Below are 57,671 nucleotides of genomic sequence, written 5' to 3'. Positions count from 1 at the left end.
ATCACCTGGGAGCGCAGCGCCACCACCCGCGCCGCGTCCCCGAGCGAGAGCGCGCCCGCGACGCACGCCGCCGCGATCTCCCCCTGGGAGTGGCCCACGACCGCGGCGGGCTCCACGCCGTACGAGCGCCACAGCTCCGCCAGCGAGACCATCACCGCGAAGAGCACCGGCTGGACGACGTCCACCCGCTCCAGCGACGGAGCCCCGGGGGCCTCGCGGAGCACGGCCTCCAGGCTCCAGTCCACGTACTCGGCGAGCGCCCGCTCGCACTCGGCCACCCGGCGGGCGAACACCGGCGCGGAGTCCAGCAGTTCCACGGCCATGCCGGCCCACTGGTGGCCCTGTCCGGGGAACACGAAGACGACCCGCTCGCCCGCGGGGTTCACGCCCGTGCCGCGGACCACGTTCGGCGCGCTCTCACCTCGCGCGATCGCGCGCAGTCCCGCCGCCAGCTCCCGGCCGTCCCGGCCGAGGACGACGGCGCGATGTCCGAACGCGGTCCGGCTGACGAGCAGCGAATGCGCCACGTCCACGGGGTCCGGCGCGCCGCTCGCCTCCACCGTCCGCAGCAGGCGTTCGGCCTGCCCGGGGAGCGCGTCCGGGGTCCGCGCCGACAGCACCCACGGCAGGACCCGGTTCTCCCGCGGTCGCCGGGAGGGGGCGGGGGCGGGGGCGGAGGACACGGTATCCGTGGGGGGCGCCTCCTCCAGGACCACGTGGCAGTTCGTCCCGCCCATCCCGAACGAGCTCACCCCCGCCACCAGCGGCAGTTCCGGACGCGGCCACGGGGTCAGCTCCCGGTGCACGGACAGGTTGAGCTCGGCCAGCGGGATCTTCGGGTTGGGGGTCGCGAAGTTGCGGCTGGGCGGCAGCTCCCTGTGGTGCAGGCTGAGCAGCACCTTGAGGAGCCCGACGATGCCCGCGGCGCCCTCCAGGTGCCCGACGTTCGTCTTCACCGAGCCGACCAGGAGGGGCATGTCCGTCGGCCTGGCCGAGCCGAGGGCCGCGCCGAGCGCCGCCGCCTCGATCGGATCGCCGACCGGCGTGCCCGTGCCGTGCAGTTCCACGTACTGGACCGCGTCGGGCGACAGCCCGGCCCGCTCGTACGCCTGCCGCAGCACCCGCTCCTGGGCCTCGGCGCTGGGCACGGTCAGCCCCGGCGTGGCGCCGTCGTTGTTGACGGCGCTGCCACGGATCACGCCGTACACCCGGTCGCCGTCGTCCAGCGCCCGCCGCAGGGGCTTGAGCAGGACGGCGGCACCGCCCTCGCCCCGGACGAACCCGTTGGCCCTGGCGTCGAAGACGTAGCACTCCCCGTCGGGGGACAGCCCGCCGAACCGTTCCTCGACCATCGCGCTCTCCGCGAGCAGGTTCAGGTTCACCCCGGCGACGATCGCCGCCGACGACTCACCCGACCGGATGCTCTCGGCGGCCAGATGGACCGCCACCAGCGACGACGACTGCGCCGCGTCCACGGTCACGCTGGGACCGCGCAGCCCCAGGTGGTAGGAGACGCGGTTGGCGATGACGGCGCGGCTGGTTCCCGTCATCGTCTCGGGAGTGATCGCGGCCCTGCCGTGCCGGTAGACCAGGGCGGTGTAGTCGTCGCGGAGCGACCCGACGAACACGCCCGTCCGGCTGCCGTGCAGGACCTCCGGCACGGTCCGGGCGTCCTCCAGCGCCTCCCACACCAGTTCCAGCACGATCCGCTGCTGGGGGTCCATGGTGACCGCCTCGCGGGGCGAGACGCCGAAGAACCCCGCGTCGAAATGGCCGACGTCGTCCAGGAACCCGCCGCGGCGAGGTCCGGTGTCCGCCTCGGCCGCCTCGCCCCACCGGTCGGCCGGTGCCGGCCCGACGACGCCGGAGCCGGTCCGCAGGACCCGCCAGAGCGCGCCCGGACTCTCCGCCCTCGGGAGACGGCAGGCGACGCCGACCACGGCGATCAGGTCCGTCCGCGCCTGCCCACTCGTTATTCCGCTCTCCAGCCCATTCATCAATGAATCCCCTAAGAATCCAGCGGAATCGTGCTTTCGGCATAGATGAAAGTGGCGCAGATTACACACCTTTCAGGAGCCTATGCACGGCTGGTAATGATGCGGTAACCCCTGATCGCCGGCACCCTCCCGTGAAATCGCCGAACGATCGTGGAAGGGGTCATCGCGGCCGATGAGCGGGCGGTGAAGGGCTCGTGGGCCGCAAATGACCGGCAAATTATTGCCATCAGATATTTTCTTGCTCGAGCCTGGCGTACTTCTCGGACTCATTGACGTACATCAACCGACCCGATCCGATCCAAAGGAGAAGTGGGAAATGGATCTGCAGCTCTCCGGGAAAAAAGCGGTGGTCACGGCGGCGGGCGGTGGGATCGGCGGTCAGGTCGTCCGCACCCTGATCGCCGAGGGCGCCACCGTGCTGGGCGCCGACATCGAGATCAGCCCCGCGTTGAAGGAGAGCGGCGCCCTCACGGTGCAGGCCGACCTCACCGCTCCCGAAGGGGTGGAGCGCCTCAGGCAGGCCGCCGAGTCCGAGCTGGGCCAGGTCGACATCCTCGTCAACCTGGTCGGCGGACTGACCGGCCTGCCGGTCGCGAGCCTGGGCGACATCGACGACGCCGCCTGGCAGCGGGCGTTCGAGCTGAACCTCTTCTCGACGGTACGCGTCACCCGCACCCTGCTGGACCTCCTGCGCGAGTCCGTGGTGAACCTGTCCTCCAGCGTCGCCCGCTGGCCCTCCACCGGCCCGCACTGGTACGGCACCTCCAAGGCGGCGGTGACCGTGCTGGGCAAGGGGCTCGCCGAGGAACTGGCGCCCAGGGGCATCCGGGTGAACACGGTCTCGGCCGGCCTGATCCGCACGCCGCTGTGGGACGAGTACGCCCCCCGTCTTGCCAAGTCCTACGGCTTCGAGACCGACGACTTCATCGCCAACCTCCCCGCGCTGGCGCAGGTGGCCCTGGGCCGCTGGGGCAAGGCCGAGGACGTCGCCAACCTGATCGTCTTCCTCTCGTCGCCCGCGGCGGGCTTCATCACGGGCGGCGACTACGTCATCGACGGCGGTGCGGAGAAGATCCGCTGATCTTCACCACCGAGAGCACGCAAGAGACGGAGGGTAGGTCGTGGTCGAGCCCGCAGGCGGTCGCCGGCACGTCATCTCCTGGGAGGACCCCGGCATCCTCGCCCGGGAAGGGCTGACGATGAGCGGGCTCGACTGCCTGCGCGCGCTCATCGACGGCAGGTTGCCGCCGCCACCGGCGTGCTCGCTGATGGACTTCCGTCTCACCGAGGTGGCGGAAGGCCACGCGGTCGGGGTCATGGAACCCGCCGAGTACCAGTACAACCCGTTCGGCGGCGTGCACGGGGGTGTGCTCACCACGTTGATGGACACGGTGATGGGCTGCGCGGTGCACACGATGCTGCCGGCCGGCGTCCTGTACTCGACGCTGGAGATCAAGAGCAGTTTCGTCCGTCACGTGTCCGCCGGTTCGGGGACGTTGCGGTGCGACGGTTCGGTCGTCTATTTCGGCGGCCGTACCGCCACCGCCGAGTGCAGGGTCACGGACGCGTCCGGCGACCTGTGCGCGCACGGCACGACCACCTGCCTGATCCTGCGACCGCCGAGGGCCGGCAGACAAGCGTGAGCGACCAGGGAAGTGGATCACACTATGGAGGGTCGGGCAGTGAAGACAGCGGCACTGTTTCCTGGACAGGGGGCCTTCGACGGCAAGGCACTGCTCGCCGCCGCGGAGCGTCATCCGGACATCGGTGACGTCTTCGCGGAGATCGATGCGGTCACGGCGGCGGAGGCCGGTCGCAAGCTGTCGGCGATCGTCCTCAGCGACGAGCCCGCGACCATGAGCGAGCTGCTGGCGGACGACCCGTGGGTCTCGCAGTTGGCGATCTACGGGGTGGACGTGGCCGTGCACCGCGTGCTCGAGCGCGCGGGCTGGCGTCCCGACGTCCTGGCCGGGCACAGCCTCGGGGAGATAGCGGCGCTCGTGTGCGCCGGCGCGTACACCGTCGCGGACGGCGCCCGGGTGATCTGGGAGCGGGTCCGGGCGGTGGAGGGGCTGGAACTGCGCGGCGGGTACATGGCCGCGCTCTCCACCGGCGCCGAACGGGCCGGCCTGATCGCCGCCCTCGTCGCCGACGGCTCGCTCGCGGTGGCGGCGGAGAACCACCCCACGCAGACGGTGCTGTCCGGGTCGGCGGCCGCGATGGACATCGTGCGGGAGGTCGCGGGCGCGGTGAAGGTGCCGTCCGCCAGGCTCGCGGCCGGTGTCCCCTTCCACTGCCCGCTCCTGGAGCCCGCGGTCGCCCGGTTCGCCGCCGCCGTCCGGGCGATCCCGATCCGCGCCCCGCACACCCCGGTCTACTCGCCGATCTACGGCCGCTACTACGAGCCGGGCGAGGACATGGGCGCCGCGCTGGCGGGTCACTTCGTGGAACGGGTGCGCTTCGCCGACGCGGTGCGCGCCCTCCACGCCGACGGGGTACGGGTGTTCGTCGAGTGCGGCGCCCTGGAGACCGTCAGCAAACTGGTCAGGCGCAACCTCGACGGGGCCGATTTCGCGGCCGTGCCGGGCCTGACCGACGCGGGCCGCCCGATCGAGGACGCCGTGTCCCGGCTGCGCGACCTGGGCGCGATCGAGGCGGCGCCCGCCGTCCCGGAGGGACTGCTGCCCGGTGTGGACGCCGAGGCGTTCGCCCTGTTCTGGGCCGATCGAGGCGGCGCCATCGTCGAACGCATCCGCCGGGAGTTCGCCGAGTACGGCACGCCCGCCCCGGCCACCGCGCCGGCCGCTGTCCCGGCCGCCTCGGTCACGGCGCCGGCCGCCGTCCCGGCCTCGGTCACCGCGCCGGTCACCGCGCCGGTCACCGCCTCGGTCACCGCGCCGGCGGGCGACCTCGGCGACGACCTGCGCCGCCTGTACGCCGACGCCCTCGAGTACCCGGTGGAGGTGTTCACCGACGACGTGCTCCTGGAGGCCGAGCTCGGTATCGACTCCGTCAAACAGGTGGAACTGCTCACCCGGGTGTCCGAACGCTACGGCCTGCCCGCCAGGTCCGGGAGTTTCCGGCTGGACGAGGTCGCCACGATGGACAAGGTCATCGGGTACGTGCGGGCCACGCTCGGCGAGCACGGCGCGGCCGGGCGCTGATCCATGGACATGCTGAACGGCAAGGTCGCGCTGGTCACCGGGGGCGCCAGAAATGTCGGCAAGGCCATCGCGACCCGGCTCGCGGAGTGCGGCGCCCACGTCATCGTGAACTACTTCCACGCGCACGACGAGGCGAGAAGAACCCAGGCCGAACTCCTCGCGGCCGGTTGTTCCGTGGAACTGATCAGGGCGTCGGTGGCCCGGCCCGAGCAGGTGGAGCGCATGTTCGCGGCGATCCGCGAGCGTCACGGCCACCTCGACATCCTGGTCAACAACGCCGCGTCCGGGGCACTGCTGCCGCTGGACGAGGTGACCGGCGAGGACCTGGACAAGGGCTGGAACACCAACGTCAAGGGCGCGCTGGAGTGCGCCCGGCATGCCCTGCCGCTGATGGAGCGGCGAGGGGGCGGGTCGATCGTCAACGTCTCCGCCCTGGGCGGCGCGCAGTTCGTCATGGCCAACTATTTCGCCTGCGCCCCGGCCAAGGCCGCGATGGAGGCGCTGACCAGGTATCTGGCGGCCGAGTACGCCTCCCGCAACGTCCGGGTCAACACCGCCTCCGCCGCCATGCTGGTCAGCGAGGTGGCCGACCTGTTCCCCGACGCCGCGCGGATGCAGGAGGCCATCCGGCGCGCGACCCCGGCGGGCCGTCTGGGGACCCCCGAGGAGTTCGCCGACGTCGTGCTGTTCCTGGCGAGCGACCGGTCACGCTGGGTCACCGGCCAGGTCGTGCTCGCCGACGGCGGTCTCTCGCTGGGGACGAGCATGCTCTCGCCCCCGCCCGAGGTTCCCGCGGAGGCACTCGCCGAGGTTCCCGCGGAGGCCCTCACCGAGATCCTCGCTGAGATCCCCGCTGAGATCCCCGCCGAGATCCCCGCGGAGGCCCCGGCGGAGGCCGTCGTACCGCAGGACGAAGCGGAGACCGCGGCGCAGGACGAGCCGGACGGGATCGCGATCGTCGGCATGGGGCTCGCGGTGGCCGGCGCGAACAGCCCCGAGGAGTACTGGGAGCTCCGGCTCCGCGGCGAGGAGCTGTTCGTGCCGGTGCCCCCCGACCGGTGGGCCCGTGCCGAGTTCCACTCCGACGACCTGGCGGCCGAGGACAAGTCGTACCAGGACCGCTGCGTCTTCATCACCGGCTTCCGCCCCGACCCGGACGTCCTGGAGGAGGGGGAGAGCGCCGAGGACCACGAGCACACCACGATGTGGCTGCGCCACTCGATGGTCCAGGCCATGCGCGGTGTGAGCACCCGGCCCGGCGACAGGTTCTCCTGCAGCATCGGCTACACGCCCGACGGCAACCAGCACCTTGAGGAGGCCGGGGTCCTGGCCGCGGTCGCCGACCGGGCCGAACGGCTCCTCGCGGGCCTCGACCTGACCGGACCGGCTCGTGACACGCTCCTGACCGAGCTGCGCGGACGGCTCGCGCGCCGCTACCGCCGCGGCTCCGCCGCCGACCCCTCCCGGTACCTGCCGTACCGGGTGGGACGCCTGGCCATGGAGGGCGTGCTTCCACCGGACACCCGGCTGCAGATGGTGGACACGGCCTGCTCCTCCTCGCTCTACGCCGTGGACATCGAGGCCAAGGCGCTGCTCGGCGGCGACGCCGACGTGGCGGTGTGCGGGGGCGCCTTCGCGCTGGGCCCCCGGGGCACCGTGCTGTTCTCCAAGCTGCAGGGCCTGTCCAAGCGCGGCGAGGTACGCGCCCTGGACGCCGAGGCCGACGGCGTCATCTTCGCCGACGGAGCGGCCGTGGTCGTGCTGAAGCGCCTCAGCCGCGCCCGCGCCGACGGCGACGACGTCCTCGGCGTCATCCACACGATCGGCACCTCCTCCGACGGCAAGGGCAAGGCGGTCTACGCGCCGAACCCCGACGGCCAGGCCCTGGCCATGGAACGGGCCCGGCCGGACGACGTGGACTGGATCATCGCGCACGCCACCGGCACCCCGGCGGGGGACCTGGCCGAGTTCACCACGCTGCGCGCCTACCACGGGGACCGGCGGATCGCGGTCACCTCGAACAAGTCGCTGGTCGGGCACACCGGGTGGGCGGCGGGCGTCGTCTCCATGATCGAAGGCGTGCTGGGCCTGCGCCACGAGACGATCGCGCCGCAGTTCCGCTTCACGTCGCCACCCGCGGACTTCCGCATCGAGGAGTCCGGCCTCTACATCCCCACCGAGGCGCGGCCGTGGCCGGCCGGGCGCCGCCGCGCCGTGGCGGTCTCCGGGTTCGGCTTCGGCGGCACCAACGCCCACCTGGTCATCAGCGAGGCGTCACCCCCCGCCGCGACGGCCCCGCCCGGACCGCTTCCCACCGCGGGACCCCTCTCTCCCGGGGAAGCCCTTCCCGACGGGGGAAGGCTCACCGCGCCGTCCCCCGTCCGTGACCGCATCGCCGTCGTCGGCTGGGCGGCGCACGTACCCGGCCTGGCCGGCCGGGAGGCGGTCACGGCGTGGCTGCGCGGCGACGGCGCCGCTCCCGACCAGGGCTTCGGCGACATCTACCCCGTACCGGACTTCGGGAAGGTACGCCTGCCGCCGCGCACCATGCGTACGATCGACCGCTGCCAGCTCATGATCCTCGAATGCGGTCACCAGCTCCGGGCGGAGCTGGCCGGTGCGTGGGAGACGCTGGCCGAGCGCACCGCGGTGCTCGTCGGGCACCTCGGCCCCACCCGGGCGGGCATGCTGTACGCCAACAGGTGCTACCTCGACAGCATCGACCACACCCTGTCGGACGACCCCGCCCTCCTCCCGCCCGAGGTCCTGCGGGCGCTGATGGACGGACTGCGCGAGGACGCCGGACGGCTGGTCCCGCCCGCCAACGAGGATTCCTTCCCCGGGATGATGCCCAACGTCATCTCCGCCCGGGTGGCGAACTACTTCGACCTCAACGGCCCGAACCTGACGATCGACGCCGGTCTGGCCTCGACCCTGCACTCGTTCGACATCGCCTGCCGCTACCTGCGCGCCGGCGGCGTCGACATGGCACTGGTGGGCGGCATCAACGGCAACAGCCTTCCCGAGCTGCTCCCCCTGCTGACGGAGGAGTTCGGCCCGCGGGGACGGCCGGTCGCCGCCGAGGGCGCCTTCATGTTCGCGATCACCCGCGAGCGCGTGGCCGCCGAGGCGGGCCTGCCGGTCCTCGGCTGGGTGGAGACCGGCCCCGGCGGCGCGGTGACCGTGGAGCGCGAATCCGGTGACGCGGTGACCGTGGAGTGCGGACCCGGCGCGCCCGAACACGCCCGCTACCTGGGCGCGTCGGGGGGCGTGGCGCTCCTGCGCGCGCTGCACACCGAGGGCCTGCCCGCCACCATCGCCTGTTCCGGCGAGCCCGGGGCGCCCACCGTCAGCCTGACACCCGTCACCCCGGACGCGCCGGACTGGTACGCGCGGTCGACGGAGAAGCCACTCGCGCCCGGGTTCGCCGACGCCGGGCACCACGCCCCCGGCAGGCCCGTCCAGGTGCTGCGGCACGTCTCCGAACTGGCGCCCGCACCCGCGCCCGCCATCGGTCCCGCACGCCCCTTCCTCCCCGGCGGCGTCGTGGTACTCGTCGACCGGCCGGAGCTCGCCGAGGGGCTGGAGGGACTTCCGCCGGACGCGAGGATCCTGTCCTGCGCGCCCCCCGCCGTCCCCCGTCCCGGCCTGTACCACCTCCCCGAGGTCACCGAGGAGGCGGTCGACGCCGTCCTGGGCGGCCGGATCCCGTCGCACGTGCGCGTCCTGGCCGACCTGACCGCCTCCGCGCCGCCCGAGAGCTGCGTCGCCGAGGGCGCTCCCACCCTGGAGGCACTGCACGACCTCGCCTTCCTGACGCTGCGCCGCTGCCCGGACGCCTCCGTCACGACGCTGCTCCTCGGGGCGCTCCCGCACGGTGTGCCGCACCCGTACACCGGCCTGTTCTCCGGGCTCATGAAGGTGGCCCACCTGGAGTCGCCGGACACGGACCGGTTCATGATCGCCACCGGTGTGCGCGACGTGCCCGAGGCGCGGCGCGCCGCCGAGCAGGAGGCGCGCAGACGGCGGTCGCTGCCCGTGGTGTTCGACGTGGACGGGGAACGTCACGCGTACACGCTGGTGGAGAGGCCGGTGCGGGTCGGGGACGCGGCGCGGCTCTCGGAGGAGTCGGTGGTCGTCGCGGTCGGCGGCGCGCGCGGGATCACGGCCGAGCTGATGAAGGCGCTCGCCGAGCGGTTCGGGCCCACGCTCTACCTCCTGGGGAGCAACCCGCTCGACGGTTACCCGCCCGAGGTGTTCGAGCAGGGCGACGAGGACTTCGCCGCCGGGCGCAAGACCTACCTGCGTGCCCAGCTCAGGGCGCGTCCGGGCACCCCGGTGGCGGTGTTCAGCCGGGAGTACGACCGCATGGCCGACGCCAGGGCCGCCCGTCGCAACATCGACGCCATGGTCGAGCACTGCGGGCCGGACCGGGTCCGGTACCTGACCTGCGACGTCACCGACGCGGACGCGGTACGCGAGGCGATCGCCACGATCCTGGCCACCGGCCGGGAGATCGACGTGCTCGTCAACGCCGCGGGGCGCAACGGGTCGGCGCTGATGGCCGACAAGGACGTGGCGACCTTCCGCGCCGTCCGCGACCTCAAGCTGGTCTCGCACCGCAACCTCAAGCGCGCCCTCGCCGGGCACCCGCCACGGCTGTGGTGCAGCTTCGGCTCGCTGCTCGGCTTCTTCGGCCAGCGGGGAGAGGCCGACTACGCCTCGGGCAACGACTTCCTCGCCACCGCGGGCGCCTACGAGGCCGCGGTGTCGGGGACGGCGGAGGTCACGCTGGGCTGGACGCTGTGGGGCGGCGTCGGCATGGGAGCCTCCCCGCTGGTCAGCGACTACTACGAGCGGCGCGGCTTCTACACGCCCATGACGGCCGCCGAGGGCGTCCACCACTTCGTCCGCGAGATGCACGCGTCGGACCCGGCGGCGAGCGTGGTCTACCTGGGTGAGGCCGAGCGGCGCACGGTCGAGGAGTTCTACCCCGGCTTCTTCACCGGCACGACCGGGAAGGCGGACCCCGCCCCCCTCACCGCCCGGCCCCTCACCGCCCCGGCCCCCCCAGCCCGTCCCGAGCCGCCCTTCTACCTGCGGCGCCTCGTCGCCCGCGAGGCCGGAGCGGTGACGTACGAGTGCCTGTTCGACCTGACCGCCGACGCCTACCTGCGCCACCACACGGTCAACGGACAGCCCACCCTGCCCGGGACGTTCATCACCGAGATCGCCGCCGAGGCGGCCCTGGACCTCCGGCCCGACCTGCGCGTCATCGGCTTCACCGACCTGCGCTTCGAGCGCTTCCTGCGGATCTTCGAGAACGCGGCGCCCGTGCCCAAGCGGATCCACGCCCGCGTCGCGCACGCCGGGGCCGACCTGGTCACCGTCGACGTCCGGCTGGCGACCGACATCGTCTCGCCCGGCGGGATCGTGCTGAGCAGGGACACCACCCACTTCAGCGCGCGCGTGCTGCTGGCCGGGCGCTTCGGCGTCCCGCCGCGCGTCCGGCCGTGGCCCGACGACGCCGCCGAGGTGCCCGTGCCCGACCCGTACCACGTCGAGGGCACCCCCGTACTGCTCACCGGACCCTTCGTGACCACGGCCGGAACCCGGTCCCACCCGCGCGGCAAACGGGCCCGGTTCGCCCCCGACCTACGGCCGGACGACCCGGTGTGGTCGCGGTTCACGATGCCGAGCCTGCTGCTGGACGGCATGGCCCGCCTGGGGGTGCTCCACCTCCAGGACGGGCACCTGGTACCGGTGGCGGCGCCGCTGTCCATCCGCCGCATCGACCTCTACCAGCCGGCCAACGACCTGGCGCTGGCCGCCTCCGGGCCGATCGAGCTCTACGCCACACCGGCGGGCCCCGCCTTCACGACGGACGGCCCCGTGGAGAACCGGTTCGTGGCCGCCAGGCCGGACGGCACGGTCGTCGCCCAGATCAAGGACGTCTCCGCCACCGTGCTCGGCCACCTCAGCGTGGACACCGGTGTGTTCCACACGCCCGACCTGGCCCTCGCGGCCGCTGGAGGACAGTGACGATGACCGCACCCACCGCGCCGGGACCCGAGGGCCGCCACCTGATGGGCGCGCTGAGCAGCTTCAAACGCGACTCGCTGCGCCTGCTCACCGACCTTCAGGGGTACGGGGGCATCGCCCGGGTCCGGCTCGGCCCCTACCTCGTCCACCAGCTCACCGGCCCCGACTTCATCAAGCACGTCCTCCAGGACAACATCGGCAACTACCGGCGCGGACGCTTCTACCAGGGCTTCAACCTGTTCATGGGCCGCGGCATGCTCACCACGGACGGCGCCGAGTGGCGCGCCCGCCGCGACGTCAGCCAGCCGTTCTTCCAGCGTTCCTGGCTGAACGGCGCCTCCGGGGTGCTCACCTCGTGCGTCGAGGAGCTGATCGAGCGCTGGGCCGGTCCCGCCGAGAGGGGGGAGGAGGTCGAGCTCGTCGACGAGATGATGTGGCTGGCCATGGGGATGCTCAGCCGGATGCTCTTCGGCGTCGACCTGCGCGACAGGTACCGGGAGCTGGCGCCGGCCGTCCGCTTCTCGCTCAAGGCCATGATCCTCACCGGCGAGGTGAGCCAGATGCTGCCGAGCTGGGTGCCGACGAAGTACCGCCGTGAGCTGAAGCACTACCAGGGCGTGCTCAACGGCGTGATGGACGACGTGATCGCGCTGCACCGCGCCGGTGGCGGCGACCCCGACGACCTGGTCAGCGCGCTGCTCAAGGCCACCGACGCGGAGACCGGCCGCCCGTGGACGGACCGGCAGATCAGGGCCGAGCTGAAGACGCTGTTCATGGCCGGGCACGAGACGACCGGCTGCGCGCTGGCGTGGACGCTGTACTCCGTCGCCCAGCACTCCGACGTGCGCCGCAGGCTCGAGGAGGAGGTCGGCTCGGTGCTCGGGGACCGCGTGCCGACGCCCGAGGACCTGCCCCGGATGCCGTACCTGCGCCAGGTGGTCGACGAGTCGCTGCGGCTGTACCCGCCGATCTGGGTGTTCCCGCGCGACCTGGTCGAGGACGACGTGATCGGCGGCTACCACGTGCCGGCCGGGACGACCCTGCTCATCCCGCCCTACGCCGCCCACCGCGACCCGGCCGTGTGGGAGAACCCCGAGGCGTTCGACCCCGAGCGGTTCTGCCCGGCGGGCCGGGGCCCGGCCCGGTACACCTACCTGCCCTTCGGCGGCGGGCCGCGGCGCTGCGTCGGCTACTCCATGGCGCTGCTGGAGATGCAGTTCGCCGTGGCCATGATCGTGCGCCGGTACCGTGTCAGCCTCGTCCCCGCCCAGCAGATCGCGCCGATCGGCCTGGTCTCCCTGCGGCCCGCGCGCGGGATCCGCATCCGGCTCACCCGGACCGGCCCGTGAGCGCGACGGCCACCACCCCCGTCCACCGGTACGTCTGGGAGCCGGCCCCGGCCCCGGTCCTGCCCGCGCACCCGTCGCGGGAGCTGACCGGCCGCCGGATCGCCGTCGTGGGCGGCCTGGACCGGACCGCCGACCGTGTGAGCGCCGAACTCGCCCGGTTCGGCGCCGTCCCCTGGCGGATCGGCGACCCGGGTGTGCCGGACGCCGTCGTGGACCTGACCCTGGCCGCCCCGTTCGACCCGGTCGACGCGGTGAGCTGGGAGAAGCCGCTGCTGCGCACGCTCGCCACGCTCCGGCACTGCTACGACGACTGGGCGCGGGAGAGCGACTGCCGCCGCCTCGGCTACCTGGCCGTCACCTACCAGGGGGGCCACATGGGCTACGGCCGGACGCCCGCCCACCAGCCGCTGGGCGGCATCTGGGCGGGCCTGGCCAAGACGCTCCACCGCGAGCTGCCCAACGTCAACGCGCGAATCGTCGACGTCGACGACCCCGAGTGCCCCGACCTGCCCGGCATCGTGGCCCGCGAGCTGTACCGGTGGGGGCTCTGCGAGGTCGGCTACCTCGGCGGCGTACGTCACACGCTCGTCCCGCGCGCCCGCCAGGCGCCGCCCGCCACGGCCGGGCCGGGCCCGCGGGACGTCGTCCTGGTCTGCGGCGGCGGGGTCGGCATCGGCCACGCGCTGGCCGTCGAGCTGGCCCGCCGGCACGGCTGCGAGGTCGTCGTCACCGGCCGCCGGGCCGCGCCGGACGGGACCGAGGAGTGGCTCGACCTCGACGAGGACGGGTTCGACGCCTATCGCCGCGACCTGATGCGCCGCGCCGCCGCCGAGGGGACGCTGCGCGAGACGCGGATCGGGATCGAGCGACTGGCCCGGCAGCGGGAGCTGAGCCGCAACCTGCGCGCGGCGGCCGGTGAGGGGCTGCGCGTCCGCTACGAGGCCTGCGACCTCACCGACCCGGTCGCGGTGCGCGCCCTGGTGGCGGGGCTGGGACCGCGGCTGACCGGCGTGGTCTACATCGCGGGCGTGGACCGGCCGGCCAGGCTCCCGGCCAAGGCCGACCAGGACGTCCTGGCCGGGGTGGCGGTGAAGGTGACCGGTTTCCTGCGCCTGTTCGACGCCGTCCGCGACCGCGACCTGGCCTTCTTCTGCAACGCCGGGTCGCTCACCGGGCGGCTGGGCGGGATGACGGGCGAGCTGGACTACGCGGCGGGCAACGAGGCGCTGGCGCGCCTCGGCCTGTGGGCCGACCGGTCCGCCCCGTTCCGGACGATCACCGCCTGCTGGCCGCTGTGGCAGCGGCTGAGCGCGTCCACGAACGTCGACGCCGCGCTGCGGTACATGACGGCGCTGGACCCCGCGCAGGGCCTGGACCTGTGGTGCCGCGAGCTGGTGTCCGGCTCGGGGGAGGTGACGTTCCTCGGCCGGCTCGGCCAGGCACTGCGTCCCGTGCAGGCCGCGCAGTTCGTCGTCGAGCACCCGCTGCCCGGGTTCGACACCGCCTACCCGCGGATCTTCCACCTGGGGGAGCCGATCGCCTACCGGCCGCCCGAGCGGCTGGTCACGCGCGTGCGCTTCGGCGCCGACACGGTCCCCGCGTTCGGCGACTTCCTCGTCGACGACAGGCCCGCGCTCCCGGTGAGCCTGCTGCTGGAGAGCGCGCTGCGTTCCGCGGAGTGGACGGTGCCCGAACAGGGCGCCCCCCGGATCCCGTCCGAGCTGCGCGACGTCGAGGTCGACCTGGCCGCCCTGGCGACGGACGGCGGCGAGCTGGTCCTGGACAGGGAGACCGTCGCCGGGGACACAGGCACGACCGGGGGCGCCGGGGACGGAGGGGGGCGCTGGAACGCCTCGGTGGTCTTCCGCAGGCCGTCGGACGGCGCGGTGGTGGCGCGGATGACCGTGGGCTACGGCGAGCCGGACGAACCGGGCCTCTCCGCACCCGCCCTCCCCGTAGGGGAACCCTCCGCGCCGGTCCTCCCCACGCCGGTCCTCTCCGCGCCGGTCCTCTCCGCGCCGGAACCCTCCACGCCGGCCCTGCCCGTGCCGGGGGAGGGCGAGGGGACGGGCGCGCCGCCGGGTGAGCCCGCCCACCCGGGCCTGCGCCGGCGGGGGGCGCTGATCCCGGCGGCCCGATGGCGCGTGGACCCCGCCGGCGCCCCCGCCGGGGACGTGCCGCCCTGCTGGCCCGCCGACCTGTGGGCGGCCGACATGGTGCCCGCGCACCGGCTGCCCGTCGCCGCGGTGGAGAACATCGTCGGGGCCGCCCCGGGCCGGGGCCGGCGGCTGCGCGTCTCCCGCGTCGCCGTCCACGCGGACATCCCGCCGGCGGACCTCGTCATCGGCGTCACCGGCGTCACCGGCCGGGCCTCCGGACGGACCTGGGTCGCCGTGGACGCCGGCACCGCGCGGCCGGTCCTCACGCTGCACGATCCCGAGCTCGGCACCTGACGGCCAGGAGGAGAGGAGACGCTCATGGCGAAGGTCACGATGGCGGACATCTACCGCCAGGAGCACATCGACGACCCGTACCCGCTGTACCGCCGGGTGCGCGAGGCCGACCCGGTGTACTGGGACGACACGATGGGCGACGAGGGTGCCTGGATGGTCACCGGCTACGCCGCCGCCCAGACCGCCCTCATGGACCCCCGGCTGTCGGCCAAGCGCCCGCACTGGGGCCCCGACCGGCTGCCCGGCGACCCCGAGCTCGACTCCGCGCACCGCGCGATCGACCAGCAGATCGTCGTGAGCGACGCGCCCGAGCACACCCGGCTGCGCCAGCACCTCACCCGGCCGTTCCTGCGCCGCCGGGTCGACGCCATGCGCGAGGACGTGACCAAGCTCACCCACGCCCTGCTGGACGCGGCCGTCGACGGCGAGTCCGGCGAGATGGACGCGATGGACCGCTTCTCCTTCGCGCTGCCGGCCATCAGCCTCACCGGGATGCTCGGCATCCCCGCCTACGACCAGCGCTACCTGTCGTGGATGCTCAGCCTGGGCCTGCTCATCGACGACGGCCCGCTGAGCCGCTCGCACCACCGCAAACTGCTCGGCGGGGTCGCCGAGTACACCGACTTCTTCGCCCGGCAGATCGCCGACCGGCGCGCGGCCGGCCCCGGGGGACAGAAGGAGGTCCTGGTGCAGACGCTGGCCGACCACTACACCGGCGGCGGCTTCGCCAACGCCGAGGAGCTGCACGGCAACCTCGCCTTCCTCCTCACCGCGGGCCAGATCAGCACCGCCCACCAGATCGGCAACACCCTGCTGCACCTCCTGCGCCACCCCGAGGCCTACGAGCGCCTCAGGGCCGACCCGGCCGCCGTCCCCGCCGCGACCGCCGAGTTGATGCGCTACGACGCCTCCATCCAGCTCACGAAGCGGCGCGTGCGCGAGCCGTTCGAGCTGGGCGGGCACGAGCTGGAGACGGGCCAGGAGGTCTTCGTGTGGATCGGCGCGGCCCACCGCGACCCCGAGGAGTTCGCCGACCCCGACCGGCTCGACCTCGACCGGACCGGGGTGAAGCACATCGCCTTCGGCCACGGCGTCCACTACTGCCTCGGCGGCCGGCTGGGACAGCTCGTCCACGACGTGGCGGTGCAGGCGTTCGTCGAGCGCGTCCCCTCCCCGCGGCTGCTGACCGACAAGATCGAGCGTTCGGTCATGCCCACCTTCCGAGGACCGTACAAACTGCCCGTCGGTTTCGGCCGATGAGCGCCCACCCCCACCACCTACCACCGAAGGAGAACCGAGCATGTGCGGCATAACCGGATGGGTGGACTTCGAACGTGATCTCACCGCGGAGCTGCGGCTGCTGCGCGAGATGGCCGACACCATGGCGTGCCGTGGCCCCGACGACGCGGGCGTGTGGGCCGACACCCACGTCGGCATCGGTCACCGCAGGCTCGCGGTCATCGACATCGAGGGCGGCACCCAGCCGATGACGGCCGAGCGGGACGGTCGCGTCCTGGCCGTCCTGACCTACTCCGGCGAGGTCTACAACTACCGCGAGCTGCGCGAGGAGCTCAAGACCAGGGGCCACCGCTTCCGCACGGCCAGCGACACCGAGGTGGTGCTGGCGGCGTACCTGGAGTGGGGCGAGAACTGCGCGGACCACCTCAACGGCATGTTCGCGTTCGGGGTGTGGGACGTCGCGCGGCAGGAGATGGTGCTCGTCCGCGACCGCCTGGGCATCAAGCCGCTCTACTACTACCCGACCCCCGGCGGGCTCGTCTTCGGCTCGGAGCCCAAGGCGATCCTGGCCAACCCCCTCGTCAGGCGCGCCATGGACCTCGACGGCCTCCGCGAGATCCTGACCTTCACCAGGATCCCCGGCAGGACCGTCTACCAGGGCATGTACGAGGTGCTCCCCGGCGAGATCGTCAAGGTCGGCGCGAACGGCCGCACCTCCAGGCGCTACTGGAAGCTGGAGGCGCGCCCGCACACCGACGACCTGAAGACCACCGTCGACACCGTCCGCGGGCTGCTGGAGGACATCGTCGACCGGCAGCTCGTCTCCGACGTGCCGCTGTGCGTGCTGCTGTCGGGCGGCCTCGACTCCAGCGTGCTCACCGCCCTGGCGGCCAGGAAGCTCGGCGAGCGCGGCGACAGGGCCCGCTCCTTCGCCGTCAACTTCGTGGGCGAGGGCGAGGAGTTCACGGCCGACGACATGCGCGGCACCATGGACGCCCCGTTCGTCGCGGAGGTGGCCCGCCACGTCGGCTCCGACCACACCGACATCGACCTGGACGCCAGGGAGCTGGCCTCGGCGGCGGCCCGCGGCGCGGTGCTGAACTCCCGCGACATACCGATCGGGCTCAGCGACATGGACGCCTCGCTGTACCTGCTCTTCAAGGCCATCAGCGAGCGCTCCACGGTCGCGCTGTCGGGAGAGTCCGCCGACGAGCTCTTCGGCGGCTACATCTGGTTCCACGACCCGAACGTGGTCAACGCCCCGGTCCTGCCGTGGACCGCGTACGGGGCGATGGACCACACCGCGCTGTTCGACCTGGGCCTGCTGCAAAAGCTCGACCTGCAGGGATACCTCACCGACCGCTACCACGAGGCGATCGCCGAGGTGCCGCGCCTGGAGGGGGAGAGCGGTCTGGAGCGCCGGATGCGCGAGATCAGCCACCTGCACCTCACCCGCTTCCTGCAGCTCATGCTGGACCGCAAGGACCGCACCAGCATGGCCTGCGGGCTGGAGGTGCGCGTGCCCTTCTGCGACCACCGGCTCGTCGAGTACGTCTTCAACGTCCCCTGGTCGATGAAGACCCACGACGGGCGGGAGAAGAGCCTGCTGCGGGCGGCCGCCGCCGACCTGCTCCCGCAGTCGGTCCTCGAACGGCGCAAGAGCCCCTACCCCTCCACCCAGAACCCCGCCTACGACCAGGCGGCCAACAGGGAACTCGGCGCCATCCTCGACGACCCGGGATCGCCCATCCACTCGTTCCTCGCCAAGGACAGGGCCCGGGTGAGGGCGGACGGCAACGGCCCCGCCGGGCGCATGGAGCGCAACCTCCTCGACAACACGCTGCAGATGAACACCTGGATCGCCACCTATGACATCAGCGTGGACATCTGACCCCATGGACGCCCGGCACGGCACGCCCGACCAAGGAGAGGAAGCCTCGTGACCCCATCGCCGGCATCACAACCCCTGGAGACAGAGGACGGCCTCTGGGACGAGCAGGCCAACGACTGGGCGGAGATCCAGGAGGCGCAGTGCACGCCGCTGTTCGAGGCGGCGCTGAGCGAGATGAACGTCGGACCCGGCACGACCGTCCTGGACGTGGGCTGCGGCTCCGGCCTGGCCCTGGCGATCGCCGCCGGACGGGGCGCGACGGTCAGCGGGCTGGACGCCTCGCCGGAACTGCTGCGCATCGCCCGCCGGCGGGTGCCCGCGGCCGTCGAGCTGCGCACCGGGCACCTCGACCGCCTGCCCTTCGACGAGTGTGCCTTCGACGTGGTCATGGCGTACAACGCCCTGCGTTACGCGGCGGACCCGGTGGCCACGGTCGCCGGGTTCGCCCGCGCGGCCAAGCCGGGCGGCGTGGTCTGCGTCGGAGGCTGGGGCGAGCCCTCCAGATGCGAGACGACCGCGTTCCTGTTCTCCGTGGTCATGGCGCTGCCCGAACTGCCCCACGGCAGCCAGGGAGACGCGCCCAACACCCCCGAGCAGATCCGCGCGGTCATGCGCGCCGCCGGGCTGGAGCCGGAACGGACCGGTGAGGTCTCCTGCCCGTTCGTCTACGAGAGCCCGCAGGCGGCGTGGCTGGCGCTGAGCTCGACCGGGCTGCTCCGCTTCGCGGTCGCCCGGCTCGGCGAGCCCGCCGTCCGGGACCTGTTCGACACCGCCTTCGCGCCGGCGGTGCGCGACGACGGCACCGTCCGCCAGGAGAACGTCTTCGAGTACTCGATCGCCCGCGTGCCCGCGTGATCCCGACGATCGCACGGTCCCGACGACCGCGCGTGCCCGCACGGTCCCGACCTCAGGAGAGCCCATGCACACCACCCTCATCGTCGCCCACTTCAAGCCGGGCAGCGAGGCCGAGATCGCCCGCCTGTTCGCCGAGTCCGACGCCACGGAACTGCCGCACATCATCGGCGTCAAGCGGCGCAAGCTCTTCACCTTCCACGACATCTACATCCACATGGTGGAGGCGGAGCAGCCGGTGGCCGGGCCGGTGACGAGCCACCACGACAGCCCGCTGTTCCAGAAGATCAGCAAGGCGCTCGACGAGCACATCATGCCGTTCGAGGGCCGCTGGGGCTCGATCCAGCAGGCGTCGGCCCAGCAGTTCTACCACTGGGAACCCGGCTCCGGCGTGATCACTCCCTGACGTCCGGACCTACGAGAGGAGTTCGACATGACCGTCTCCGAACCTCAGCAGATGAACCAGCGGCCCCTGTTCGGTGTGCTGACCGGCACCTGGCTGTCCCAGGCCGGGTACGTGGTGTGCGAGCTGGGAGTCCCCGACCACCTGTCCGACGAGCCCCGCGACATCGAGGAGGTGGCCGCCGTCGTGGGCGCCCACCCCGACGCCCTCTACCGCGTGATGCGGGCGCTGGCGGCGGTCGGCGTGTTCGACGAGACGAGCCCGCGGCACTTCACGCTCAACGACGAGAGCCGGATGCTGCGCTCGGACTCCCCCTCGTCGTTCAGGCACTTCATCCTGCTCAACGGCATGGAGCACATCAAGCTCTTCGCCGAGCTGCTCGACACCGTGCGCACCGGCCGCCCGGCCTCCGAGAAGGTGTACGGCAAACACCTCTACGACTACCTGGGCGACCACCCGGAGCTGCAGGACCACTTCTTCGCCGCGCACGGCCGCACCGCCCCCCGGGTCGCCATGCGCGCCCTGTCGGAGACGGACTTCTCCGACGCGCGCACCGTCGTGGACCTCGGCGGCGGCGACGGCGCCCTGCTGGAGCACGTGCTCAAGGACAACTCCCACCTCAAGGGCGTCCTGCTCGACCTGCCCGACACCATCCCGTACGCCCGCGCCCGGCTGGAGGCGCAGGGCCTGGCCGACCGCTGCGAGCTGGTCGGCGGCAGCTTCTTCGACACCGTCCCGGCCGACGGCGACGTGTACGTGCTGGCCCACTGCCTGCACAACTGGAACGACGAGAGGTCGGCCGAGCTGCTGCGCAACATCCGCTCCACCATGCCGGGCCACGGCCGCCTGCTGATCCTCGAACACCTGCTGTCCGGGGAGGGCTTCAGCCTGGCCAAGCTGATCGACCTGCTGATGATGGCGGTCGACGGCAGGGAGCGCAGCGAGGAGGAGATCCGCGTCCTGCTCGACAAGTCGGGCTTCGAGATCCGGTCCGTGCGGACGGTGGAGTTCCCCGGCCTGCCGTCCGACAGCGTGATCGAGGCCGTCCCGGTATGACGATCGAGACGGACACGCCGGTACTGATCGTGGGCGGTGGGCTCGCCGGGCTGTCCACCGCCTTGTTCCTGTCGCACCGGGGGATCTCGTGCCTGCTCGTCGAGCGGTCCCCCGGCCTGTCGGCCCACCCGCGTTTCCGCGGGCTCACCGTCCGGTCCATGGAGCTGTACCGGTCGGTGGGCCTGGCCGAGCGGATCCAGGCGACGGGCACGCCCGGGGGCGACATCGGGGGCATCGCGCGGGTGAAGAACCTCGCCCACCCCGGCGCCGTCTGGGAGAAGACCGCCTGGGAGGACGACACCGCCCGGCTCAGTCCCGTCGACGCCTGCTCCTGCGACCAGAACAGGCTTGAGCCGATCCTCGCCGAGGACGCCCGCCGGCACGGCGCGGTGCTGTGGTTCGGCGTCGAACTGATCGGCCTGGACCAGAACGGCGACGGCGTCCTGGCGCTCCTGCGGGAGCGGTCCTCGGGCGCCGAGCACACCGTGCGCGCCCGCTACGTCGTGGCCGCCGACGGCTCGGGCGGCCCCTCCAGGCGGCTGCTGGGCATCGGCCGCAACGGTCCCGGCGTGCTCGGGCACCAGGTCAGCATCGTGTTCGAGGCCGACATCCCCCCGGAGCTGGACGGGCGCCGCTTCGGCGCCTGCTACGTGGAGGACGTCGGCGGCGCGCTGCTGCCGCGCGACGGCGGACTGTGGCAGGTGTCGGTCTCCTACTCCCCGGACAAGGGGGAACGCCCGGAGGACTTCACCGAGAGCCGCTGCCTCGAACTGATCGAGGCCGCCCTGGGGCGCGCGGAGCCGTCGGCGCGCGTGCGCGTGGCCGGCCCCTGGGAGGTGGCCGCCGCGGTCGCCGACCGCTTCCGGCGGGGACGGGTCTTCCTCGTGGGCGACGCCGCTCACGTCATGCCGCCCAGCGGCGGCTTCGGCGGCAACACCGGCATCCAGGACGCGCACAACCTGGCGTGGAAGCTGGCGGAGGTGCTCGACGGCACGGCGGGACCCGCGCTGCTGGACACCTACGACGAGGAGCGCCGGCCGGTCGCGGAGCTGACGTTGATCCAGTCGCTGGCCCGCATGCCGCTGTCCTGGCTGGGCGGGGACGGCGAGGCTCCGCCGCTGCCCCCGCAGCTCCCGCACAACACCGTCTCCCTGGGCTACCTCTACCGCTCGGCGGCCCTGGCCGACGACGCGTCCGACGACGCGTCCGACGACGCGTCCGACGACGCGTCCGGGCGTCCCGGTGGTCCCGGCGGGTTCGGCGAGGTGACCGTGGAGGATCCTCGCGAGCCCTCCGGCCGTCCCGGCTCGCGCGCGCCCCACCTGGTGATCGAGACGGACGGCGCGCGCAGGTCCACCCTCGACCTCTTCGGGGCCGGGATGACGCTGCTGACCGGGACGGGAACCGCCGCGTGGACCGTCGCGGCCGCGGAGGTGGCCGCCCGCCACCCGAGCCTGCGGCTGACCGAGTGGCGGATCGGTCCCGACGGCGACGTGCGGGACGTGGAGGGCCGCTGGCCCGGCGCGTACGGCGTCGGCCCGGACGGCGCGGTACTGGTCAGGCCCGACGGCTTCGTGGGCTGGCGGGCCCGCACGCTGCCGGACGACCCGGCCGGGGCCCTGGCGGCGGCGGTGGCCCGCTGCGTGGGCGCGGAGCCGCTCATGGCGTGACCGGGCCGGAGGGTCCGGCGGCGCGCGCCCGGCGCGGGCCGCCGGACCCGTTCGCGGGGTGGCGATCGACGGGCCTCAGAGGGTCGCCACCAGCAGTGCCAGGGTCACCGCCGAGAACACGACGAGGAACACCGGCATCAGCGCCGGCGGGCGCCGCTTCGGGTCCGAGTAGTCGCCGGCCCGGACGTGCGTGACGACGGCGCCGATCATCAGCAGCACGAGCCCGGCGGCGGCCGCCACGCCGAGCCACCTGACGGCCAGGCCGATCAGCAACCCGGCGCTGGCGGCCAGCTCCAGCGCGCCGATGACGGCCGTCATCCCCCGGCCGACGCCCAATTCCTCGAGCCCGGCCACGACCTTGGACTGGCCGAACAGTTTCATGGCTCCCGAGCCCAGGAAGGATATGGCCAGGATGACGCTCAGCGTCATGGCGGCTGTCTCCATCGATTACTTCCTCTTTCGATTCGCTCTTCGGTCGGAAATCATCTGGTAACGGAAATGCGGTTACCGGACAATGGTCAGACGATGGTATATTGTTAGTGCTTTCAAGTCAAGTTATATACAGTAACGCACACCCCCGGCGCGAAATCGCCCCAGGGGTGTGCGCGTTTACTCGGACCGGACCGGCGGTCAGTCGTCGGTCATGTGGCAGTACACCACCTCGTAGGCCTGCTGCTCGCCCTTGGTGAGCTCGCCGATGGGACGGAAGTGGGGCTCCACCGCAGGGTCGCGGACCATGGCCTCGAAGTCCTCGCGGCGTCGCCACTGGGTGTAGTCCACCACCAGATAACCGTCCACGCTGGCGTGGACATTTGTGGAGACATAGCCCGGCCGATGCTGGATTACCGCTTTGTGAGCGTCGATGATCCGGTCGATTAGCCGTTGCTGGTTGCGCGGTTCCGTACGGAAGACATTGATGAATGTAGCGACGTTCTGACCAGTGGAGATCTCGGCCATCGCTGCTGTGGTCCCTTCGTGCGAACGGGTTCACGGTCGGTGCCAGATTAACTTAACAAGGGCTATGAAAGATAGGCCGACTCAATTAGTCTGACCGCAGAAGAATCGCTCGAGAGGCAGAGGTGGATTTTCGTGAATGCACGAGCTGAAACTCCCGACTCGCTGCTTGTGACGAGACTGCGCGAACTCGGCATGAGCCTGGGCTTCGCCGGCGCGCTGCGCGCCGGCGTCAAGCTCGGCCTTCCCGACGCCCTGGGCGACGAGCCCGCCCACGTGAGCGCCCTGGCCTCCGCCGTCGGCGCCGACACCGAGACCCTGGACCGGCTGCTGCGCGCCCTGACCAGCCACGGCGTCTTCGAGGAGGTGGACGAGAGCCGCTACGCGCACACCGAGCTGTCGCGCCTGCTGCGCGAGGACGCGCCCGTGGGCGTGCGCTACATGGTGCTGTGGGCCAGCGCGCCGTGGACCTGGGAGGCGTGGCCGCGCCTGGACGACGCGGTGCGCACCGGCAAGGCCGTCTTCCCCGACATCTACGGCAAGGAGTTCTTCGCCTACCTCAAGGAGGAGGACGAGTCGTCGGCCCACGTGTTCAACCGGGCCATGACCCAGTCGAGCGCCATCACCTCCGCGGCCGTCGCCGACACCCTGGACCTGACCGGGATCGGCACGGTGGCCGACATCGGCGGCGGGCAGGGCCACCTGCTGCGCACGCTCCTGGAGAGGCACCCCGAGGCCCGCGGCGTCCTGTTCGACCTGGAGACCGTCGTCTCCGGCGCCGACGCGGCACTGCTGCCCGGCGGGCCGCTGGCCGGCCGCGCCACGGTCGTCGGCGGGGACTGCCGCCGGGAGATGCCGGTGGAGGCCGACCTGTACATCTTCAAGAACGTCCTGGAGTGGGACGACGAGAGCACCTACAACGCCCTGCGGCGGGTGGCCGAGGCCGCCAGGCCCGGAGCCAGGGTGGCGCTCGTCCAGAACCTCGTCGAGGACAGCTCCGAGATGAAGGTCACCACCACGATGGACCTGTTCCTCCTGCTCAACGTGGGCGGCAGGAAGCACACCCGGCGCAGCCTGGCCGGCCTGATGGAGCGCGCGGGCATCCGGCAGGACGGGGTCCGCCCGGTGCCGGACACGAGCCTGCACGTCATCGAGGGCACCGTGCTGGAGTCCAGGTGAGCGCGGGGGAGGGCCGGCTGCGCGTCCTGCTGCACCTGCGGGCGCAGGGGGAGCGGGAACTGGTCACCGCCTACGACGGGATCCGCCGGGAGGTCGCCGAGGCCGACGGCCACGTCAGCGACCAACTCCTGCAGTCGCTCGACGACCCGGGGCAGTGGCTGATCACCAGCGAGTGGGAGACGCCCGAGCACTACGCCCGGTGGGCGCGCGGGCACAGGGTCGACGAGCTCGCCGCCCCGATCGTCGAGGTCAGCGAGGACCGCCGGCACATGCGGTACGCCGTCCGCCGCCACACGGTGCGCGGTGAAGAGGGGACCGGGAGAGAGGGACCGGCATGACGACCCAGGACATCCGCATCGTGGACCTCGACGAGGTGCCCGGCAACACCAAGCGCGGCGGTGACCTGCGTGTCCTGCTGAGCTCGAAGACCGTGGGCGCCACGTCGGGCTACATGGGGGTCGCCGTGCTCAAGCCGGGCGAGCGCGTCAACGAGCACTACCACCCCTACTCCGAGGAGTACCTCTACGTCACCACCGGCGCCGTGACGATCGACCTGGACGGCGTGCCGCACGCGTTCGGCGAGGGCCAGGCGCTGCTGGTCCCGATCAACGTCCGGCACCGGGTCCGCAACACCGGCGACGCCGAGGCGCGCATCGCCTTCTTCCTCACCCCCCTCGCCCCCCGCCCGGAGCTCGGTCACGTGGACACCGAGGAGGGGCCGGGTGACTAGGGGAACGGTCGTCACCGGTGTCGGGGTGGTGGCGCCGGGCGGGATCGGCGCCAAGGCGTTCTTCGAACTGCTCACGGAGGGCAGGACCGCGACCCGGGCCGTCACGCTGTTCGACGCCACCGGCTTCCGCTCCAGGATCGCCGCCGAGTGCGACTTCGACGCGACCGCGTGCGGGCTCGACGTGCAGAAGGCGGCACGCATGGACCGCTACGTCCAGTTCGCCGCGGCGTCGGCCGTGGAGGCGCTGGCCCACGCCGGTCTCTCCGGCGACTGGGCCGACCCGTGGCGGGTGGGCGTGTCGCTGGGAACCGCCGTCGGCGGGACCACACTGCTGGAACGCGACTACGTCGTGGCCTCCAACAAGGGCCGGGACTGGCTGGTCGACCACCGCTACGCCTCGCCGTTCCTGCACTCGGCGTTCTCCCCGGGGCCGCTCGCGGGCGAGATCGCCGAGCTGGCGGGCGCCCGGGGCATCGTCCAGACGGTGTCCACGGGCTGCACGTCGGGGCTGGACGCCGTCGGCTACGCGCACCAGGCGATCAAGGAGGGCCGGGCGGACGTCATGATCGCGGGAGCGGCCGACTCGCCGATCTCGCCCATCACGGTGGCGTGCTTCGACGCGATCCGGGCCACCTCCGCGCGCAACGACGAGCCGCACCGGGCCTCCCGGCCGTTCGACCGCGACCGGGACGGCTTCGTGCTGGGCGAGGGCGCCGCCGTCCTGGTGCTGGAGGAGCGCGAGCACGCCAGGCGCAGGGGCGCCACCGTCCTGTGCGAGATCGGCGGGTACTCCACCCACGGCAACGCCTACCACATGACCGGGCTGACCCGGGAGGGCGTCGAGATGGCCGAGTCCATCACCCGCGCCCTGGAGGAGGCCGGGCTCGCGCCCGAGGACGTCGACTACGTCAACGCCCACGGCTCGGGGACCAAGCAGAACGACCGGCACGAGACGGCCGCGTTCAAGCGCGCGCTGGGCGAGCACGCCCGCGCCGTCCCGGTGAGCTCGATCAAGTCCATGGTCGGGCACTCCCTGGGCGCGATCGGCTCCATCGAGCTGGCGGCGTGCGTGCTGGCCATGCAGGAGGGGGTCGTCCCGCCCACCGCCAACCTGGAGACACCCGACCCCGAGTGCGACCTGGACTACGTGCCGGTCCACGCCAGGCAGGCGCGGCTCGACGCCGTCCTGTCGGTGGGCAGCGGGTTCGGAGGTTTCCAGTCCGCGGTGGTCCTGGAGCGTGGAGGGGCCCGGTGAGCCGCACACCGGTGATCACGGGGATCGGCGTCATCGCCCCCACCGGCGTGGGCGCCGAGGCGTACTGGGAGGCCACCCGCGAGGGCGCGTGCGCCATCGGGCCGATCACCCACTACGACTCCGGCTCCTACCCCCTGACCGTGGGCGGCGAGCTGCCGGGCTTCGACGTCACCCGCTACGTCGAGCCGCGCTGGGTCGTCCAGACCGACCGGTTCACCCACATCGCCATGGCCGCCGCCCAGATGGCGCTGGGCGACGCCGCGCTCGACCCCGCCGGGCTGTCCCCGTACGCGATGGGGGTCGTCACCGCGAGCTGCGCCGGCGGCGTGGAGTTCGGCCAGCGGGAGATCCAGGACCTGTGGACCGAGGGGCCGGGCGCGGTCGGCCCCTACCAGTCGATCGCCTGGTTCTACGCCGCCAGCACCGGCCAGATCTCGATCCGGCACGGGCTCAAGGGGCCGTGCGGGGTGCTGGTCACCGACGAGGCGGGCGGGCTCGACGCCGTCGCGCACGCCGGGCGGGAGATCCGGCGCGGGCGCGTCGCGATGCTGGCCGGCGGGGCCGAGGCGCCGTACGCGCCGTTCTCGCTGGCCTGCCAGTACGGCCACGGCCTGCTCAGCCGCGAGGGCGACGCCTCCCGCGCGTACCTGCCGCTCACCGCCGGGGCCGGCGGGTTCGTGCCGGCCGAGGGCGGTGCCCTGCTGGTGGTGGAGGAGAGCTCCGCGGCGCGGGAGCGGGGCGCCACGCCACGCGCGGTGATCGCCGGGCACGCCGCGACGTTCACCGGGGGCTTCCGCCCGGACCGCTCGGCCGAGGGCCTGGCGCGCGCCGCGACGGCGGCGCTCACCGAGGCCGGCAGGTCCGCCCGGGACGTCGACGTGATCTTCGCCGACGCGCTGGGCACCCCCGAGGCCGACGGCGCCGAGGCCGAGGCCGTCCACCGGGTCTTCGGATCGCGGGCCGGAGCCGTGCCGGTGGCCGTGCCGAAGGCCGGCACGGGCCGCGCGTACGCCGGTTCGGCGGCCATCGACACCGCCTGCGCGGTGCTGAGCATGGAACGGGGGCTCATCCCGCCCGCGCCCAACCTGACCGACCCCGCCCACGGGCTCGACGTCGTCCACGGCGCGGCCAGGAAGGCCGACCTGGACACCGTGCTCATCCTCGCCCGCGGCCTGTACGGCGGCAACTCCGCCCTCGTCCTCACCCGCCCCTGAACCGCACAGCCGTGAACCCCGCACCCGTGAACCCCGCATCCATGACCCCAGGCCCCATGACCCCCGGACCCAGGAGGAACCCATGACCAGGATCATGCTGACCTACGAGGAACTCGCCGAGATCGTGAGCAAGAGCGCGGGGGTCAGGGTGGCCCCGGAGACCCTCGAATCGGACAGCGTGCGGTTCGAGGACATCGAGGTCGACTCGCTCGGCCTGCTGAGCATCGTGGCCGAGCTGGAGCGCCGCTACCGGCTGGAACTCGGCGTGGAGGCCGAGTCCAGCGAGACGCCCAGGGAGCTCGTCGACATGGTCAACACACTCACGCCGAAGGGAAACTGATCGTGGCCGCGCACACCGAGAACGAGATCGTGATCGACGCGCCGTTCGACCTCACCTGGGACGTCACCAACGACGTCGCGGGCTGGCCGGAGCTGTTCAGCGAGTACGCCGCCGCCGACGTGCTCGAACGCGACGGCGACCGGGTGCTCTTCCGGCTCACCAAGCACCCCGACGAGCAGGGCAGGGTCTGGACGTGGGTGTCGGAGCGGGTCGCCGACCGCGCGAGCCGGTCGGTCACCGCGCGGCGCGTCGAGACCGGCAACTTCGAGTACATGAACATCCGCTGGACCTACGAGGAGGTCCCCGGGGGCACGCGCATGGTCTGGGTCCAGGACTTCCACATGAAGCCGGAGGCTCCCGTGGACGACGCCTGGATGGAGAAGAGCATCAACGACAACACCAAGATCCAGATGGCCCTGATCAAGGAGAGGGTCGAGGCGCGCCACCGCGCACGCGACGCCGTCCGCCGGCCCTGACCGGGCGCGCACCGCGCCCGCGACGCCGCCCGCAGGCCCTGCCGGGCACACCAGAGAACGGAGACAACCGTTGTCCAGCCAGAAGCTCCAGGCCCTCGTCCGGAAGACGATCTCGAAGCAGACGTTCTGCACCATCGCCACCTCGTCGGCGGCCAACCGGCCGCACGTGGCGGGGATGCTCTACGCGGAGACCGGCGGCAAGCTCTACATGGCGACGCTGGAGAGCACGGTCAAGGCGCGCAACGTCCGGCAGAACAGAAACGTCGCGATCTGCGTGCCGTGCCGCCGCTACCCCTTCAGCCCGCCGTTCACCCTGCAGTTCCAGGGCACGGCGGAGATCCTCGACGCCAAGGACCCGCACATCCAGGACCTCATCGGGACGGGCCGCCTCAAGGCGATCACCTCGCTCGGCGAGGCCGAGATGGAGGGCATCTGCTTCATCGTCGTGACACCGGGACGCCGGGTGGCCACCTACGGGCTGGGCCTGTCGCTCATGCAGTGGATCCGCTCCCCGCTCCACGCCGCCGGCAGCGTGGAGCTGTCCTGACGCAGGGGCGCCACGGGGGCGCCGCCGGCCCGCTCACGGGAAGGGATGAGGGTACGCGCCGACGTGCCCGGGGAGCGGGTCGCGGTGCCCGAGCAGGCCCGGAACCCGGTACAGGCGCGGCAGGCCCTCCAGCCGCCGCCGGTCGTGGCCGAACGTCATGGGCAGCGTGCCGGGGATGAGGACCTTGACACAGGCGAACCCCCCGGCCCGGTGCTCGGGCGAGGTCTGGTCCACGACGAGCACGTCGAGCCCGTCGCCCAGGTAACGCCGCAGGAGCTCCTCCAGGTCGTCGCGCAGGTCGGCGTTCGCCAGCGCCGCCGACGACGCCGGCGCGCCGGTGAGGTGGCGGACAGCCGGCGTCTCGGCCAGGAACCGCAACCGCCCGAACACCTCCGGGTTCCCGTAGAGCAGCGAGTGGTCGGCCATCCCGGTGACGAGGGAGGGATCGCGCGCCATGGCCCGCGCGGCGTCCCGCCGCGCGGGGTAGCGGCGCAGCAGGTCGCCGAGGGCGGGACCGAGCTCGCGCAGCGCGTTCTCGGCCGCCCGCTCCAGATCGGGGTGGGACCCGGCGGCGCACACCGCCTTGGGGCGGCCGTCGTCGTCGGAGGGGTTCACCGCCATCGCCCACACGCAGGGGATCCCCTGTTCCAGGGTCGTGTCGAAGACCGACACCCGGTAGCCGGTCCCGGCCTCCAGGGTGTGCGCGATGAGCGGGACGACGCGGTCCCTGGCGGAGCCGAGCTCGATCCTGGCGACCTCCATCCGGGCGTACCAGGTCATCAGGAACGCGTCCCGCTCGGCGACCTCCAGGACGCCGTGCAGGATCGCCTCCTCCAGGCAGCCGCCCAGGGCGCAGCCGTTGGAGATCTCGTACGAGAACGGGGGGCGCGCCGGGTCGGCGTGGCGAAGGCCGTAGTAGGCGTGCGCCTCCGGCACCAGGACCGGCGCCCCGCGGCCGAAGGAGTAGGCCCACACCCACCGGCACGCCGCGTCCTCGTCGAACGGGCGGAACGGGAAACCGGGCAGCCGGTAGGACTCCGGCGGGTGCAGGCCGAACGCCCGCGGGTCGACGGCGCTCTCCCTCAGCTCGGCGTAGCTGCCCGACACCGTCGTGCGCCTGCCGCCGGGCTCCATGCCGCCGTGGCGCTCCAGGGCCTCGAGCACCGCGGTCACCCCGCTGCTGTGGTAGTCGCGGGTCCGCCCGTAGCCGGACTCGACCGCGCCGCCACGCAGCCCGACGGTGGCCGCGGAGACGGCCAGGCCGCCGTCGTCGTCCCTGAACAGCTTCCTGACCAGGCCGCACTCCTCGTCCACGTAGATGCGTTCGAGGTCCTCCAGCCGCACCTTCCGCACCCGGTACACCGAGGGCGCGGGCTTCGGCCGCGACCGCAGCGTGACGCGGGCCCGCCGGGCGTCGTCCGCGGGCAGGGCGCCGCACTCCGCGCACCGGGGGACGGGCAGGAAGGAGTGCCTGCCGACGGCGAGGTCCGCCAGGTCGACCAGGAGCAGCGCCCCGGCCGTCCGCGCGGGCTCGCCGGAGCGGATCCGCCCCACCTCGTCGGCCACCAGCGCGGCGACGAGATCGGCGGCCTGCGGTGTCAGCCACGAGGAGGGCCGGTCGGCCAGGGTGTCCCCGTGCCGTTCCATCACCGCCTGATGGCCGAGCGGTTCCGGCCTGGCGCGGCGGCGCCGCTCCTCAGCGCACCACACGCACCCCGGCAGTCCGGGCCGCACGCGGGGGCCGACGACCACCCGGCCCAGCTCGGCGCGGACCGGCAGCCAGGTGAGGCGCCCGGCGGCGCACACCCTCTGGACACGCCGGTAGGGCCGGGTGTCCCACCCGTCGGCGGCCACGACCACCACCGGCCCGTCCCCGCGGGGCGCCACCGCGCCCGCCATATCCGCCGTGTCGGCTATGTCGGCCATGTGCGTGGAGAGCACCACGTCCGCGGAACCCGCCGTCCACCTCGCGTCCGCGCGGCCCGGGGGGCCCGCGGTGACCACGGCGTTCGTCGTGCCCCTCGCGTCCCCGGTGCCCGCGGCGATCAGGACGTCCGCCAGGCCGGGAGCGTCCGTCCTGAGCGGCCCCAGGGCCGCGGCGACGGCGTCGGCGATCATGCCGTGGCCGACGAGCACGCACCCGGTGTGGTCAGGCATCGACGAGCACCACCTGGACGATGTACGGCACCAGCGAGGCGACCGCCGGATCGTGGTCGAGGGGCACGGCGAGGACGCGCCGTCCCCGCCGTTCCAGGGCGGCGCCGACGGCCGCCAGGTCGAGCGCGGGACCGGAGCCGGGTGACCGGAGGGCGCGCCCGCGCAGCGGCCCGGGCAGGCGGGGCGGGGCCGGGGGAGCGTACAGGGACTGGTCGTTCTCCCGTGCCTGGAAGTGCAGGAGCGCCTGCTCCAGCGCGTCGGCCACGGCCCCGGGCACCGACAGCGCGCTGGCGCAGGCCACCGGCTCGGAGTCCAGGCAGCACAGGACGGCGGGCACGCCGAGCGACCCGGTGACGTCGAAGACCTCCAGCGGTTCCCCGACGACCGCCAGCATGGCCCGGTAGCGCTCGCCCCTGGCGTCCAGCCGCATCCGGTCGAGCGGCAGCCGGGCGAAGGGGACGGTCGCCGCCGCCAGTTCCGCCACGGTCAGCCGGTGGCACTGCGCGACGACCCCGGCCTCGACCGCCTCCCGCCAGCTGTAGGCCGCCGCGGCGCCGACGGGCGGCCCGAACGGATCGGGCGGCCCTGGCGGCCCCGGCGGCCCGGACGGGCGCACCGGCTCGGACGGCCCCGGCGGAACGGGTGTGCCGCCGGTCGCGCGCAGCCATGGGAACGCCTCGGCCGCGTCGACGAGGCGCGCCTCGCGCGTCCCCGGGACGTGCCCCCAGACCAGCCCGTTCACCCGCCCCTCCCTCAGCGCCGCCAGTACCCGCACCGGGTCGTCGCCGGGCCCGGCCGCCGCCCGGCCGTCGGCCGTGACGAGCCGCCGCGGATCGACCATGAGCGAGCCGTACGCCGCCAGTGCCCGCAGGACCGCGCGGTAGCGCGCCCGCGCCACGCCGGGCCCGGCGCCGGTCACGGTGGGCGTGCGGACCGGGCCGGCCAGCCCCACGGGATCGGAGACCTGGACCGCGCAGACGTGCAGCGGTATCTGGGCGAGGCGGCCCTCGCCCGGCTCGCCCACCACGCCCGCCGGGTCGCGGGCGCACAGCGCGGCCCGGCGGGAGAACTCCTCCTCCGTCAGCGGGGGCTCCCGCTCCAGCTCGGCGACCCGGCGCAGCAGGTCCGCCCGGGAGACGACCGCCCCGCCGGGACGGCTGAACGGGTGCGGCAGGAACGGGCAGCGCCTGCTCTCCAGCGTCGTCAGGTCGATCTCGACCATGGCGCTCTCGTCGGGCCGGACGAGCTCCGTGCCCGTGCGCAGGACGCCCTGGGCGAGGCGGGCGGCCACCGCCGCGGCACCGGCCGCCCCGGGCCGGGCGGGCCGGTCGCCGGGCAGGTCCATCCGGCGCGCGGCGAGCCTGAGCCGGCCCGAGGACCAGCTACGGCCGCCGTCCGGCACCGCGCCGATCGGCCCCAGCCAGGCGCGCCCGTCCGCCGCGACGGCCTGGACCAGCCTGATGCCGCGCTCCGCGCAGAGCCGGTCGATGAGCTCGGCCCGCTCGACCACGGGCCGGTCGGCGGCGTGGACCACGAGGCCGACGCCGTCGAGCAGGGGGGCGATGGCCTCCTCGGTGGCCCGGCTCACGTGCCGGTCGCCGACCGGCAGCGGGCCCGGGTCGCCGTCGGTCACGTTCACGACCTCCACGTGTCTCAACCCGGAGCGGCGGGCGGCCTGCGCGCAGGCCCTGAGCAGCCGTCCCGAGCCGAGGAAGAGCGAGACCGTCCGCCGGTGGCGCTGGAACGCCTCGATCGGGTCCGCGCGGAAGTAGCCGACGAACGCGGCCTCGCCGAGGTAGGGGCCCGGCAGGAACGTCTCGGCCAGGTCGCGGACCACGCCGCGCTCGATCAGCAGCGCGATCAGCTTGCGGACCAGCTCGCGCCGCTGGGCGGGCAGGTGCTCGGTGAGCTCGGCGAGCGTGTGACGGCCGTCCAGGTACGGTGCCAGGAGATCTACCAGCTGGGCGATCGAGCGTCCTCTGATGGAGATCGAGCCCTCGTGGGTGAGCATGTACACGCCGTCCGGCGAGGCGGCGCGGTAGGTGTCCGGCCGCAGTGAAAGACCCATCAGCGCCCGTCTCCCGTCACGCCCGCCGCCCGGCCGCCGAGCGCGATCTCGCCCACGCTGCCCTCCGTCGCGGGGTCGAGCCCGGTGGCCTCGGCGAAGGAGGCGGCCTCGCCGGCGCCGAGCGCGCACGCCGCCAGTCCCATGGCCGTGGCCGCCAGGCCGATGCTCTGGAACAGCACCCCGACGTGCTTCAGGATCAGCGAATACGGTATGTCGTCGTACCTCGCCATGAGTTCGGCGAACCGCGCCGCCATCACGATCAGTACCTGGGGTCGCGACCCGGTGGCGGTCGCACGGCCCGCCAGGTGGAGCAACCGGGTCACCTCCGGCCCCGGCCCGCGGACGAGACGGAGCCGGTGACGGTACGGGTCGTAGCGGTACATGCCGGGGTCCAGCCCCGCGGCGAGGCGGACGACGAGGTAGATCTCCAGTTCGTAGACGGCCCCGCCGGAGGGGTAGGGCCGGTCGGAGTGGCGGGTGCCGTCCAGCTCGAACGAACCGCGGACCCTCGCGCAGCGGTACAGCAGCTCACCGAGCTGGGCGGCGGTGACGGGCGCGGAGTCGTCGTGCTCGCGGATCGAGCGCCGCTCCTCCATCACGCGGGCCAGCGGCGGATCGTGGCGCCGGAGCCGGTCCAGGTCCGGCCGGTGCAGGTCCACGACGACACCGCCGGGCACCCGCGCCTCGGCCGGGACCGGAGCCGTGACTCCAGCCGTGGCCGGAGCCGTGGCCGGGGCCGTGGCCGGGGCGGCGGACCCGTCCTGGTCCGGGTCGCGGCGGAAACCCCGCCCGGGGTCGCCGGCCCGGGTGCGGTGGTGGAACCACAGCTCGTGCGGCCGCCACAGCCGCGCGTGCGGCTCGGCGTCCCCGCACGGCACCGCCAGGCCGGTCCACCGCAGATCCCGGAGCGCGCGCGCCACCACCGGGGCGGGCAGCGGCTCCGGGCCGGCGATCCGGCCGGCCGCGCCCGCCGGACCGGCGAGCCGGCCGAGCAGGGCCGTCACGGCGACATCGTGCACCTCCACCTCCGCCCAGGCCAGCGGTGACTCGACCAGGAGGGCGTCCCCCTCGCGGCGCATGACCGCGAAGCGCGAGAGCACCAGGTCGCCGGGGTGCCCGGCGGGCACCGGCGCCGGGGGCGCCGGGCGCAGTGCCCGCACCGTGTAGAGCGGCCGCTCGTCGTGGCAGACCGTGGTCATCAGCCAGCCACCGGCCCGCAGCGCCTCGACGAACCCGTCCACCTCGTGCCCGGGCGCGGCCGCGCGCAGGTCCGCCGCCGCGCAGGGGGCCGCGGCCAGGCACCGCAGCACGGTCTGTCTCCACATGGCCCCCTCCGTGAACGACTCACCGCGCCGCCACGTCAGGAGATGCAGGCTTCCCTCCGCCGAGACGGCACTGTAGACCCCGGGGCGGAGCCGCAGCAGTTCGGTGCATCCGGTGGACGCACGAGTGCCGTACATGTGATCACCTCTCGTGGAGCGGTGCGGACGCCGAGGGGCCGTTGCGGTCCTCGACGATCCCGGCGGCCAGGTGGCAGAGCAGGAAGCGTTCGGCGGGCGTGATCCCGAGACGGGTCAGGTACAGGTAGGTGGAGTTCAGCAGCAGCCGGTTGAGCGCGAACGCGGGCGACGACCGCGTCGCCGACCACGCCTCCGACGCGAAGAGGTCGCGGTGGAAGGGACTGACCGCGCTCAGCCGCGCCTCCTCCCCGGCCGTGCCGGACGGCATCGTGAACGTGCCGGCCGCCATGAGCTCGGCCGCGCGTGCGCGGTGGCGGTCCAGTGCCCACGCCCACTCCCTGACGAAGGGCATCGTCTCGGGGCCGCCGTCGAGCGTCCCGGTCACCGCGCGCAACCGCTCCGCCAGGGTGGGCGCGTGCCCGCGCCGGTGCTCCTCCCACGCCGACCGGCGGGTCTCGCCGTGCGCGTCGAGGCTCAGGAACCCCTCGGCGTGCGAGCGCAGGGAGACGAAACCCCGCGCCGTGCCGTCCGGGGCCAGCGTGTGCGCGGTGGCGACCACCAGGTCGAAGGCGGCCGCCAGCCGCCTGACGCCCGCGGGACACCGCTCGGTCATCCGGAACGACAGGTCCGTCGTGTCGGTGTGGAAGGCGGCGAACAGGTCGGCCATCTCCCGGTTGCCCAGGACGTGCGCGCGGTCGTCGTACGGCTCGACGTGGATGGAGTTGTCCGGCCGCCAGGGCTCCAGCGGGCCGCGCTCGTCCTCCAGCTCGGCCAGGCGGCGGTGCTCGTCCAGGTGGGACGCGGGGTCGAGGCGGCGGGTGGAGGGGTGCGCCCTCAGGTAGCCGCCGATCACGTCGTCGACGGCGGGGCGGACGACCTCGTCGAAGACGCCGGCGCCGGCGCGCACGTTCAGCCGCAGGTGCGGCCCCCGCCGCCAGTGCCGCAGGTGGTGGGCGGCCTCCACCCGGCCGGACAGCCGCAGGAACAGCGGGCGGACCGCGTCCAGGATCAGCCCGTCGTCCTCGTCTTGGTAGTGGACGTGGACACTGTGCCAGCCGGGGGCGCTCACGTCGTCACCGCCTCGTCCAGGGTGCCGGCCGCCCGGGCGGCCAGCCGCCTGAGGCGCCCCTCCAGCGGGGGCGGGACACCGAGCCGGTTGCAGGCGAGGTGCGCGCAGAGGTCGAGGACCTCGTCCGGCCGGGTCTCGAGCGTGCGGGCCAGGCGCGAGACCGACCGCGCCCACCCGACCAGGGGCCACGTGGCGGGCAGCTCCGACGCCCGCGCGGTGAGCAGCCGCATCTGCCGGGCGAGGTCGACGACCCGCTCGGGCACGCCTGCCGAGGACGGCATCCCGATCGAGGACGCCGCACCGGCCGAAGGCGACACGTCCGCCGAGGACGACAGCCCGGCCGAGGGCGGCTCGCCCCGGGGGCGCCCGCCGGCGAACCAGGCCACGAGGATCATCGCGAGCCCCGTGCCCGCCCGCTGGTCCCGCGACAGGCCCCGCACGAGCAGGTCGAGGACGATCCTGCTGGAGTCGTCGAAGTGCCGCTCGACCGCCTCGACGTCGGCCCCGTGCCCGTAGCGGGCGTGCTCGCGCCGGTAGGGGACGTACCTGACGGTGTTGGTGGGGAACGGCAGGGGCTCGTAGGCGGTCACCCCCTCCCGGAGCGCCAGCTCCCTGGCGGCCCGCGCGTACTCCCCGGGGGACTGCCCGGCGGCGGCCGGGGCGAGGGCGAAGTAGGCGCGGAACCGGTCGTCGATCAGCTCGGGCACCCGTCCCCTCGCCGCCGCGTCCCTGGGCAGGACACGCAGGCGCAGATGGGGGCCGCCGTCCCAGTACCGCAGGAAGAAGTAGCGCTCCATGAGCCGTTCCGCGCCCAGCTCGGTGACGAGCGGGGCGACCGCCCGCACGATGAGCCGGTCCAGATCGGCCTGGTGGAACGCGTGGGCGCTGACCCACTCCGTCTCATCCATGTCCGTCCTCCCGCTCCGAGATCTCCAGCAGGAACTCCGTGACGCTCCCCCCGCCCGCCTCCGGGTCGGGAAGCGCCTCCTCGAAGACGACCACCGGTCCGGCGGCGCGCACCATCCGGTCGAACGCCGTGACGAGCAGCCCGTTCGCGAAATCCATGTAGATGGGTTTGCGTGACTTATCCAGTACGGCGCCGAGCCGGTCCCGCCCGGCGGCCGGAGCCCGTACGAAACACCGCGCCGGTATCCCGTGGGACCGCACCCAGGCGACCAGGCGCAGGTAGTGGTCGGCGTCCCGCTCGCCCTTGCGCCGGAGGGGCACCCGCGCCGCGGGCGCGACCCAGCGCGCGCGCCGCACGACGACCCGGCCGACCTCGACCCGTGGCACGGGGACCACGTCCTCGGGACGGTCCTCCTCGGCGGCCTCCTCCAGCAGCGGCATGCCGGGATACAGCAGGTAGCTCGACCCGAAGCCCAGCGCCAGCAACCGGGCGGCCGGCGGGAGCAGCAGGTCGGCCATCATGCCGAGGTGCAGTGGCCTGACGGCACCGCCCAGCCGCCTGGACAGCAGCCGTACCATCCCCGTCCTGGCGTCGTGGACCACCTCGAGATCGCTCAGCGGAAGCCGTTCCGCGTCCGGGCGTCCGCTCGCCGCGAAGGGGTAGTCGATCTCGTACGGGGCACTCGGCACCCGCCGGTTGAGCGAGGAGGCGAACGTCCCGCCCAGCTCGGCGACCGGCGTCGCGGACGCGTCGCTCCGCCACGCCGGGTCCTCCGGAGCGGTTCCCCCGGCCCTCCGGAGGAGGTGGAGCACCCTGCTGCGTCCCCGCCCGCATCCGGTGTGGGCGGCGTTGACCACCAGCCGGATCGGCCCTTGCCCGTCGATCACCTGCACGTAGCAGGCCAGGGAGGGCGGCGTCGGCAGCCACTCCGGCCAGCCCGCGGCGAGCGAGGTGAGCGCGAACGGCGCCACGGACCGGACGCCGTCCTCGATCGGGCAGGTCGTGGCGGCCTGCCGCGCCACGCGCCGCAGGTGGTTCAGCTCGCGCATCCGCGGCACGCCGTGGGGGTCCACGGTCTCGCCCGGCCGGGCGCCGAACACCGCGCCGAGCAACCGCCCGTGACGGCTGCCGCGCCGGGCCCGCTCGTCGTGGACCGCCCGGTGGAACAGCAGGAAGGGCACGCGGACGCCGGGGCCGAAGCGCTCGCCGCAGAACGCGCCCAGCGCGACCCGCAGGGGCAGGGCGGGGTCGAGGGCGGCGAGCCAGTGCCGGAGGGTGTCCAGATCCTCCAGCGCGGCACGCCAGCGGGGCAGGGAGCAGGAGGCGGCCGGACCGGTGAAGACGGCGTTCTCGTGGAACGCGCCCCGGTCGTCCCCGCGCGGCAGGCCGAGACGGGCCCGGAGGTCCTCGACGGCGCGCCGGAGCGCGCGCTGCCGGCCGAGATGGCCCTCGACGTCCGCCACCGGCACGTGCCTGAGCAGTTCCACCCGCGCCCGCTCCACCAGCGCGCCGATCGTGGCGACGCCGCCGTTCCCGTCTTTCCCGCCGTGCTCGCCGTCCGCGTTCTCCGCGTTCTCCGCCACCTCCGCGTTCTCGGCCTTCTCCGCCTCCTCCGCGGTGTCCTCGCCGGCGCCGAGCCGGCGCGACAGCGGGCCGAGCGGGTCACCGGCGTGGTCGGTGACCGGCGGCGGACGCTCCAGGAGCCCGGCGGCCAGCAGGGCCTCCAGGAAGCGCAGGACGGCCGCCGGGTCGTCGTGCCCCTCGGCGAGGCGGTCGCGCAGACCGGACAGGGTCAGGCCGGTGTCCTCCTCGAGGATCTCCAGGCATCGGGTGACCGCCGGGGTGGCCGGTATGGAGAGGATGGGCTCCCCGCCCCGGGAGCCGAGAAAGCCGATCATGCCCCTGTGGCGGGTGGCACTGGGGTTGACGCGCACCCGCAGGCTCCGTCCCAGCCGGGGGTCGTCGCACACGGCCCGGTACAGCAGGCGCAGCAGGAGACCGTCGAGTTCGAGCACGCCCGCCACCGGAACGTCGTCGTCGAGCCTCACCGCGGGACCACGGACGGCCCAGAGCGCCGTGCCGCTGACCGTGAACGTGCTGAAGGGGCTCGTCTTGGCGGCCGCGCGCGTCACGTACTTGGCCAGGCGCACCAGGGACGGCCCGCGCACCTTCCGGCCGCCGTCCGCGAGCCACTTGGACAGCTCCTCGTGCAGGGCGGGGCTGGCCAGCGAGAGCGCCCGGCGGAAGCCGGGGTCACCGGCGGTGTCGCGGAGCGCGGCCAGCGTGGCAGGGGCCTCCCGCTCCAGCGCCGCCGGCAGCCGGAGCCGCCGGCGCTCGTACTCCTCCATGCCCCCGACCCAGGCGTCGATCCTGGCGGCGGTGCCCACCGGCAGCACCGCGGCGATCTTCGCGTTCCACTCGCCGCCGCCGGGGGCGCGCCGCCGGTGCAGCGCGCGCCGCAGTCCCACGAGGTGCGGTTTGGCCTCGACGGCGGCCGGCGACCCGATGACCGGGTAGAGGGCGTCGGCCAGTTCGCCGGCCTCCGCCGTCAGCCGGTCGTCCAGCTCGGCGAGCCGTTCCGCCTCGGCGAAGGACTCGGCGGAACGCAACGCGCCCAGCACCGACGCGGGCAGCCCCGCCACGCGCACCACGAGCGGGGAGTGGACGAGCGCGCCACTGGGCAGTATGAGTCTGGGGTTCACCGGTTCGCACCTTCGTCGCCGGGCCCGTGCCGCCGGTGCGCGACCGGCGGCACGGGCCCGTGATCCTCAGGCCAGGCAGGAGCAGCAGCCGATGCTGCACGGACCGGACGCGGCATTCTCCGGCATCCCGTGGCCGGCCGTCAGGGATTCGACCGTCAGACCGGTTTCGGCCAGGTCGAAAACGTCCAGCGGAAGGCTTTCCAGGTCGAAGTCGAGTTTCTTGGAAACGCTCATTTCATGCTTTCCTTCCTGCGTTCATGGGGGAGACCGTTCCGCATCGGGGGTGTCCACTCCTTTTCTGCGCGATGGGAATGGGGGTTCGGAACTGTCTCAATCACCCGTGAGTACCTATAACGCTAGCATCTGCATGAATCTTTAGAAAGAGGGCGTAGCGCGCACTCGCCGACCCTTGTCAAGGTACCTGTCAGAGACGTCGCCGCCCGCGGTGCCCGGCCACCGGGGGAACCGTCGCCCTCCTCGGGGGCGGCGCCGGCGTCGCGGGGCCCCTCGGGGTGCTGGTGTCACGGCCGCGGTGGACGTCCGACCCGGAACGCCCACCGCTCTTTTCCCGCCGCGTCGTGGATCCGGAGGCGGGATCGGGAACAAAACAAGATCTTTCCGGACGTCCGTTCCGACGGCTCAGGGCGGAAAGCGCGCTTATCGGTACGGTGGGCAGCTTCACCGCTACTCTCCGTGCCGGATAATTCCCCGGGCCCGTGCGCTCGGGTGCGGAGGCCGCCTGCGCGTGGTATCGCCGCCGGTCAGAGCGTTCCCGCTTGAGGGCGACTTGAGATCCGGTGGTTGCACGGCTCAAAGGGCGTGCAATTCAGGACCACGGAAATTATCGTTCCCGACAGAGGGCCGGACGGAACGCGGAATGGTAGGGGTCCACCGGTCCGAGAAAGCCTACGGGGATAAACAGACATTCGTTCGGAGAGTGGCAGGAGATGCAATTCTGCATTTTAGGCCCGGTAGAGATCTTTGACAAGGAGTGCCGCAACCGTATAGTCCCGCCCGGGAAGAACCAGCGAGCGCTGCTGGCGACGCTGGTCATCAAGGCCGGGCAGGTCATGTCCACGGACCGCCTCATCAACGAGCTGTGGGGGGTGAACCCGCCGACCACGGCGGTCAACTCGTTGCAGGCCACGGTCGCCCGGCTCCGCCGTCTCATGGACACCTCGCAGCCGGAGGCGGACGACTGGGCGATCCTGACCCAGGAGTCGGGATACCTGATGCGGCCGGGACGGGAGAGGACCGACGCCGACCGGTTCGTCGAGCTCTCCGACCAGGGCAGGGCCATGGTCGCGGTCGATCCCGGCCGCGCCGTCCCGCTCCTGCGCCAGGCGCTGGACGTGTGGCGGGGCCCCGCGCTCGAGGACGCCGTCTGCGGCGACATCTGCGCCACCTTCGCGATCCAGTTCACGGAACGGCGGCTGGCCGTGCTGGAGACGCTGTACTACGCCAACCTCCGTCTCGGCCGCCACCACGACATCGTCGCGGAGCTGGAGGGGCTGGTGGGGGAGCACCCCTTCCGCGAGCGCTTCCACGACCTGCTGATGGTCGCGCTCTACCGGAGCGGCAGGCAGGCCGAGGCCCTGTCGGTCTACGAGAGACTGCGCACCCGGCTGGCCAGGGAACTCGGCCTGGAACCCAGCCCCGCGCTCCAGCGGCGCGTCCTGGACGTCCTCAACCGGGAGGTCGAGCTCGACGGCGCCGGCCCGCCCCGGCGCGGGGCCGCGTTCTGGCCGGACCAGGAGGCCGACGTGACCAACTCCATCATCTCCGGCCTCTTCCACGAGGTGGGGCACCTGCGTCATCGCCTGGAGGTGCTCACGCGCGAGCACAACGCCCTGTTCGACCGCCTGGACGGCATGCTCCCCGCACTCGGCGGATCCAAGGGGGGCGGGAAGTGAGGGGCCTGCGCTACAAGTGGATCGACCGCGAGATCGGCCGGCTCGATCCCGAGACCCGGTACCACGAGATCGTCAAGCTGGTCGCGCTGTTCCGGCTCAACGAGTTCCTGCTGAACATCGGATACGTGGTCAACTTCATGGACGTGACCATGCCCACGCACGGCGGGGACGCGCTCATCTTCGGCGGCAAGGTGGTCCACCGGCCCCAGCAGCGCTTCGAGGACAGCGCCTACTTCCTGTGGACGTGGTACCTGTACCCACCCGACAGCGAACCCGTGAAGCGCTCCATGGAGTTGCTCAACCGCATCCACGGGGCCGTCGCCAAGGGGCTGCCGGGGGCGTTCTCCCACAACGAGGACTACGTGCAGGGGATGTGCCTGCTGGCCGTGCTGCCCCATCGCCTGCAGCGGCTGTGCGGGCTGCCCGGCTACCCCGAGCGCCTGCAGGTCGCCTACTACAACTGGGCCCGCGCGCTGGCCGAGCACGTCGGCGTCGAGGGGGGCGACCGGGTGAAGGACTTCCCGGCGAGCTTCCGCGAGATGGTGGACTTCGCCGACGAGTACGACGCGCGCCAGTGGCCGCGTACCGGCAACGGTCACGAGGCGAGCGAGGCCTTCGTCCGGCAGTTCTGCGAACGCTGGTTCCCCCGCCCGTTCAGGGGGATCGGCCGGACGCTGATGCTCACCGTGATCCCCGAGAACATGCGCAGGGTGCAGCAACTGGAGGACCCGCATCCGCTGGGCGAGGCGCTGGTCAAGCTCGGCATGCGCGCGATGTTCACCCTGCAGAGACTGATGCCCGACCCCCTCGTGCCCGTCTACCGGCGCAGGCCGGGACGGCTCGACAGCCCCACCATGCGGGCGCTCAAGGAGAGCGGGGGACGGCTGCCGGAGAAGCCGCCCAGGCGGCGCGCGGCCACGTCACGCCCAGGCGGGCACGCCGGGGCGGCGGAGGGGTAGGCCCTCAGGGCCTGCGGGGCGGCAGCCGCGGCACCGCCAGCCGGGGCCTGGCCGCCGGGTTGGGGGTGTGCGGCGGCTGGAGGACCAGGCGTTCCAGGGCCACCTCGATCGCCCGCTCCAACTGGGTGTCCACCCCGGCCGCGTAGTCCTGCGGGGTGATGTCCACCTCGATGTCCGGATCGGTGCCGTAGTTCTCCACCCGCCAGCCCACGTCGTCGAAGGCGAAGGAGAACTCCGGCTGGGTGGTGACCGTCCCGTCGGCCAGCCGGTGCCGGGGCCAGATGCCGATCACCCCTCCCCAGGTGCGCTTGCCGATCAGCGGCCCCAGGCCCAGCAGCTTGAAGGTGTGGCTGAAGATGTCGCCGTCGGACCCCGCCCACTCGTTGGTGATCGCCACCATCGGGCCGCGCGGCGACTCGTCGGGATAGGGCTCGGGCACCCCCCAGCGCGGGAAGTCGTACCCCAGCCGGCGCCGGGCCAGCTTCTCCAGCAGCAGCGCCGAGACGTGGCCGCCCCCGTTGAAACGGACGTCCACCACCAGGGCCTCGCGGTCGTACTCGGCCAGGAAACCGCGGTGGAACTCGGCGTACCCCTCCGGGCCCATGTCCGGGATGTGCAGGTAACCGATCCGGCCGCCCCCGCGCTCGTGGCAGCGGGCCCGGTTGGCCTCCACCCAGTCGCGGTAGCGTCCCGGCTGCTCGTCGCCGATCGCCCGCACGGTGACGGTCCACCTGTCGTCCCCGCGCCGCAGGGTGAGCTGCACCTCCTGGTCGGCCTGGTTGACCAGCAGCTCGTCCGGGCTCACGTCCGCGCCGACCGGCTGGCCGTTGACGGCCAGCACCACGTCACCCGGCCGTACGTCCACGCCGAGACGGTTGAGCGGCGAGGTCGCCTCGGGGTCCCACCGGTCGCCGCCGACGATCCCGGCGATGCGGTGCGTCCCGTCCTCGAAGGCCCAGTCGACGCCGAGCTTGCCCTGCCGGTAGTGCGGCCGCGACCGGTAGGCGCCGCCGCTCTCGTAGGCGTGCGAGGTGCCCAGCTCGCCCAGCAGCTCCCACAGCAGGTCGGAGAACTCCCCCCGGGTGGTGACCCGGTCCACCAGCGGCAGGTAGCGCAGGTAGACGCCGTCCCAGTCGAGCCCGGCCATGTCCTCGGTCCAGAAGTTCTCCCGCTGCAGCCGCCAGGCCTCCCGGAACATCTGCCGCCACTCGGCCTCGGGACGGACCGACACCTTGACGCGGGACAGGTCCACCCAGCCGCTCGTGCGGCCCGGAGTGTCGTCGTCCTCCGGCTCCTCCCCGGCCCTGATCATCCGCAGCCGCGCACCCGACCGGTAGAGCAGCGTGTCGCCGTCGCGGCCCAGCCGGAACTCCGACACGTCCCCGACCAGCGTCTCCTGCTTCTGCTTGGCGAAGTCGTAGACGTGCAGGGTGCCGTCGGAGGACTCGGCGTAGTCGTCGCCGATGCTCCCCTCGACGGGGAAGGTCAGGTAGACCGCCTTGCCCTCGATCCCGGCGATACCCTCGTAGCGGCCCTCGGGGACGGGGAAGACCACGACCCGGTCCTCGATGCCGTCGAGGTCGACGACCACCTCGGGCACCCCGTCCTCGCCGTCCACCCCCTCCCCGCCGCCCTCGTCGTCCGCCCCCTCCCCGCCCTCCTCGCCGCCCTTCCCGTCGTCGTCCCTGAGCGGCCGGGGCAGGGGGATGAAGGGGGAGGGCACGTCGGCCCGGAGAGCGATCGCGTACGGGCGGGAGCCCAGCGGGAAGCCGAGGTCGAACTGGAGCTCGTCGTAGACCGGGTTGAAGACGCGCCGGCCGATGAAGTACAGGTAGTCGCCGCCCGGGTCGAAGGACGGGCGGCCGTCCCAGAGCAGCGGCCGGGTGGCGGGGAAGGTCTCACCCGTCTCGGCCCGGCACAGCTTCACCGCGGTGGTCTGCGCGGTGTCCTGGCAGGCGTACGCCAGCCACCGGCCGTCGGGGGACCAGGCCAGGTCCTCGATCGCGCCGAACCTGCTGGATTCGACCACCCTGGCGCGGGCCCGGCCGTCCCCGCGGCCCTCCGGCGCGAGGTCCACCAGGATCAGCTCGTTGCGGTGGTTGGCCACCGCGAGGACGTCCGCCACCGGCGAGACCTCCAGGGCGACGGCACGGCCGGTGTCCAGGTGGTCGAGCCGGACGGGGGCGGCGCAGCCGTCGGCGGACAGGATCACCAGCACCTCGCGGTCGCCCTCGTCGCTGGCCGCCGCCACCAGCCGCTCACCGTCGCCGAGCCAGTTCAGCAACCGGTAGCGGACCCCGTACAGCGCCCCGTGCTGGCGGACCGGACCCTCCCACGCGGCGAAGGAGAACGCCTTGCCGCGGGTGGTGACGGCCACGCCGCTGCCGTCGGGGCTGAGCGTGGCGCCGTCCAGGAAGTCCTCGGCCGGGGCGAACCGGCGGTTGCGCTGGGTACGGGAGCTGCGCAGGCGCACCTCGATCGGACGCGACTCCCCGTCCTCCACCAGGTACAGCTCGGCCCCGGCGTGGTAGACCAGCCTGCGGCCGTCGCCGGAGAGGTTGCGGGCGTAGTAGTCGGCGTGGTCGGAGTGCCTGCGCAGGTCACCGCCGTCGGCCTCGCAGGAGTAGACGTTGCCTACGCCCTCGTGGTCGGAGATGAAGTAGACCCGCTCCCCGGTCCAGCAGGGGGAGGCCAGGTTGCCGGGAAGCGAGGTGAGCCGCCGGAACCGCCCGCCGCCGGTGTCGATCCACAGGTCGCCCACGGTGCCGCCGCGGTACCGCTTCCACCGGGCCGGGTCGGCGGTGTTGCGGCCGAGCACGATCCGCGGGCCGTAGGAGACGGTGTTGGCCGGGCCGTAGGGCAGGCGCTCGGGCATCCCGCCGGGCTCCACCCGGTGCAGCCACCTGCGGCCGTCGAAGGGCTGCCCCTGGTCACTGGCGTAGACGATGCCGCCGGCCGGGTCCCAGCCGGTGACGCTGGAGCGCGCCCCGTGGTAGGTCACCCGCCGCGCGGCGCCGCCGTCGGCGGGCATCACGTAGACCTCCTCCGGCCCCTCCTCGCGGCCGACGAAGGCGAGCCGGTCACCGCCGGGGGAGAAGCGGGGATACCCCGCCTCGGCCACCCCGGCGGTCAGCCGGAAGGCCCGCCCGCCCTCGGCGGTGACCATCCACAGGTCGTCCTCGGCGGCGAAGACGACCACGTCGCCGAAGATCGTCGGAAAGCGAAGGTAGGCGGGCATCGTGTCACTCCATGATCGGGCGACGGGAGGTCACCTCGGTCGCCCGATCATGATTTCACGCCCCAGGAGGCCGGCCGGCCCGTTCCCCCGGGTGGGCCGGCCCCGTCTCCGGCATCCTCGTGTCGGACCCGCCCGCCTGCTTCTTCGCCTGCTTGGCCGACCGCGACGCCTTCATGGCCGCCTTCTTGCTCTTTCCCGAGACCTTCGCGGCCTTGCCGGAGTCCTTGGAATCCCTGCTGTCCGTCATCGTTTCCCCCGTGATGCTCGACGGATGATGCCCATGACCAGGCATACAGAGCTTTTGATACCCCTTCCCGGCATCGGCCACCCCGTGTCCCGCCGCTCGCCGGAGCCGCCGGATAATCCGTTGCGGACGTACCGGGACGTGTTCGACCATGGACGCATGTTCCGGCACGCCACCCTCGCGACGCCCGCCACCGCGGGCGCGCCCGAGCGTGCCTCGACGCCCGCCGCGCAGCGGCTCGACGGCGCGGAGCGCTGACCCTTTCCCGTGTGTCCCAGGTGACCCGGCGGGGAGGGGTCGGCCGAGCACGGGTCACCGCCACGGGCGAGCGTCAGGAAAGAAAACGATCATGGCCAAGCAGGCCTACGTGCGGACCAAGCCGCACCTCAACATCGGCACGATGGGACACGTCGACCACGGCAAGACCACGCTGACCGCGGCGATCACCAAGGTGCTCAGCGAGCGGGGCGGGGCGACCTACGTCCCGTTCGACCGCATCGACCGGGCCCCCGAGGAGGCGACCCGGGGCATCACCATCAACATCTCGCACGTCGAGTACGAGACGGCCACGCGCCACTACGCGCACGTGGACATGCCCGGCCACGCCGACTACGTGAAGAACATGATCACGGGGGCGGCGCAGCTCGACGGGGCGATCCTGGTGGTGTCCGCGCTGGACGGGATCATGCCGCAGACCCGCGAGCACGTGCTGCTCGCGCGCCGGGTCGGCGTCGAGCACGTCGTGGTCGCGCTCAACAAGTCCGACGGGGCCGACCCGGAGCTGGCCGACCTCGTCGAACTGGAACTGCGCGACCTGCTCGACGAGCACGGCTACCGGGACACGCCCGTGGTCCGGGTCTCCGGGCTGCGGGCGCTGGCGGGCGACCCGGAGTGGACGGCCTCGATCGAGGAGCTGCTCCGGGCCGTCGACGACCACGTCCCGGTGCCGGTCCGCTACACCGAGGCGCCGTTCCTGCTGCCGGTGGAGAACGTGCTCACGGTCACCGGCCGGGGCACGGTCGTCACCGGGGCGATCGAGCGCGGCACCGTCAGGGTCGGCGACACCGTCCAGGCCGTCGGGCTCGGCGAGGGGTTCACCGCGGTCGTCACCGGGGTGGAGACCTTCGGCAAGACGATGGAGCGGGGCGAGGCCGGGGACAACGCGGCGCTGCTGCTGCGCGGGGTCCGCCGCGAGCAGGTACGGCGCGGTCAGGTGCTGGCCGCGCCGGGCACCCAGGGCGCCCACCGGCGCTTCACCGCCGTCGTCCGCCTGCTGACCGCGGCGGAGGGCGGGCGGAGCACCGCCGTCGCGACCGGCTACCGGCCGCAGTTCTACCTGCGGACGACCGACGTCCCGGGCCGCATGGACCTGGGCGGCAGGGGTCCGGACGGCACGGGCCCGGACGGCACGGGCCTCGCGCTGCCGGGCGAGACGGTCGAGGTCACGGTCGAGCTGGGCAGGCCGGTGGCCCTGGAGGCCGGTCTGGGCTTCGCGATCCGCGAGGGCGGCAGGACCGTCGGCGCGGGCACGGTGACGGCCCCGCTCGACTGAGGAACCGGGCCGTCCGCCTCACGGCACCGCCGTGAGGCGGACGGCCCGGCCGGCGGAGGCGCCGAGAGGGGGCGGGCCGGTTCGCGGCGGTGCCGACGGTGTCGCTCGCATCGGCTCGCGGCGGCTCGCGGCGGCGTCGGAAGAGGGCGGACGGGGCGGTTCGCGGCGGCGTCGAAGGGACGGGAGGGCCGTCGGGAAGGCCCGCGAACGAGGGCGCGCGGGTGGCGGCCGGGAGCGTCCGGCCGGTGGAATGTCTAGATCGTTCCGAAGGCTGGGAATCGCCCGACCCCGGCGGTGAGGCCCTTCCGGCTCCCGGCGCGGGCATGATCCCGTGTTCTGATCGCCTTCACGAAAAGAAGAGGTAAATCAAGGCCCTCGTAACGGATAACGATCTTCACGATTGGGCAGAACGTCCGCACACGGCTTGCGTTCCGGGGAGGTGCCGCATGGCCTGGTCGCAAGACGAAGAGCGCATGCTGCTGCAGATCGAGCGCTACCTCGTCGACGAGGACCCACGACTCGCGGCGCGGCTGGAGTCGTTCAACGAGCGTGTCCAGCGCAACGAGGGCGGCGGCCGCAGGCGCGCCGCCCGGAAGCGGCGTGAACGCCCGTCGGCGCGTGTCCGCCGCTCCACCGTCATCATCCTGTTCAGCTGGCTGCTGATCGCCACACTGATCGCCACGCTTCTGATCATGGTTCTGCGTCACGACGCGGTCGCGGCCCTTCCGCTGTGACCACCGGTCCGGGCGGGGCCTTCCGCCCGGCCGTCCTCGCGCGCCCCGGGCGCGCGGAAGACGGGCCGCGGAAGACGGGCCGGCCCTCGCGGTCAGCCCAGGGCGCGCAGGAAGTCGGCCGCCACCGGAGCGGCGACCGCGCCGCCGCCCGACCCCTCCTCCACGATCACCGCGAAGGCCAGGTCCCCGCGGAACCCGATGAACCAGGCGTGGGTCTTCAGGTCGCCCTGGGGGCCGTACTCGGCGGTCCCGGTCTTGCCGCGTGTGCCCCGGGGCAGGCCCGCGTCCTCGGCGGTGCCCTTGGTGACCACGGCCGACATCATCCGGTGCATGTCGGGCAGCACCCCCTCGGGGAGCGCCCGAGGCTCCACGGACCGCTTCAGCGAGGGGACGAGGGTCGGCGGGCGCCAGGTGCCGTCGGCGAGCGCGGCCGCGACCGAGGCCATCAGCAGCGGGCTGGCGGTGATGCGGCCCTGACCGAAGGACTCGGCGGCCAGCTCGGCGTCGCTCTCGGCCCTGGGGAAGCTGCCCTTGGTCGCGGGGACGCCGATGTCGAGCGGGGTGTTGAAACCGAACAGTTCCGCGGTCTCCACCAGCTTGCCGGCGTCCAGCCGCTCCTTGGTCAGGGGGGCGAAGGTGGTGTTGCAGGAGTGGGCGAAGGCGTCCGACAGCGACACCGAACCGTAGGCGGCGTGATTGGAGTTGCGGATCGGCAGCCCGCCGACCTTGACGTCCTTGGGGCAGGTGACCCGGTCGCCGGGCTTCATCCCCTCGCCCAGCAGCGCCACCGCGGTGACCGCCTTGAAGGTCGAGCCGGGAGGGTAGTTGCCGTCCAGCGCCCGGTTGAAACCGCCCACGTTGTTCACCACGGCGAGGATCTCGCCGGACGAGGGCCTGATCGCGACCAGCGACGTGGTCTTCTTCAGGTCGCGGACCGCCTCGACGGCGGCCTTCTGGACCTTCATGTCCAGGCTGGTCGCCAGCGCCTCCCCCTCCTCGCCGTCGATCGTGCCCAGGGTCTTGACGGTCTTCTTGTCCGCGCCGACGAGTTGGATCTCGGTGTCCGGCGTGCCGGCCAGGCGCTTCTGGAACCTCTGCTGCAGCCCGCTCGTGCCGACCGTGTCACCCGCCTTGTACGGTGCCCCCAGCTTGGCGGCCTGCTTGGCCGTGGCAGCCTCCAGGAGGCCGGTGAGCTGCCCCACCGAGCCGCCCGCCTCGGCGACGTCGATGCGGTCGCCGTCCGCGGAGGTGATCGCGGCCCGCTCCGGCCACTTCGTCCTCAGCGCGAAGGCGGTGGTCGCGGTCAGGTCCGGGTGGACGGCGCTCGGCGACCACTTCACCCGCCAGTGCCGGTCGACGACCGCCAGGTCCACGGTGCCGGAGTAGCTCCACTCGCCGACGTCCTTCAGGTTCAGCGTGGTGGTGTAGGCGGCCTGCCCGGTTCCGTCCCCGGTCTCGCGCACCCCGTCCAGCCGCACCACGGTGCCCTGCACCCCCAGCGCCTTGCGCATGCCCTCGTAGGTCGCGTCGAACGCCGGGGCCGGCGCCCCCAGCTGGGCGCGCATGCCCGCCAGGTCACCCTTCTGCCACGCCTGGACGAACATCCCCGCGGTCTCCTGCGGGGTTCCCCTGGTGTGCAGGTACCACCACGCGCCTCCCCCGGCGGCCCCCGCCACCAGCACGACTGCCACCGACGTGATCGCGATCGTCCTTCCCCGTGCCACCTGATCCCCCGTTCGCCGTACGCCGACCGTTCAGGGGAGGCAGCCTAGCGCGGCCGTTGCGACATCCGCCGATAAAAGATCATTTGCCCTGTGTGCGACTGGGTGCGTAACTCGGCACGTACTCCTGGCCGGAGAGCTCCTGGATCGCCGCCATGATCTCGTCCGTGACCGCGCGCCGGTCGCGCGCGCTCCGCTCGGAACCGGCGAAGGTCATCGGCTTGCCGATGCGGACGTTCACCCTGCCCAGCCGAGGCCTCGTGGCGCCGATCGGCAGCACCTTGTCGGTGCCCTCCATGGCCACCGGGATCACCGGCGCGCCGGTGGCCAGCGCCAGCCAGGAGACGCCGACCTTGCCCCGGTAGAGGCGGCCGTCGGGGGAGCGGGTGCCCTCCGGGTAGATGCCGAACAGCTCGCCCTTCCCGAGCACCGCAGCCGCCGCGTCCAGCATGTCCTGGGCCGAGTTGGGGCTCTGCCGGTCGATGCTGATCTGACCGGTGGCGCGCATCCACAGTGCGGTGACGGGGTTGCCGGTGAAGTACTCGGCCTTGGCGACGAAGCGAACCTGACGCTTGAGCACCAGCGGCAGGAACGTCGAGTCGAGGATCGAGAGGTGGTTGGAGGCCATGATGGCCGGGCCCGTGACGGGAACGTGCTCGTGCCCGGTGACCGTGGTCGGCCAGAGCAGGTGCAGGACCGGAGCGCTGACGGTCTTGGTCAGGCGATAGAGCACAGGCTCTCCTCATGGGACGGGTTCACAACCCTAAGCGGTGCCCTCCCGGAGGACGGTTGTGCGTACCCGCACAAGCGGAGCTCCCGGCTTTGTGGCCATCCTCCAACGCCACGGCTCATTCTTGGACGGACCACACGGAAAACTCCATCCGGCCGGGGCCGCGCGGAGGCCACCGGGGAGCGGGCGGAGACCCGGGAACCGGGAGGCGGCCCGGGGGGGCCGGGAGCCGGCGGGAAGGGGCGGGGACCTGGGAGGCCGCCGAAGACCGCCGAAGACCGCAGGAAGGCCACGCAGCCGCCGGGAGCCGTCGAGGGCCGTCGAGGGCCGTCGAGGGCCGTCGAGGACGGAGAGCGCCGGGCGGGGACCGGGAAGGCCGGGCGGGAAAAGGAAACGCCCCGCGAGCCTGGACGAGCGCTCGCGGGGCGTGACGTTTAGTGCCGATGTGGCGGTCGCCTCCTCGGCGAGAGGCACAACACGGCTCCAGCCGAACGGTATTCCGTGAAGGCGGTAATTTGCGGCCCGGGGGACACAAACCACATCGGCACGCCTACTCTAACCGACCCTCACCGCCGGTTATTCCGGTTCGGGCTCATCGGCGTGTCCAATGGGGCTGGGCGACCCCGGCCACCCGCAGGTCACGGCCCCGAAGAGCCACCTCCGCGAACTGCCAGAGAATCGCCCCGGTGGGCGCGTGGATCACGATCGAGGGCCCCAGGCACATCTGCAACAGACTCCGCCCCTCCTCGTCGATCCGCCAGCGCGGCACCCCCGGCGCCAGGAACCGCTCCAGCGGCACCGCGTGCACCGAGGCGACCTCGTACGGGTCCCCGCGCGGCCGCTGGCGCCCGCCGAAGGCCACCACCGGAGTGATCACGAAGCCCGAGTCGGTGACGAAGTCGTCCAGCACCCCGGCCACCTCCACCCCCCGCAGCGAGACCTCCTCCTCCAGCTCCCGCTCCGCCGCCGCCAGGGCGTCCTCGCCGTCGTCGAGGCGCCCGCCGGGCAGCGCCCACTGCCCGGCGTTGCGGCCGTGAGCGGAGCGCCTGATCACGATCGTGTACGGCCGTCCCGCCTCGTCCTGGAGCACGCAGACGGTGACCGCGGCGTGCCGCAGCCCCTCGGTCAGCGGCAGGGCCCCCCGCCGCCGGAACGCCGAGAGGTTGGCGGCGATGCGGGGACGGAGCTCGTCGTAGCCGGGAAGAGCCATGGCCGCCACGATCGCACACCTTTCCGCCCCGGCCGCCACTCAGCCGCCACCCGGCCCCCGACCCTCCGGCCCTCGCCCTCGCCCTCGCCCTCGCCCTCGTCCTCGCCCTCGTCCTCGTCCTCGTCCTCGTCCTCGCCGGGACGCTCACCCCGTGGACTCGCGGACGACCAGCTCGGGCTGGAACATGATCTGCCGGTGGGCGTGCCCGGCGGGGTCGGCGCACTCGTCCAGGAGCAGCCTGGTGGCGATCTGCCCGAGGCGGTAGGCGGGCTGCCGGATCGAGCTGAGCGAGACCGCGGAGGCGGCCGCGAAGTCGATGTCGTCGTAGCCGATCAGGGCCACGTCGCCGGGAACGTCCACCCCCGCCTGGAGCAGGACGCGCAGCACGCCCAGGGCGAGCATGTCGTTGGCGCAGAAGATCGCCTCCGGTGGCCGGCCCGAGCGGAGCAGCCCGTGTGCCACCTCCTGCCCGGCCCGCGCGGTCATCGCCGGGGCCCGTACCGTGCGCAGGGCGGTCCGCGGGTCCAGGCCCGCCGAGGCCAGGGCCAGGCGGGCTCCCCGCTCGCGGTCCCGGCACCGGCGGACGCCCGCCGGTCCGGTGACGTGGCAGACGCGCCGCGCGCCGCGCCCCAGCAGGTGACCGGCGGCCAGCCGCCCGCCGGCGACGTCGTCGACGCTCACCGAGCACTGGCCGGGCCGGTACGCGGGACGGTCGAGGAGGACGACGCCGATGCCGTACGCGCGCAGCCCGTCGAGCGGGCGGGTGTCCTCACCCGAGGGGGTGATCAGCACCCCGCGCACCCGGTGCTCGGCGAACGCCCGCAGGGTGCGCTCCTCCTTGGCGGGGGAGCCGGCCGAGTTTCCCAGGATCACCGCGTGTCCCAGCTCGCCGGCGGCGTCCTCCGCCCCGGCCGCCACGCCGGTGAAGAACGGGTTCCCGATGTCGATCACCGACAACCCGATGATCCTGCTGTGCCCGGCGCGCAACGTGGAGGCCGAGCCGTGGCGGACGAAGCCGAGCTCGCGGACAGCGCGGACGACGCGCTCCCGGGTTCCCGCGGCCACCCGCTCGGGCCGGTTGAGCACGTTCGAGACCGTCCCGGGGGAGACCCCCGCGGCCAGGGCGACCTGCCTGATGCCGACGTCGCCCACCTGTCTCCCCGTCCCGGCGTAGATTGTCGAGCAGGTTATTAAAACGTGTCACCCCGTCTCCGGGGGCCTTACCGAACGACGTCGGCGTCCTTCGGGTCGTCCTGCCTGGGGGCGGGGCGGGCAACGCCGGGGGTGAGGGGGTTGCCCCCCGCCGACGACCTCCGGCGTGCGGGAGCTGCGGCCCTCATTCTCCTAAAACGATTTTAAACCGGAAGGGTGTGGCGCGGGCGCATCAACCGGGCGGCGGAGGCACCGCCCGGGCGGCGACCGCCGGGAAACGCCGGGAAACGCCGGGAAACGCCGGGAATCCCGGCCCGGCGCACCGGACCGGGATTCCCGTCACCGGAAACCTCGAGACCTCCGGGGCCCGCTGTCGCGGCCCCGGCGGCCTATCTTCCGTAGACCTCCAGCTCCCACAGGGAGTAGCCGTACGGGGTCGCGCGCTGGGTGCCGTACACCCGCACGTATCTGGCACCGGTCGCGGTGAAGGTCACGTCGTCCACTCCGCCGTCACCGGCGGTCGTGGCGTGCGCCTGCGTCCAGGTCGTTCCGTCGGCCGAGGTCTCGATCCGGTACGCCCTGCCGTAGGCCGCCTCCCACTGCAGTCTCACCCGGCTGACCTGCCGGGCGGACCCCAGGTCCACCGAGATCCACTGCGGGTCGGAGAACGCCGACGACCAGCGCGTGCCGCCGTTGCCGTCCACCGCGTTGCTCCCGACGAACGCCCCGTTCTCCGTGGAGGAGGTCGTGACCGGACGCCCGGACGACAGCAGTGCTACACCCGGGCTCGGCGTGGGGGTGGGCGTCGGGGTCGGGGTGGTCCCGCACCCGCCCGGGACGACCCCGGCCGCGTAGCGGAGCCCGCCGTACAGGTGCGCGCGGAAGCTCGGCTCGGTGTAGGACGCACCGGTGTGGCCGAGACCGGTGTACCAGGACCGTCCGCCCCGGTAGGCCTTGCACCAGGAGATCGGGTGGTCGGCCCCCATCGACCCGCCGGAGTAGGTCGACTCGTCCAGCGTGGCGAGCACGTGGGCGGTGGAACGGGGGTTGGTGCGGTAGTTGTACAGCTCGTCGGTGCGCACCCAGGTCGCCGGGAGGTGGGCCGTCGAGGGGTGCGTGCGGTCCTCCACCCGCACGGTCGCCTGCTGGATGGCGGGGTGGGAGGCGAAGTAGGCGCCGACGAGGCCGCCGTAGAAGGGCCAGTCGTACTCGGTGTCGGCGGCGGCGTGGACGCCCACGTATCCGCCGCCGCCCGCGATGTACGACTCGAACGCCGTCTGCTGCGTGGCGTCGAGCACGTCGCCGGTGGTCATCAGGAAGACGACCGCCCGGTACTGGGCGAGGTTGGCGGTGGTGAAGGCGCCGGCGTCCTCGGTGGCGTCGACGGTGAAGCCGTTCTCGGTCGCCAGCCCGCGCAACGCGGTGATGCCCGCGGGGATGGCGTCGTGCCGGAACCCGGCCGTCTTGGAGAAGACCAGGACCTTGTACGCCGGATCGGCCGCCAGGGCCGGAGCACCCAGACCGATCATGGCGACGAACAACGCGGTGACGACCGCGATGACATTACGCACCGTAGACCTCCATTTCCCACAGGGAGTAGCCGTACGCGGTCGCGCGCTGGGTGCCGTACACCCGCACGTATCTGGCACCGGTCGCGGTGAAGGTCGCCTCGTCCACTCCGCCGTCACCGGCGGTCGTGGCGTGCGCCTGCGTCCAGGTCGTTCCGTCGGCCGAGGTCTCGATCCGGTACGCCCTGCCGTACGCGGCCTCCCACTGCAGCTTCACCCGGTTCACCTGCCGGACGGACCCCAGGTCCACCGAGATCCACTGCGGATCGGAGAAGGCCGACGACCAGCGGGTGCCGAGGTTGCCGTCCACCGCGTTGGAGCCCGCGGAGGCGGCGTTCTCGGTCGAGGACACGGTGACCGGGCGCCCTGCCGACAGCAGCGTGCCCGTGGGCGGGCCCCCGGTGGTCAGGGTGAAGTCGTCCACGTCGAACAACGCCCCCGTCCCTCCGGCGAAGACCAGGAAGAGCCTGGTGGTTCCGGCCGGGGCGTTCGTCAGGGTGGTGGAGACGTCGGCGAACGTCTCCCACCCGCCGGTCGGCGCCACGGTGGCGGTGCCCAGCAGGGGCCCGGTGGCCGACCCCGCCCTGACCTGGATCGTCCCGCCGACCCCGCCGGAGGAGACCCTGGCGGTGAGCCTGGTGACGCCGCTCAGGACGTAGGGGTCGAAGGAGATCCAGTCGCCGTTCTCGATGCTGCCGACGGTCTTGGCGCCGTGCGCGGCCGGCTTGTCGTACTGGGCGATGCCCTGGGAGGTGGTGTAGTGCTCGGCCTGCCGGTTCCTCGGCTGGGTGACGTGCTGGGCGTGGGTGGTGAGCCCGCCCGCGTCGGTGTACTCGGCGTCCCAGACCCCGAACAGGTTGGCGGCCCCGTCGTGCTCGCCGTTGCCGGGCGCCTGGATCGTGCCCGAGCAACCGTTTGCGCTGGCGAGCGGGTGGCCGTGGGTGTCGTGACCGAGGATGTAGGTCATCTTCACCTTCGCGCAGTCGATCGTCGTGTCCTCCGCGTCGGTGACCGTGATCCGGTACGGCACGGCGTCGTTGAAACCGAACACCTGCCCGTTGAGCGGGAGGTCGATCCTCACGACGGGCGCGGTGTTGCCGACGTTGATCTCGACATTGGCCGTCGCGGTGTTGCCGGTGCCGTCCCTGACGGTCAGCGTGACGATCCGCCTGCCGTCGGTGGTGTAGGTGTGGGTGGGATTGGCCGCGGTGGAGGTGCCGCCGTCGCCGAAGGCCCAGGAGTAGGTGAGCGCGTCGCCGTCCGGGTCGGAGCTGCCCGCCGAGGAGAACGCCACGGTCAGCGGCGCCTTCCCGGAGACCTTGTCCGCGCTGGCCTTGGCGATGGGCGCGCGCCCGCCGGTCCCGATGTGCTCGATGCGGTACAGCGCCGAGTCCTGGTTGCCGTTGAACCAGCCGGTGCCGTAGTCGAGCACGTACAGGGCGCCGTCGGGGCCGAACGCCATGTCCATCACCAGCTTGCCCGACCAGGGGAAGGGCTGGATGGTGCCCCGGGTGCCGTTCGCGTTGACCTCGATGTCCTTGATCCACTGACGCTGGAGCTCACCGGCGAGGAAGTGCCCGTCGAGCGACTGCGGGAACTTGACCGGCGAGTTCAGCGCGGCGGAGTAGCGGTAGACGACGCCGCCCATCGGCGACTCCGCGCCGCAGCCGAACTCCGGCAGGCTGCAGCCGTCGTAGGTGATCCAGGCGGGCTTGGCCGCGGGCAGCTTGACCAGGCCGGTGTTCTTGCGCGAGGTGTTCTCCGGGCCGCCCGCGCAGTCGTACTTCGCGCCGACCGTCGCGGTGTCGTAGTTGTAACGGGCGTAGGTCTCGGCCGGGGTGTTGTTGCCGGTGCAGTACGGCCAGCCGAAGAAGCCCGGCCCGGTGATCCGGTTGAACTCGACCTGGCCGCCGGGCCCGCGGGGACCGGCGGTGCCGGCGTCGGGGCCGTAGTCGCCGAGGTAGACGACGCCGGTGGCCTTGTCGACGCTCATGCGGAACGGGTTGCGGAAGCCCATCGCGTAGATCTCCGGGCGGGTGTTCGCGGTTCCCGGCGCGAACATGTTCCCGGCCGGGATGGAGTACGACCCGTCGGCGTTGACCTTGATGCGGAGCACCTTGCCGCGCAGGTCGTTGGTGTTGGCGGCGCCGCGCTGGGCGTCGAGCGCGGGGTTGCGGCTGGGCCTGTCGTCCAGGGGGGCGTAGCCGTCGTTGAACCCGGGCTCGCTGTCGTCGCCGGTGGTCAGGTAGAGGTTGCCCGCGGCGTCGAAGTCGATGTCGCCGCCGACGTGGCAGCAGGCGCCGCGGCTGGCCCTGACCTCCAGCACGCTCTTCTCGCTCGCGAGGTCGAGCGTGCCGTCGGTGTTCAGCCTGAAGCGCGAGAGCCGGTTGACGCCGTCGAACCGCGCGAACTCCGCCGCGGTGCCGTCGGGCGGGGAACCGTGCGGCGGCGTGGACAGCGGCGGCGCGTAGTAGAGGTAGACGAACCGGTTCGTGGCGAAGCCGGGGTCGACGCCGACCCCCTGCATGCCCTCCTCGTCGTTGAAGTAGACGGAGAGCTTGCCCGAAACCTTGGTGTTCCCGGCGGCGTCGGTGATCCGGACCGTGCCGTCACGGGCGGTGTGCAGGACGGAGCGGTCGGGCAGCACCGCCATCGTCATGGGCTCCCCCACCTCGGCGACCCCCTTGGCCAGCGTGACCTGCTGGAACTTGGTGGGGTCGACGGGCGGGGCGGCGCCCCCCGCCGAAGCGGCGGTCGTGGTGTCGGTCGCCATCACGGTCGCGGCGGTCGCAGCGGTCGTGGCCGTGGTCGCGGCGGTCGCGGTCGCGGTGGCCGGGAGCGGGTGCAGGAGCGCGGACAGGGTGAGGAGAGCGGTCAGGGGTGGTAACCATCGGCGAAGCGAGGCCATGGGCGAGACTCCAGGTCTCTGTGGGGGGTGGACCGGTGGTCAGGGTCTCGGGGCAGGGGTTCGGGGTCCCTGGAAGGGGACACCGAGGAAAAAGCTGAGGGAGCGCTCTCCCAAGCCGAGATTGCTCTTTCTCGACAATCCTTGTCAAGAGGCTGTTTAACCTGGCGGAAACGGCCCGTACACACCCGGCGGGCATCGACGCGCTTCGGGGAACGCTCCCCAGCCGTCCTGTTGTAGCGTGCCGGTGCCCCCTGAGCTGGCCGAACCGGCGGCTCTTCAGGAGAGCGTTTCCAGCCTTGTCTCCGGCCGGCCGACGAGATGAGCCCGTTCCGTGGCGCTCCGTCGTTGACAGGAAAGGTGAACGCAACCACCCTCCGGCCTCGGTATGCGGAAGCGTCAACGGGCGGCCTTCGTGCCCTGCGCGTCGAGCACCGTCACCGAGCACCGTCACCGAGCACCGTCACCGAGCACCGTCACCGAGTGCGTCTGGCCGCCCCGGTCCCAGCCCACCGGGTGCGACGTGCGTCCTTCCGGTTGGAGCCGGCACCTCTGATCACGGAGAGGACGC

42 protein-coding genes (1 of these 42 running past the window's edge) are annotated in these 57,671 nt (G+C 73.0%); 24 read left to right on the top strand and 18 right to left on the bottom strand.

What is annotated here, in order from left to right; all coding sequences use genetic code 11:
- The coding region annotated (locus tag AB0G16_RS27465) for a beta-ketoacyl synthase N-terminal-like domain-containing protein (RefSeq protein ID WP_362810863.1) crosses the window boundary (this coding region is incomplete at its 3' end): on the bottom strand, positions 1-1,997 show 1,997 of its 4,462 nt. Its footprint begins 2,465 nt before the window's first position.
- A 316-nt stretch (positions 1,998-2,313) separates the two neighbouring features.
- Here AB0G16_RS27465 and AB0G16_RS27460 point away from each other — a divergent pair.
- The 12 genes from AB0G16_RS27460 to AB0G16_RS27405 all read left to right on the top strand — a co-directional run bounded on the left by AB0G16_RS27460 (position 2,314) and on the right by AB0G16_RS27405 (position 22,116).
- Positions 2,314-3,078, top strand: a complete 765-nt coding sequence (locus AB0G16_RS27460; RefSeq protein ID WP_362810860.1) for an SDR family oxidoreductase — start codon at positions 2,314-2,316, stop codon at positions 3,076-3,078.
- A 40-nt stretch (positions 3,079-3,118) separates the two neighbouring features.
- Positions 3,119-3,640, top strand: coding sequence for a PaaI family thioesterase (locus AB0G16_RS27455; RefSeq protein ID WP_362810857.1), 522 nt, complete (start codon positions 3,119-3,121; stop codon positions 3,638-3,640).
- Between the two features lie 39 nt (positions 3,641-3,679).
- The gene (locus AB0G16_RS27450) at positions 3,680-5,161 is read left to right on the top strand and encodes an acyltransferase domain-containing protein (RefSeq protein WP_362810854.1); all 1,482 of its coding nucleotides are present in this window, start codon (positions 3,680-3,682) and stop codon (positions 5,159-5,161) included.
- Between the two features lie 3 nt (positions 5,162-5,164).
- Positions 5,165-11,203 (top strand): SDR family oxidoreductase, encoded by a 6,039-nt coding sequence (locus AB0G16_RS27445; protein WP_362810851.1) that lies wholly within the window; start codon positions 5,165-5,167, stop codon positions 11,201-11,203.
- 2 nt (positions 11,204-11,205) lie between these two features.
- The gene (locus AB0G16_RS27440) at positions 11,206-12,552 is read left to right on the top strand and encodes a cytochrome P450 (RefSeq protein ID WP_362810848.1); all 1,347 of its coding nucleotides are present in this window, start codon (positions 11,206-11,208) and stop codon (positions 12,550-12,552) included.
- A complete protein-coding gene (locus tag AB0G16_RS27435) occupies positions 12,549-15,005 on the top strand; it encodes a KR domain-containing protein (RefSeq protein WP_362810845.1) in 2,457 nt (818 codons plus the stop codon). Before AB0G16_RS27440 ends, AB0G16_RS27435 begins: the two co-directional genes overlap by 4 nt.
- Positions 15,006-15,029: 24 nt before the next feature.
- Complete coding sequence (locus AB0G16_RS27430; RefSeq protein WP_362810842.1) at positions 15,030-16,265, top strand: cytochrome P450; 1,236 nt, start codon at positions 15,030-15,032, stop codon at positions 16,263-16,265.
- 40 nt (positions 16,266-16,305) lie between these two features.
- Complete coding sequence (gene asnB, locus AB0G16_RS27425) at positions 16,306-18,135, top strand: asparagine synthase (glutamine-hydrolyzing) (protein WP_362810840.1); 1,830 nt, start codon at positions 16,306-16,308, stop codon at positions 18,133-18,135.
- Between the two features lie 48 nt (positions 18,136-18,183).
- A complete protein-coding gene (locus AB0G16_RS27420) occupies positions 18,184-18,990 on the top strand; it encodes a class I SAM-dependent methyltransferase (protein WP_362810838.1) in 807 nt (268 codons plus the stop codon).
- A 64-nt stretch (positions 18,991-19,054) separates the two neighbouring features.
- Complete coding sequence (locus tag AB0G16_RS27415; RefSeq protein ID WP_362810835.1) at positions 19,055-19,393, top strand: TcmI family type II polyketide cyclase; 339 nt, start codon at positions 19,055-19,057, stop codon at positions 19,391-19,393.
- A 27-nt stretch (positions 19,394-19,420) separates the two neighbouring features.
- Entirely contained in the window at positions 19,421-20,446 is a 1,026-nt protein-coding gene (locus AB0G16_RS27410) for a methyltransferase (protein ID WP_362810833.1), read from the top strand.
- The gene (locus AB0G16_RS27405; protein ID WP_362810830.1) at positions 20,443-22,116 is read left to right on the top strand and encodes an FAD-dependent oxidoreductase; all 1,674 of its coding nucleotides are present in this window, start codon (positions 20,443-20,445) and stop codon (positions 22,114-22,116) included. Before AB0G16_RS27410 ends, AB0G16_RS27405 begins: the two co-directional genes overlap by 4 nt.
- Before the next feature lie 75 nt (positions 22,117-22,191).
- On the opposite strand, the gene AB0G16_RS27400 is transcribed toward AB0G16_RS27405, so the two are convergent.
- Complete coding sequence (locus AB0G16_RS27400) at positions 22,192-22,560, bottom strand: DoxX family protein (protein WP_362810827.1); 369 nt, start codon at positions 22,558-22,560, stop codon at positions 22,192-22,194.
- A gap of 186 nt (positions 22,561-22,746) precedes the next feature.
- The gene (locus AB0G16_RS27395) at positions 22,747-22,914 is read right to left on the bottom strand and encodes a hypothetical protein (protein ID WP_362810824.1); all 168 of its coding nucleotides are present in this window, start codon (positions 22,912-22,914) and stop codon (positions 22,747-22,749) included.
- A gap of 291 nt (positions 22,915-23,205) precedes the next feature.
- On the opposite strand from AB0G16_RS27395, the gene AB0G16_RS27390 reads away from it, so the two are divergent.
- The 8 genes from AB0G16_RS27390 (at position 23,206) to AB0G16_RS27355 (ending at position 28,811) form a co-directional block, all read left to right on the top strand.
- Positions 23,206-24,249, top strand: coding sequence for a methyltransferase (locus AB0G16_RS27390; protein ID WP_362810821.1), 1,044 nt, complete (start codon positions 23,206-23,208; stop codon positions 24,247-24,249).
- Complete coding sequence (locus tag AB0G16_RS27385) at positions 24,246-24,587, top strand: antibiotic biosynthesis monooxygenase family protein (RefSeq protein WP_362810818.1); 342 nt, start codon at positions 24,246-24,248, stop codon at positions 24,585-24,587. Before AB0G16_RS27390 ends, AB0G16_RS27385 begins: the two co-directional genes overlap by 4 nt.
- Positions 24,584-24,979, top strand: a complete 396-nt coding sequence (locus AB0G16_RS27380) for a cupin domain-containing protein (RefSeq protein ID WP_362810815.1) — start codon at positions 24,584-24,586, stop codon at positions 24,977-24,979. The genes AB0G16_RS27385 and AB0G16_RS27380 overlap by 4 nt, the downstream gene beginning before the upstream one ends.
- Entirely contained in the window at positions 24,972-26,234 is a 1,263-nt protein-coding gene (locus AB0G16_RS27375) for a beta-ketoacyl-[acyl-carrier-protein] synthase family protein (protein ID WP_362810812.1), read from the top strand. Before AB0G16_RS27380 ends, AB0G16_RS27375 begins: the two co-directional genes overlap by 8 nt.
- Entirely contained in the window at positions 26,231-27,448 is a 1,218-nt protein-coding gene (locus AB0G16_RS27370; RefSeq protein WP_362810809.1) for a beta-ketoacyl synthase N-terminal-like domain-containing protein, read from the top strand. The genes AB0G16_RS27375 and AB0G16_RS27370 overlap by 4 nt, the downstream gene beginning before the upstream one ends.
- 82 nt (positions 27,449-27,530) lie before the next feature.
- Entirely contained in the window at positions 27,531-27,788 is a 258-nt protein-coding gene (locus tag AB0G16_RS27365; protein WP_362810806.1) for an acyl carrier protein, read from the top strand.
- 2 nt (positions 27,789-27,790) lie between these two features.
- Complete coding sequence (locus AB0G16_RS27360) at positions 27,791-28,264, top strand: SRPBCC family protein (protein ID WP_362810804.1); 474 nt, start codon at positions 27,791-27,793, stop codon at positions 28,262-28,264.
- Positions 28,265-28,334: 70 nt separating this feature from the next.
- The gene (locus tag AB0G16_RS27355; RefSeq protein ID WP_362810801.1) at positions 28,335-28,811 is read left to right on the top strand and encodes a pyridoxamine 5'-phosphate oxidase family protein; all 477 of its coding nucleotides are present in this window, start codon (positions 28,335-28,337) and stop codon (positions 28,809-28,811) included.
- A gap of 33 nt (positions 28,812-28,844) precedes the next feature.
- On the opposite strand, the gene AB0G16_RS27350 is transcribed toward AB0G16_RS27355, so the two are convergent.
- The 7 genes from AB0G16_RS27350 to AB0G16_RS27320 all read right to left on the bottom strand — a co-directional run bounded on the left by AB0G16_RS27350 (position 28,845) and on the right by AB0G16_RS27320 (position 39,408).
- Positions 28,845-30,968, bottom strand: coding sequence for a TOMM precursor leader peptide-binding protein (locus AB0G16_RS27350; RefSeq protein WP_362810799.1), 2,124 nt, complete (start codon positions 30,966-30,968; stop codon positions 28,845-28,847).
- On the bottom strand, positions 30,961-33,036 hold the full coding sequence (locus AB0G16_RS27345; RefSeq protein WP_362810796.1) for a hypothetical protein: 2,076 nt from the start codon (positions 33,034-33,036) through the stop codon (positions 30,961-30,963). The genes AB0G16_RS27350 and AB0G16_RS27345 overlap by 8 nt, the downstream gene beginning before the upstream one ends.
- Positions 33,036-34,496, bottom strand: coding sequence for a SagB family peptide dehydrogenase (locus tag AB0G16_RS27340; protein WP_362810793.1), 1,461 nt, complete (start codon positions 34,494-34,496; stop codon positions 33,036-33,038). Before AB0G16_RS27340 ends, AB0G16_RS27345 begins: the two co-directional genes overlap by 1 nt.
- A 4-nt stretch (positions 34,497-34,500) precedes the next feature.
- On the bottom strand, positions 34,501-35,565 hold the full coding sequence (locus AB0G16_RS27335; RefSeq protein WP_362810790.1) for a thiopeptide maturation pyridine synthase: 1,065 nt from the start codon (positions 35,563-35,565) through the stop codon (positions 34,501-34,503).
- Positions 35,562-36,473, bottom strand: a complete 912-nt coding sequence (locus AB0G16_RS27330; protein WP_362810787.1) for a lantibiotic dehydratase C-terminal domain-containing protein — start codon at positions 36,471-36,473, stop codon at positions 35,562-35,564. The genes AB0G16_RS27335 and AB0G16_RS27330 overlap by 4 nt, the downstream gene beginning before the upstream one ends.
- Entirely contained in the window at positions 36,466-39,174 is a 2,709-nt protein-coding gene (locus tag AB0G16_RS27325; protein ID WP_362810784.1) for a lantibiotic dehydratase, read from the bottom strand. Before AB0G16_RS27325 ends, AB0G16_RS27330 begins: the two co-directional genes overlap by 8 nt.
- A gap of 66 nt (positions 39,175-39,240) precedes the next feature.
- Entirely contained in the window at positions 39,241-39,408 is a 168-nt protein-coding gene (locus AB0G16_RS27320) for a thiomuracin/GE37468 family thiazolyl RiPP peptide (protein ID WP_362810781.1), read from the bottom strand.
- A 713-nt stretch (positions 39,409-40,121) separates the two neighbouring features.
- Between AB0G16_RS27320 and AB0G16_RS27315 the strand changes: the two genes are divergently transcribed.
- Together AB0G16_RS27315 and AB0G16_RS27310 are read left to right on the top strand one after the other, a co-directional pair.
- On the top strand, positions 40,122-41,087 hold the full coding sequence (locus AB0G16_RS27315; RefSeq protein ID WP_362810778.1) for an AfsR/SARP family transcriptional regulator: 966 nt from the start codon (positions 40,122-40,124) through the stop codon (positions 41,085-41,087).
- Positions 41,084-42,046 carry a hypothetical protein gene (locus AB0G16_RS27310; RefSeq protein WP_362810775.1) on the top strand — a complete coding sequence of 321 codons (963 nt, stop codon included), beginning with the start codon at positions 41,084-41,086 and terminating at the stop codon, positions 42,044-42,046. Before AB0G16_RS27315 ends, AB0G16_RS27310 begins: the two co-directional genes overlap by 4 nt.
- A 4-nt stretch (positions 42,047-42,050) precedes the next feature.
- On the opposite strand, the gene AB0G16_RS27305 is transcribed toward AB0G16_RS27310, so the two are convergent.
- Together AB0G16_RS27305 and AB0G16_RS27300 are read right to left on the bottom strand one after the other, a co-directional pair.
- Entirely contained in the window at positions 42,051-45,284 is a 3,234-nt protein-coding gene (locus tag AB0G16_RS27305; protein WP_362810772.1) for a PDZ domain-containing protein, read from the bottom strand.
- A gap of 55 nt (positions 45,285-45,339) precedes the next feature.
- A complete protein-coding gene (locus tag AB0G16_RS27300; protein WP_362810769.1) occupies positions 45,340-45,531 on the bottom strand; it encodes a hypothetical protein in 192 nt (63 codons plus the stop codon).
- A gap of 346 nt (positions 45,532-45,877) precedes the next feature.
- Here AB0G16_RS27300 and tuf point away from each other — a divergent pair, with 346 nt between their 5' ends.
- Together tuf and AB0G16_RS27290 are read left to right on the top strand one after the other, a co-directional pair.
- On the top strand, positions 45,878-47,080 hold the full coding sequence (gene tuf / locus AB0G16_RS27295) for an elongation factor Tu (RefSeq protein ID WP_362810766.1): 1,203 nt from the start codon (positions 45,878-45,880) through the stop codon (positions 47,078-47,080).
- 446 nt (positions 47,081-47,526) lie between these two features.
- On the top strand, positions 47,527-47,814 hold the full coding sequence (locus tag AB0G16_RS27290) for a DUF3040 domain-containing protein (RefSeq protein ID WP_362810764.1): 288 nt from the start codon (positions 47,527-47,529) through the stop codon (positions 47,812-47,814).
- A 92-nt stretch (positions 47,815-47,906) separates the two neighbouring features.
- On the opposite strand, the gene AB0G16_RS27285 is transcribed toward AB0G16_RS27290, so the two are convergent.
- From AB0G16_RS27285 to AB0G16_RS27260, 6 genes are all read right to left on the bottom strand, one after another.
- On the bottom strand, positions 47,907-49,505 hold the full coding sequence (locus AB0G16_RS27285) for a penicillin-binding transpeptidase domain-containing protein (RefSeq protein WP_362810762.1): 1,599 nt from the start codon (positions 49,503-49,505) through the stop codon (positions 47,907-47,909).
- A gap of 112 nt (positions 49,506-49,617) precedes the next feature.
- Complete coding sequence (locus AB0G16_RS27280; protein ID WP_362810759.1) at positions 49,618-50,268, bottom strand: lysophospholipid acyltransferase family protein; 651 nt, start codon at positions 50,266-50,268, stop codon at positions 49,618-49,620.
- 589 nt (positions 50,269-50,857) lie between these two features.
- On the bottom strand, positions 50,858-51,475 hold the full coding sequence (locus AB0G16_RS27275) for an NUDIX domain-containing protein (RefSeq protein ID WP_362810865.1): 618 nt from the start codon (positions 51,473-51,475) through the stop codon (positions 50,858-50,860).
- 144 nt (positions 51,476-51,619) lie between these two features.
- Complete coding sequence (locus AB0G16_RS27270) at positions 51,620-52,627, bottom strand: LacI family DNA-binding transcriptional regulator (RefSeq protein ID WP_362810757.1); 1,008 nt, start codon at positions 52,625-52,627, stop codon at positions 51,620-51,622.
- Between the two features lie 389 nt (positions 52,628-53,016).
- Positions 53,017-54,198: a ThuA domain-containing protein gene (locus AB0G16_RS27265; RefSeq protein WP_362810752.1), complete on the bottom strand. Its 1,182-nt coding sequence runs from the start codon at positions 54,196-54,198 to the stop codon at positions 53,017-53,019.
- Positions 54,191-57,103 (bottom strand): PQQ-dependent sugar dehydrogenase, encoded by a 2,913-nt coding sequence (locus AB0G16_RS27260; RefSeq protein WP_362810749.1) that lies wholly within the window; start codon positions 57,101-57,103, stop codon positions 54,191-54,193. The genes AB0G16_RS27265 and AB0G16_RS27260 overlap by 8 nt, the downstream gene beginning before the upstream one ends.
- Between the last annotated feature and the right edge of the window lie 568 nt (positions 57,104-57,671).

Origin of the sequence: Streptosporangium sp. NPDC023615 (genome assembly GCF_040640155.1) — a bacterium.
GTDB lineage: Bacteria > Actinomycetota > Actinomycetes > Streptosporangiales > Streptosporangiaceae > Streptosporangium.
This window is presented reverse-complemented; position numbering and strand designations above follow the sequence as displayed.

What these genes read in the sequence shown, in the direction of transcription:
- AB0G16_RS27460 (WP_362810860.1), top strand. Translation starts at nt 2,314, where the DNA reads ATGGATCTGCAGCTCTCCGGGAAAAAAGCGGTGGTCACGGCGGCGGGC.
- AB0G16_RS27445 (WP_362810851.1), top strand. Translation starts at nt 5,165, where the DNA reads ATGGACATGCTGAACGGCAAGGTCGCGCTGGTCACCGGGGGCGCCAGA.
- AB0G16_RS27440 (WP_362810848.1), top strand. Translation starts at nt 11,206, where the DNA reads ATGACCGCACCCACCGCGCCGGGACCCGAGGGCCGCCACCTGATGGGC.
- AB0G16_RS27430 (WP_362810842.1), top strand. Translation starts at nt 15,030, where the DNA reads ATGGCGAAGGTCACGATGGCGGACATCTACCGCCAGGAGCACATCGAC.
- asnB (WP_362810840.1), top strand. Translation starts at nt 16,306, where the DNA reads ATGTGCGGCATAACCGGATGGGTGGACTTCGAACGTGATCTCACCGCG.
- AB0G16_RS27415 (WP_362810835.1), top strand. Translation starts at nt 19,055, where the DNA reads ATGCACACCACCCTCATCGTCGCCCACTTCAAGCCGGGCAGCGAGGCC.
- AB0G16_RS27410 (WP_362810833.1), top strand. Translation starts at nt 19,421, where the DNA reads ATGACCGTCTCCGAACCTCAGCAGATGAACCAGCGGCCCCTGTTCGGT.
- AB0G16_RS27405 (WP_362810830.1), top strand. Translation starts at nt 20,443, where the DNA reads ATGACGATCGAGACGGACACGCCGGTACTGATCGTGGGCGGTGGGCTC.
- AB0G16_RS27400 (WP_362810827.1), bottom strand. Translation starts at nt 22,560, where the DNA reads ATGGAGACAGCCGCCATGACGCTGAGCGTCATCCTGGCCATATCCTTC.
- AB0G16_RS27380 (WP_362810815.1), top strand. Translation starts at nt 24,584, where the DNA reads ATGACGACCCAGGACATCCGCATCGTGGACCTCGACGAGGTGCCCGGC.
- AB0G16_RS27365 (WP_362810806.1), top strand. Translation starts at nt 27,531, where the DNA reads ATGACCAGGATCATGCTGACCTACGAGGAACTCGCCGAGATCGTGAGC.
- AB0G16_RS27350 (WP_362810799.1), bottom strand. Translation starts at nt 30,968, where the DNA reads ATGCCTGACCACACCGGGTGCGTGCTCGTCGGCCACGGCATGATCGCC.
- AB0G16_RS27345 (WP_362810796.1), bottom strand. Translation starts at nt 33,036, where the DNA reads ATGGGTCTTTCACTGCGGCCGGACACCTACCGCGCCGCCTCGCCGGAC.
- AB0G16_RS27340 (WP_362810793.1), bottom strand. Translation starts at nt 34,496, where the DNA reads ATGTACGGCACTCGTGCGTCCACCGGATGCACCGAACTGCTGCGGCTC.
- AB0G16_RS27330 (WP_362810787.1), bottom strand. Translation starts at nt 36,473, where the DNA reads ATGGATGAGACGGAGTGGGTCAGCGCCCACGCGTTCCACCAGGCCGAT.
- AB0G16_RS27320 (WP_362810781.1), bottom strand. Translation starts at nt 39,408, where the DNA reads ATGAGCGTTTCCAAGAAACTCGACTTCGACCTGGAAAGCCTTCCGCTG.
- AB0G16_RS27315 (WP_362810778.1), top strand. Translation starts at nt 40,122, where the DNA reads ATGCAATTCTGCATTTTAGGCCCGGTAGAGATCTTTGACAAGGAGTGC.
- AB0G16_RS27305 (WP_362810772.1), bottom strand. Translation starts at nt 45,284, where the DNA reads ATGCCCGCCTACCTTCGCTTTCCGACGATCTTCGGCGACGTGGTCGTC.
- AB0G16_RS27300 (WP_362810769.1), bottom strand. Translation starts at nt 45,531, where the DNA reads ATGACGGACAGCAGGGATTCCAAGGACTCCGGCAAGGCCGCGAAGGTC.
- tuf (WP_362810766.1), top strand. Translation starts at nt 45,878, where the DNA reads ATGGCCAAGCAGGCCTACGTGCGGACCAAGCCGCACCTCAACATCGGC.
- AB0G16_RS27290 (WP_362810764.1), top strand. Translation starts at nt 47,527, where the DNA reads ATGGCCTGGTCGCAAGACGAAGAGCGCATGCTGCTGCAGATCGAGCGC.
- AB0G16_RS27275 (WP_362810865.1), bottom strand. Translation starts at nt 51,475, where the DNA reads ATGGCTCTTCCCGGCTACGACGAGCTCCGTCCCCGCATCGCCGCCAAC.
- AB0G16_RS27260 (WP_362810749.1), bottom strand. Translation starts at nt 57,103, where the DNA reads ATGGCCTCGCTTCGCCGATGGTTACCACCCCTGACCGCTCTCCTCACC.